We start from the raw sequence: 57459 nt of genomic DNA, 5'->3' as shown, positions 1-57459 counted from the left end.
AAACGCATTCACGAAGTCTTCAACCAATGCAGATCCACGCACCTTCGCTCCGATGAAACCTGATCCTCGCAGGCTCTCAAATGGCTTCTCTGCGTCTGCCAGAGGCCTATCCGCCAGAACATGCCATCTGCCAGAATCAAGAAGATCCTTCGTTGACATTATTACTGAGAATATCAGCCCTTCCTCAAGCGACGGAACACTCAGCTCTTGGCTCCATCGCCCCTTGATGTCAAAAATCGCGATAGACACCGCGTTTAATACAGATCTCTCGCGCCCCACCACCTGACCAACGCACTTGTCTCCGTCTTCCAGCGGAATAGTGAAAACGCTCCCGACGGCCCACTTTTGCCTCTTGACTGACATATCAGATCACCTTCTTGTCCTTGAGCCCAAGGGTTGCCCAGCACGCCCGCCACTTGCCCTATAGCGCTGCTCACTCATTTCATGCCGCTTGTTCACCAGACCTCCGCCATCGCGGCGCAATCCTCCATGTAATCTTAACTGTGACTCTTCCGCCCAAGCGCCACTGCCGACCTGCTCCTGCAAGCGGTAAGTAGCAGCGCCGGTCACGGCCGTCCAGTTGACGGAGTAGGAGCCGTTCAGAGCGATTGTCGGCACCAGCACAGCTTCTTAACCAGCGGGCGGCTTCCAGCGGCCCAGCTCACCGCATACGTCCCGTTATTGCTGAACGATGGAACAGTCAGTGCAAGCGTCGTTGGAGCGACCACCTGGATCGCGCGCGCGACCAAGCTCCCGTTGAGCTGCATGTACCCCGTGTTCTTGCCTTCGCGCCCGTTCTCCTGTCGACGCAGAACGCCGTCGTTGCCGTAAATGGAAGCGAACTTCACAGTTTTTCTCATGGACGATCCTGCCACCCGCGTCGGACGATGACCGTGCTGAAGCCAAAGAGCAACAGCCGGGATTGCCATCCTGTGTGTAAGGATCTTTTAGCTCTGTTTTGCCCTTTGGGCACGGCGGAGAATGCACTGCATCGCGTGCCGATTCATGGCGGGCGATGCGTGGGGATCCTTGATCCGCCGGCTTTTGATCCTTACACCGGTATGGCAACCCGCATCGCCTGCCACCTCGCGCTTCGGCGCAGGTGGCCTCAAGCCTTGTGAGGTCTACCAATGGATACCAAGCACCCGCTCAGCGCCAAGCGCCTGCATGCCCTGATGGGCGACAGGATCCACGACATCCCGCCCTACTTCGTGGAACAGCTGGAACGAAAGCTGCAAGAGATGGAGCAGCAGCGTGCGCAGCCTTCCCGCGTGGTGCGACTGAGGCCGGTCAAGGCAGTCAACGATCAACGAGCAGCATCAAACCATGACGGTGCTGCCAGCCTGCCCCATGTCGAGAGTGTCGCTATCCCCGTCACCACGCTGCGGGCGCTGGCCTACACCTTCGATATCCTGCACACCGCGCATCTGTTCCGACAGGACCACGTCAGTGTCGGCATGGTCTCCGAACAGATGGTGGAAGGCCTGATCATCTCCGGGCAGGAGATGTTGAGGGGCTACGTCGCCGCAACATGGGCCGACGCATGACCAGCACCGAGGACGGACGCGCTGACGGCCGCGGCAGGAATCCACGCGCCGCGGAAATGGCAGACTATCTGGATGCGCGACTGCAGATGTTCGACGGCGACGAGCCCGGCATTGCAAGGGCCCTGTTACTGCTCGCCGAACTGCACGGCATCGATCGCGTCGCGGCAGCGTGCGGGCTCAACATTGAAACCATGCGTCGGCAGCTGAACGGCACGCGGCCACTGCACTTCGACACGGTCATGGGCGTAGTGGGTGCGCTGGGGATTGGGTTGCGGGTGGCCCTGCCGGGACCTGAGCTCCGAGCCGATGCTTTGACGAATCAGCCGGTCATGAAGGCCGTCAAGACGAAGGCAGCCAAGGTGAGTCCAAGCAGGACTCGTATGACCAGCATTTCGCGTCGCACCTGCGTCAGTGCCTGGGGCGGTGCCTTGCGCTCCAGCCCCAGCACGACGGCCAGATACGTGGACTGTCCACGCAAGCCGAACGTCTCCGGACAGTCCAGACTTCTCCACAGCTCTGGATAGCGCGAAGGAAACCGCCGTGCGAACCGGAAGAAAAGGATCAAGTAAATGATCACCGACGCAAAACCTACTGCAAAAACAATCTCAAGCATCATCAGGTCCAATACCGGTAGCCTAAAAAAAAGACGAGGAAGACGGTGCCTGCTGCCGCGATCAACAGAAGCTGGGTACCAGCATCCATGGGTACGTTACTTGATCGACCCGGTCTACCGGCAAGCGCGCAATCACCCGAGGGAGCACGGTACGCCATCATTTCGAGCACTGAAGCGGGTCTTCCTTTGTCAGCTGCCACCCGCTCGGAAGCCTGCTGAAACGCCAGCCCGGTTCGAGTTCCAGCTTCCAACCGGGACCTGTCCACGAAGCGTTGCAGCCCTGTATCGCACCGCCTCCCACGCTAATCTGTGACCAGTCCGGCGACAACAGCCCGCCTGAGTCGGCCGTCAGCTCGCCCCACTCGTCGCGCACCGTGACCGGGGTGTATACGGTACCCACGCTGTCCAGCGGGAACAGGCTGCGCGGATCGAAGGACAGCGCTGGTTGCTTCAACGGAAAGCGGACGGCATCTTCTCCCAGCAGACGCACGCGAAGCGCTGCGCTGCGCCGCTCCCGTTCTTCGGCGCGCGCTCTTTCCTCGGCGCGCACCTGATCCATGCCATAGCGCTGGCCGACATGCGCGACGTCGATGTTCGCCGGGCCGATCCTGATGCGATCCGCCAGCAGTGCGGGCAGACTCGTCCCTGCCGACAGTGCGCTACGCCAGCCCGGTGACCAGCGGTCGAGCAGCATTCCATAGGCCGGACCGGTCGCATACGCCGCAGAGCGGACAAAGCTTTCCGAGCTCTCTGCCTTGGCCAGCGCGTCCACGACTGCTGCCACGCCATCGGCCTGAGCTGCCGCAGCCGCGACGCTGCGGCCGGTGTACTCGGCCAGCCCCTCGTTGCGTTCCAGCTTGGCCTCTTCGGCCAAGGCATCCGTGCCAGGTGCCCCAGCGCCGCCTCGAAGCGCTCGAAACCTCAACGCTGCGGCGAGGTGCTTCCGCGCCTGCGCGTCGTCCCGGGTCGCGAGTGCGCGCGCCAGCGCACGCATTTCCAGCCTCAGCCAGGTACGGCCTGCTTCGCTGTCCAGGTGAGCCGTATTGCCTTCGGAAGCGGGCAGGCCGAGGCCCGTCTGGATGCAGTGCCATTGCTCATGCCAGTACAGCGCAGCCAGTGCGCTGCTGTCCGTCGGCAGTGGCAGGAGCAGCGTCACGTGCGGCGCTCCTTCAACATCAATGCAGGTGTTGGCTGGCGGCTGATCCTTCCGAAGCACCACCGCCAAGGCAGCACCCGTCGCGGGATCGCTCCGCCAACTCATCCCCGTTGATCGATCGCGGAGGATGGTGGGAGCATCCAGCTGGCGCCCCCATAACGCGTGGGCGGCCCGCTTCTGGACGGGCGACTCCGCTATCACCGCGATCCGTTGCAAGGCCTCCTCGACGCCTGCGGGCGGCGCTACGGCAACGGCCTGCTGTGGCAGCACGCAGATGGCAGCAAGACCTGCGGCGAGCCGCAGCGTGGCGGTCAATCGGCGCCCGGCACCTGACGCGGACCATCGCGCAACGGAACTCCTTTCCATGCGTGCCTCACATTTCCCTGGGAGGGTGATTGCTGCTCACGGATGCATCTGCATCTGCAACGGCGACCGGCAGATCTTATGACGATGACGAGCCGGCAACAACGTGCTGCCCGCCCACGCGATACTGTGCCCCGGACGCCACACCCTGCCGGGTCGAAACGAGGAGCCGCCGCTTGAGATCCACCCTGCGATACATCGCCGCCCTGCTCGCGGCTGCCGGTGCGACCGGCATTATTGCCAGCCTCATCCAGACCCAGCTCGTCCTGCAGGAACTGCGCGGTTTTGGCATTCCGGTCGCGCCTGCTGTGCGGGCCTGGACCACGCTGGAAGACGTCGCGATGTTCGGCCCGGTCATGGCCGGCATCGCGGTGGCCGCATTGCTGCCCACGGTGCTGATTTGCCACCGGATCCTGCGTGTCGCGCCCTCAGGCTGGCGCAGCGGGGTCTTCGCTGCAGCATCGGTGTGCGGGCTCTGGGTGGCGTTCTGGCTGATGCGCTCGGTGATTCCCATGCCTGCGATACCGGGCACCCGGGGATGGCTGGGTCATCTCCTGATGTCCTTGGCGGGTGGTGTCGGTGGCCTTGTGTATGCCAGCCTCAGCGCACCGGATCGCGGGGAACTTCGGCCACCCGCGCACAGTCGAACGTGGCGCGATGCCACGATGGTGGCGATGCTGTTGATCTTCCCCTTGGCGCTGTTCCTTCTGATGGCGCCGCGCGCGGGCGACAAACCCGCCGCCGTGGATCCCACGAGCTACGCGATCCACACCGTTGCAACCGGCCTCAACCGCCCGTGGTCGGCCGCGTTCCTGCCTGATGGTCGCGTGCTGGTGACCGAGATGGGCGGTCGCCTGTTGGCGATCGGCCCGGATGGGGCCTCCTCGGAGATCTCGCTCGACGGGCTGCGGCCGATCTTCCAGCAGGGCGGCACCACCGGTCTGATGGATATCGCACTGGATCCACGGTTCGCCCAGAACGGCTGGATGTATCTGACCATGGGCTACGGCGAGGCGTCCGCAAATGGAGTGCGGCTGTTGCGGGTCCGGCTCGCGGGCGATCAGATCGAGGACGTCCGCGTACTGTTCAACTCCACGCCGAAGGCAAGCGCGGGCAACAACGGCGGGCGCATCGCCTTTCTGCCGGATGACAGCCTGGTGCTGTCGCTGGGAGACGGCAGCCGTCGCCGCGAGGAGGCGCAGAATCCCGCCAACGCTCTGGGCACCGTGATCCGGATTGATCGCGAAGGTCGGCCGCCTGCGGATAACCCCTTCGTCGGGCGGGCCGGGATGGCACCGGAGATCTACAGCCTGGGCCATCGCAATCCACAGGGCATCGCCGTGGACCCGGCAAACGGCGATCTGTTGCTGACCGAGCACGGTCCGCGCGGGGGTGATGAGATCAACCTCATCCTGCCCGGCGGCAATTACGGTTGGCCCATTGTCACTGGCGGCATGGATTATCCGTTCGCGCGCGTGTCGCCGTTCCGCAGCTTGCCGGGGTATCAGGATGCACTTCTCGAATGGACGCCTTCGATCGCGCCAGCGGGGTTGGCGATATATAACGGCGCGTTGTTCCCGCAGTGGCGTGGCGATCTGCTGGTGCCTGCGCTGAAGGAACGCGCGGTGCGGCGCGTTATCCGCGATGGACGGCGGATCGTCGGTCAACAACTGCTGCTTGGGGAATTGAACGAACGGATACGGGATGTAAAGGTTGCACCGGACGGATCGGTGTACGTGCTCACCGACGGCACAAACGCCAAGCTGCTGCGGCTCACGGCCTCCGCCCGATCCGGCTGAGCAGCGACACACATCGGTAGCGCCGACCCATGGTCGGCGAGCGCAGCGGGCCGCATGTTCACGGAGTCCGCCGAGCACGGCTCGGCGCTACCGGGCTCGCGATCCCGATGCACATCGGTAGCGCCGCCCTATGCACGTCGGTAGCGCCGACCCATGGTCGGCGAGCGCAGCGGGCTGCATGCCCACGGAGTCCGCCGGGCACGGCTCGGCGTTACCGGGCTATGGGGTGGGGTGCGAAGACTTCCGCCTGAACTTGCGTGACATCCACTCCCCCAGATCATCCACCACCGTGAACGCGGCCGGGATCACGATCAGGCTGAGCAGCGTGGAGGTGATCAATCCACCGATCACCGCGATCGCCATGGGCGCGCGGAAGCTGGAGTCACCGGCGAAGCCCAGCGCGATGGGCATCATGCCCGCGCCCATCGCCAGGGTGGTCATGATGATCGGCTGCGCACGCTTGCGGCAGGCATCCACCAGTGCATCGTGCTGGCTCATGCCGTGCTCGTCCTCGGCGATCACCGCATAGTCCACCAGCAGGATCGAGTTCTTGGTGGCGATGCCGATCAGCATCAACAGCCCGATCAACGCCGGCAGCGACAGCATGTTCTGGGTGATCAGCAGCGCACCGAACGCACCACCGGCGCACAGCGGCACCGCCGCCAGGATGGTGACCGGCATCAGCGCATGGTTGAACAGCAGCAACAGCACCATGTAGATGCAGATCAACCCCGCCGCCATCGCCAGCATGAAGCCGATGAACAGCTCCACGAAAACTTCGGCATCGCCGGTGTTGAGGAAACTCACGCCCGGCGGCAACTGCTTCACCCCAGGCAGTGCCTGCACCTCGGTCATCACCTCGCCCAGCGGACGCCCGTTGAGTTCAGCGGTGAGGGTGACATTGCGCTGGCGTTGGTAACGCGAAATCTGCGACGGGCCACTGCCCTGTTGGATATCGGCCACCGCGGCGAGCGGCACCGGGCCGTCGCGTCCGGGCACGCGCAGCTGGCCGATCAGCGCCGGATTGGCCAGCGTCGCTTCGGCGAAACCGACGCGGATCGGTACCTGGCGGTCCGGCAGGTTGAGCTTGGCCAGGCGTTGTTCGTAGTCACCGGCGGTGGCGATGCGCGCGGCTTCGGCGATGTCCGCCGTTGCCACGCCCAGATCGGCGGCACGCGCCGAATCCGGAACGATCTGCACTTCCGGTCGCAGCAGCGAGGCGGTGGAGGTGACGCTGCCCAGCCCCTCGATGCCGCGCAGGTCGCGTTCCAACGCGGTGGAGGCTTCCTGCAGGCGCTGCGGATCATCGCCGGACAGCACCAGCTGCAGCAGGTTGCCCGGTTCGGAACTCACGTAGCTCACGCGCACGCCGGGCAGGTTGGCCAGCTTGTGCCGGGCCTCGCGTTCCAGTGCACGCTGGTCGCGGTCGCGGTCATCGGCCGATCCCCAGTCCAGCACCAGCGTCGCTTTGCGCGGCTCGCCCACGCCGGTGGAACCGGGGTCACCCAGGTCCAGCACGCTGCCCACCGCGGTGTAGACCTGTTTCAGTTCCGGCATGTCCGTGAGCAGCGCGCGCGCGCGCTCGGCCACCGCCACGGTGTCCTGCAGACGCGTACCCGGAGGCAGTTCCAGGTTGAGGTTGCTGCGGCCCAGGTCGGACTGCGGAATGAAGGTAGCCGGGATGAACGGCACCAGCCCCAGCGAGGCGACGAACAGGCCGGTGGCCAGCCACAGCGTGCGGCCGCGATGGCGCAGCGCGGCATCCACCCAGCCCAGGTACCAGACCATCAGGCGCGAATCCGGCTTCTCTTCGCCGTGTGGCTTGAGCAGGTAGGCGGCCATCATCGGCGTGAGCAGGCGCGCCACCAGCAGCGAGAACAGCACCGCGGTGGCGGCGGTCCAGCCGAACTCGCGGAAGAACTTGCCCGCGATGCCGGGCATGAAGGCCACCGGCACGAACACCGCCGCCAGCGTCAGCGAGGTGGCGATGACCGCATTGCCGATCTCACCCGCCGCTTCGCGCGCAGCTTCCAGCGGCGGCTTGCCCATGCGCAGGTGGCGCACGATGTTCTCGATCTCCACGATGGCATCGTCGACCAGGATGCCGACCACCACCGACAGCGCCAGCAGGGTGATGATGTTCAGCGTGAAGCCGAAGAAGTACATCACCGCGAAGGTCGGGATGATCGACAGTGGCAACGCCAGCGCCGCCACCCAGGTCGCCCGCCAGTCGCGCAGGAACAGCCACACCACCAGCAGGGCCAGCAGCGCGCCTTCCCACAGCATCGTCATCGACGAATCGTAGGAGCGGTGGGTCTCGTCGATGGCGGTGGTGACCAACCGGAAATCGATGCCCGGATGTTCGGCCTTGATCTTGTCCAGCGCGGCGTGCACGCCGGCTTCCACCTTGACCTCGCTGGAGCCGCGCGTGCGCGACATCGAAAACGCCACGACCTGCTTGCCATCCAGCAGCGCCGCTTCGGTCGGGTCGGCGGCCGCGTCGGTCACCGTGGCCAGCGTGGACAGGCGCACCGCGCGGCCATCGGGCAGCGCGATGGAGTAGTCACGCAGCGCCTGCGCATCGCCTACGGTGCCCAGCGTGCGGATGGTCTGCTGTGCGCCTTCGATTTCGGCCTTGCCGCCCGCGCGCTCCACCTGGATGCGCGCCAGCTGCTGGGATACATCACCGGCGGTGATGCCCATGGCGATCAGTGCGTTGGGGTCCAGGTCCACGCGCACCTGGCGCTCCACGCCGCCCACCCGGGTGACCTGGGCCACGCCCGGCACGCCGTACATCGCGCGCGCGATATCGCGGTCGACAAACCAGCTGGCTTCGTCGCTGCTCATGTGCGGGGCGACCAGCGCATAGGTCATCAGCGAGCCGCCGATGTCGACCTTGGAGATCACCGGCTCCTGGATGTCCTGCGGCAGGTCGGTACGGATGCGGGTGACCGCATCACGCGTGTCGTCCAACGCCGTGGCGAGGTCGGCTTCCAGCTGGAACTCGATGGTGGTGGTGCTGACGCCTTCGCTCACCGAGGACATCACCCGCTTGACGTTGTTGACGGTGGCGACCGAGTCTTCGACCTTGCGCGTGACCTCTGCTTCCAGCTGGCTCGGCGAGGCGCCAGGCTGGGTCACCGTGACGGTGGTCATCGGGAAGGCGATGTCGGGGAAGCGCGCAACCGGCAACTGGTAGAAGCCCCAGAGCCCGGCCACGCACAGCACGAAGAAGATCAGCAGCGCGGGCAGCGGGCGCTTGATCGCCCAAGCGGAAAAATTCATTGCGCAGCCGCCTTCGACGCATCGGCCTTGGGCGCGCTGACCACGCGCACGCGGTCCCCTTCACCCAGGAAGCCCGCGCCGTCCACCACCACCTGGTCGCCGGCTTTCAGGCCTTCCAGGATGGCGGTGCGCCCCTGCACGGCCTGGCCGGTGCTGACGCGGTGGCGACTGGCCTGCTGCTTGTCGGTGACGGTGAACACGTAGTTGTGGCCGTCGCGCTGGACGATCGCCGCAGTGGGGATGGTCAGCGCCTGCCCGTCACCGGTAACGATGCGGCCTTCCACGTAGACGCCGGGCTTGAGCGGACCGGGTGTGGGCAGGTCCGCATACAGCGTGCCGGTACGGGTCTGCGCATCCACGCCGGGGGTGACCGCGCGGATGCTGCCGGTGACAACCTGGCCTGCATAGCGCAGTTCGATGGTGTTGCCCACGGCGACGTCGGCCAGCTGGTTTTCCGGCAGTTCGGCGCGCCATTCCAGGCGGCCATCGCGGATCAGGCGCAGCAACTCGGTGCCGGCCGATACCACCTGGCCGGGCTGAACCAGCCGCTTGGAGATCAAGCCGTCGGCCGGCGCGCGCAGGTCGGCGAAGTCACGCCGCAGCTTGGCTGCATCGCGCGCGGCACGGGCGGTGGCGGTCTGCGCTTCGGCATTGATGCGGTTGGCGCGCAGCTCATCCAGGCTGCTGGCGCTGATCAACTGCTGGGCGGCCAGCTTGGCGCTGCGCTCGTAGTTCATCCGCGCCAGTTCCTGCGACGCCTGCGCCTGCCGCAGCGAGGCATCGGCCTGGGCCAGTTCGCTGTCCAGCGTGCGATGGTCCAGCTGCAGCAGCACCTGGTCCTTCTTGACCCACTGGCCCACGTCCACCGGCAGCGCGGTGACCCGCTGGCCACTGATTTCCACCCCCAGCTGCATTTCCTCGTAGGCCGTGACCGGGCCGGAGACCAGCACCGTGCGCGCCATCGCCTGCTGCTGCGCGGGCGCCAGCGAGACCGGCAGCGCCGCGCTGTCGGCAGCGGTTTCATCGGCCGCTTCATCCTTGCCACCGCAGCCGGCGAGCAGGGAAACCAGCAGGATCAAAAAGGGTGCACGCATGGGTGGCTTTCCGTGTGGAGGCATCAGGGTCAAAAGGAAGTGGCGAGTCAGGGGGTGCGGCCAAGCCGCAGTTCGATGCCGTCCAGCATCAGTCCCAGGCCCTGTTCAAAACGGGTATCGAAATCGACTTCACGCCAGACCTCGCGCGCTTCCCAGCAATGCGGGAAACGTTGCTCGGCCAGCGCCATGAAGGCCTCGCCCAGCGCTTCCATGCTGCCGTCGCCTGGCCAGGATTGTTCTTCGATGACGTAACCCATCGTGTAGTACACAAGGTCCATCGCCGTGGTGGCGGCGAAGCTGGCCGATGCCCCGGCACCTACCAGCGCGACAATGCTGGCCTCGCCTGCCCGCAGCACGTTCTCGGTGGCCAGGAAGGTACCGGCATAGACCCGCGCGCCATCGCGCCGCGCCTTGAACGCAACGCGGAACTCGCGTGCGATCTGCAGCAGGGTCTGGCGCCAGGGCTGCCCCTCCGGGATGACCTGCGCCACGTCGGCGATCATCGCGTCGGCCATGGCGTCGATCAACGCCTGCTTGCTCTTGAAATGCCAGTACAGCGACGGCGCACGGATGCCCAGCGAGCAGGCCACTTTGCGCAGCGTCACGCCTTCCAGGCCGGCCTCGTCGAGTATCCGGAAGGCCGCCCCGACGATCTGTTCGCGGGCAATCGGTTGGCGCAAGGGGACTCTACCTAACGTTGTTAGGGAGCGAATCTAACAGCGTTAGGTTGGGCTTCGCAAGGCCCGTTGCGTGACGACCTGCTTCGGTGCATGACGACCTGCTTCGGTGCATGACGACCTGCTTCGGTGGGTGACGACCTGTTTCGGTGGGTGACGACCTGTTTCGGTGGGTGACGACCTGCTTCGGTGGGTGGCGACCTGCTTCGGTGGGTGACGACCGTTGGTCGTCACGCTTTCGCCGCTGCGCTCGCCGAGCACGGCTATGCCGATCGTCCTGACCGGCACCCTGCGGGCCGTCGCAAGCGACGTTGGCAGCGGCTCCTGCCGCTGCCTTCGGCGCTACCGATCCCCGCCGCCGTTACCGTTCGCATATTCCGTCCCCGGGCGCCGTAACCGCTCGCGGGCGCTGCTACCGGGTAGTGACGGCCGCTGGCCGTCATGCTCTCCGAGACCCCGCCTGAACCATCGGCCACCCAGGCAGCCCCGGTAAGTCGCCTGTAAGTCAGCGCCAGCAAGACTCGCCGCACTCTCCCCCAGCGAAGCCCCTCCGATGCTCAAGTACGTAGTGTCCGTTCCCTTCCTGCTGCCGGGCCTGGCCCTCGCGCAGAACGCCTCCAGCACCGGCGACCTGCTGGCCAAGGCCGACGAGGACCGCTGGTCGATCGGCGTGGCCGCCGCGGCCAGGCAGAGCCCTTACGCAGGCGAAGGCACCCGCGTGCGCCCGCTGCCGCTGGTCACCTTCGAAGGCGCGCGGATCTTCTGGCGCGGCGTGAGCGGCGGCGTGCACCTGTTCAAGGGCGAGTCCTTCGCTTTGGATGCCGTGTTGGCCGGCCGCTTCGATGGCGTTGACATCAAGGATCTCGGACGACGCGAGCTGGCAGCCAATGGAGTCGAACGGGACCTGCTGGAGGACCGCGATGACGGCCTCGACGCCGGCCTGGCAGCCAGTTGGAGCAGCCGTGCCGGCGAGTTCAAGCTGAGCGCCCTGGCCGATGTCACCGATACCAGCGGCGGCTACGAGATCGCCGCCGACTACGCGTACGCTCTTACCTGGGGACGTACCACCATCGTCCCGGGGGTCGGCGTCCGCTGGATGTCCAGCGACGTGGTCAACTATTACCATGGCACGCTGGAGGAAGAGGTCGCACGCGGCGTGGCACGCTACCAGCCGGGTTCGGCGCTGGTGCCGCAGTTCAGTGTCGGCTTCTCGCGTCCGCTGGGCGAAAAATGGCGCGTGATGGGCGGCGTGGACTACCGGTTCCTGCCAGACGAAATCACCGACAGCCCGCTGAGCGAGCCCGATACGGACGGCTCGGCCGGCCTCCGCATCGGCATCACCCGCAGCTTCTGACCTTCCGCTTCCCGGTACCCGCCTGCCATGCCACCGCCCCCGCCTGCCGCCCTGCCCAACCGGATCGCGCTGGTCGAAGACCATCCCCGCCTGGCCAGCCTGGTCGAGCGTGGCCTGGGCGCGGCAGGCATTGCGGTGGATATCTACCCCGGCGTGGAAACCGCGTGGCATGCGATTGCGCGCCACGGTTACGCCGCGGCGGTGATCGATCGCGGCCTTCCCGATGGGGATGGCCTGGACCTGGTGCGGCGCATGCGTGCGGCCGGCAACCGCATTCCCTGTCTCATGCTGACGGCCCGCGACGGCCTGCACGATCGTGTCGATGGGCTGGATGCGGGAGCCGATGACTACCTGCCCAAGCCGTTCGCCATCGAAGAACTGGCCGCGCGCGTGCGCGCCTTGATGCGCCGGCCATCGGAACTGCGCACGCTGGATGTGGTCCACCAGGGACTGCACGTCAAGGCAGCGGAAGGCTGCATGCGCTGTGGCGACGAGCAGATCAGCCTGGCGCCGGCCGAATTGCAGATCATCCTCTCGCTGGTGCACGCCGGCGGCCAGGTGGTCCGCCGCAGCACGTTGGAAGCGGCCGCGTGGGGGGTCGGTGAGGCGGTGACGCCGAATGCGCTGGACGTAGCGCTGCACCGGCTGCGCCGCAAGCTGGCGGCCATCGAATCCGGCCTGGGTGTGGTGAACGTGCGCAACCTGGGCTTTGCCCTGCGGGCAGCCGATGCGGCCGCGTAGCCTCAGCGCACGCCTGATGCTGGCCACGCTGCTGGCACTGCTGGCGGCGGCGGCCGCCGCGGTCGTGGTCACGGCCTGGGTACGGATGAGTACGCCGGAAGACGCGGTGCGCGAGGAATTGCTGGAAGAAGTGGACGAGCTGCAGGCAGCCCTTCGGCTGGATGCCGCTGGCAGGCTGCACGTTGTGCTGCCGCCACAGGCCGGCAACGTGTACGACGCCATGCCCCGTGATGCGGCGTACTGGATTACCGACGCACGGGGCCGCACGCTCGCCAGCAGCCGCGCCGGTCCGGCGCTGGACGCAGTGAAGCGCGTTGCGGCCGGCGCCACCCGCATGACCGTCGCCAACCCCGGTGGCGACATCGCGCTGCAGGTGATCCACGCCCCGATCGACCATGCTGGAACGGCCTACATGGCACACATCGCACGCAGCGACCGGCTGGTGATCACCCTGAAAAACCACGCAGACAAGCTGTACCTGCGTGCCGGCGCAGCGGTGGTCATCCTCGCCCTGCTGACCTTCGCGCTGGTGATCACTCTTACCGTCAACCGCATGCTGCGACCGCTGCGGCAGGCCTCACGCGTGGCGGCGCGGGTGGGTCCGCGCAACTTGGGCGCACGCCTGCGCAGCGACGGGCTGCCCGCCGAGGTGGTGCCGTTGATCGAGGCGTTTAACGCCGCACTGGAACGCCTGCAACAGGGCTTCCGCGTGCAGCAGGACTTCCTCGCCGCCGCCGCGCACGAGCTGAAGACGCCACTTGCGCTGCTGCAGGCGGAGATCGAGCTCAGTGGTGCCCCCAACACACCGCTGCTGATGCGTGACACCGAACAGATGGCGCGCCAGGTGCACCAGCTGCTGCACCTGGCCGAAGTCAGCGAGGGCCACAACTACACCTTCGCCCCCATCCAGCTGGGCGCGGTGGTCACCGACGCGGTGGACTACCTGGCACGGCTGTCAGCACAGCACGCGGTGCACGTGGTGGTGCTGCCGCCCCGCATGCCCTCGCCTGCCGTGGAAGCCGATGCCGCGGCGGTGTTCGTGCTGGTCAAGAACCTGCTGGAAAACGCGCTGCATCATTCGCCGCCGGGCAGCACCATCACCATCGCACTTCACGCCGATGGCTTCAGCGTATGCGACCAGGGAGGTGGCGTCGCGGAGGCGGACCGTCCACGCCTGTTCGAACGCTTCTGGCGCGGTACGGCCCGCGACGGTCGCGGTGCAGGACTGGGCCTGTCCATCTGCCTGGAAATCTGCCTGTCGCACGGATGGACGATCCGGCTTGAACCTGCCGGTGGCGCACCAGGCGCGTGTTTCGTGGTGGAAACCAATGGCGGATTGGAATGATCACTGCATTCACGCGCTTTTCCTGCTCAGACGAAGACCCACGCCAGCATGCCACCGGCGGGCAGAACAACCAGAATCGCAATCACGCCCAGGCATCCTGAACCACCGGTGCGGCCATGGCCGGAGTACGTGTCCTGCTCGTGGCGAGGCCGCGACTGCAGCCACTTGAGATGGCAGGGAGTGCAGAAGAACCGGGTCTTCCCACGACGCCACGCTTCGATGGTGCGATTACCGTGTCGGCTGGCCGTGTTGCAACGGCCACATTTGAACACCGTGTGGGGTGGCTTGCGCTTGGGCCACAACGATCCGACCAGTCCCAGAATGACGGCCGCGGCTACGACGCCTGCGAGGATGGTTTCCGGGCTCACGATGCATCCTTTCTGTCAGCGGTTTGAAGCACAGGGGCGGCGCTGCCCTGTTATCCCTGCAACTGCGCAGGTCGCGCCCGGCCTCACTATATTCGACGGCAGGCAGATTGCCAGCGGCCGCAGACCAGTACCCGGCCCCCCCTGTGACAAAGCGTCGCAGCGCACGCCAAACCGGCCGTCTCACGCGCCGCCCCGGCTGGCTTCCCTTAGAATCAGGGCGTGCGCTCGCCCCTCTTCCACCGCTGGCTCCACGCTTGGGCATGCCTGGCCATGGCCCTGGTGATGGTGGCACCGCTGATCAGCCGGGCGCTGGCGGAGCATCCCGCGCCGAACGCCGTGCTGGCGCCCGCAGAATCCGCCGCCACCCCGCACGCGGGCAGTGCACACGATATGCACCATGGCACGCAGCACGCCACGCATCACGACATGACGGCAGTGCAGCCGCCAGTGCACGCCGCCTCCAACGACACCGCGCCGCCGGATCCGCACGCCAAGCATGAGATGGGCGTGGAGTGCGACTACTGCCTGATTGCCGCCCGCATGGTCAGCCTGCTGGTGGCGCTGCTGTTGTTGCTCACGGTCTGGCCCGCAGCATTCCGCACCATCACGGCACGTCACCCGACCCGGTCCGCTCCTGCGCTGGGCACGCTGGGCGCGCGCGGTCCACCCGCCATCGCCTGCTGATTCAGTTCGCCCCCCTGCAGCTGCACGCTGCATTTCGACGCGTGACTGGATCCCCGACCTCCCTTCCCCCGGGCTGACGCACCGGATCTTCTGCCTGTCCCGACCGTCTCCGGTCGTGGCATTTCGATGTTGTGGACAATGAAAAAACTTCAACCAACGCGCCCGCTGCCAACGGTGATCGTGGCGGCACTGGCGTGCACGGCCACCGTAGCTTCGCCGGCGGTCGCGCAGGAAGGAACCGCACTGACACTGGGCACCGTACAGGCCCGCGCAACGCCGCAGAGGGAGCTGCCGGCGCGCCTGATGTTCACCTCGGTGGACGTCATCGGCGGTGACCTGCTGCAGCAGCAGAAAGTCGACCACAGCTGGGAGCTGCTGATGAATGCCCCCGGCGTGCAGGTGACCCAGTTCAAAATGGGCACCGATGCCGGCCGCTTCTCCTTCCGCGGCTTCAATGGCGAAGGCCGCATCAACGCAGTCAAGTTGCTGATCGACGGCATTCCCAGCAACGACAACGCCGGGGGCATGCCGTATCTGGACGCCGTGTTCCCGCTGGACATCAGTGCACTGGAAATCGTCCGCGGCACCAACGATGCCCGCTATGGCCTGCATGCCATCGCCGGCGATGTGAACGTGCTGACCCGCCAGGGCGGCAACGACGGGCAGGCCAGCGTCACCGTCGGCAGCTTCGGTACCCGCGATATCCAGATCGCCAAAGGAGTCGAAAAGGGCGCGTGGGCGCAGAACTATTTCGTTGGCTGGCGCGGCTCCGATGGCGAGCGCGACCATGCCCGATCCACCCAGCGCAGCTTCTCCGGCAAGTGGTTCTACACCAACGAAGAGAGCCAGTGGCGTGCGGGGCTGACCGCCCGCTATTACAACAACACCGCGCTGGAAGCCGGCTACCTGAGCTACGCCGAAGTGCAGGCCAATCCAACGCAATCACCGGATTACGCGCGCGATGACCGCAGCGAGCGCCAGACCGTCCAGACCGCGCTGCATGCCGATGGCCAACTGGGCAACGGCTGGAGCTGGAATGCCAAGGCTTATCAGAACGACTACCGCAACCAGCGCTGGGTGACCTTCACCGCCGGCGGTGCACAACAGGAGCGCTTCAACGACGAGACGCACCGCGGCGTGATCATCAACACGACCTGGCGCCCTGCGACATCGCTGGCCGATCTGGTACTGGACGCCGGCGTGGACGCGCAGTGGCAGGACAACCTCGCCGCCCGTTTCCGCACCGTGGCGCGCGAACGCCAGACCACCCTGCGTGACTGGCGCTTCGATCTGGATACCCAAGGCGCGTACGTGCAGGCCGTGGTCAAGCCGACTGAAGCGCTGAAGATCGTACCCGCCTACCGGGTGGACGACATCGACGGAGGATTCCACAACCGCGCCGATGGCAGCCATGCGCCCGCTTACCGCTACGGGCTGATCAAACAACCGAAGCTGAGCGTGTCCTACGACCTCGGCGACCGCACCGTGGCCTATGCCAACTGGGGCCGCACCTTCCAGATCGGCAGTGGCAACGGTGCCTACCGTATCCAGGCCAACAACGTGCTGCCCTCGCGCAATGAAGGCTGGGAGAGCGGGTTCAAATGGACGCCGCTGCCGGGGCTGCAGGCCCGCGTGGCGTACTGGGAGCAGCGTGCATCGGATGAAGTCGCCACCATCCTGGGCGTCAACGGGGCGATCGGTGCCAATGAAGTCGGCAACGTCGGCCAGACACTGCGGCGGGGCTGGGATGCCCAGCTGAGCTGGCAGGCCAGCGAACAGTGGCGGGCATGGGGCTCCTATTCGCGGCAGAAAGCGGTGATCACCGTGGCCGACCCGAGCGCACCGCAGACCCGTGGCCGGCAGATCGAGAACGTGCCGAACTGGCTGGCCAGTGCCGGCGTGGACTACGCGCCGCGTGCGGACTGGAGCTTCAGCGCATGGGGCAACGGCCAGGGCGATTACTACGTGGAACGGAGCAACACGCTGGGCCGTCATGGCGGCTACGTACTGATGAACCTGAGCGCGACCTACCACGTGGATGAGCGGAACCGCGTGGCCCTGCAGCTGAAGAACGCGACCGACCGCTTCTATGTCTACGCCTGGTATGACAGTGGTTCCTCCGGTTACTCGCCCGGCGATGGACGCGCGTTCTATCTGAGCTGGACACGGGATATCTGACATGCAGACCACGCCTACCCAGAGCCCGAGCGATCGCTGGCGCTTCCATCGCGCGGTGTGGCGATGGCACTTCTATGCAGGCCTGTTCGTGCTGCCGTTCATCGCATGGCTGGCGCTGACCGGCGCGGCGTACCTGTACCAGAAGCCGATCGACCGCTGGATCCACCACGATCTGAAAGTAGTTGAACCCACGCGCGGCACGCCTGCATCGGCGAGTGCCCAGATCGCCGCGGTCGAGGCCGTTGCAGCAGGACGAACGTTCCGTTACACCCTGCCCGAGCGCGCCGATGGCAGCGTGGAAATCGGCGTGCAGCAGCCCGATGGAACGCGCGATGTGTACTACGTCGATCCCGGCACCGCGCGGGTGCTGGGCTCGCTGCCCGACAAGGGCACCTTCTCCGGCGTGGTGCGCCGGCTGCACAGCCTGGACCTGGTCGGACGCTGGGCCAGCGCGTTGATCGAAATCGCCGCGGGCTGGGCGATCCTGCTGGTGATCACCGGGGTTTTCCTGTGGTGGCCGCGCGGGCAGCGCGGCGGCGTCACCCGCGTGCGGGGGCGACCGGCACAGCGCCTGTTCTGGCGGGACCTGCATGCGGTGACCGGCGTCTGGGTAGGCGCGGTGCTGCTGTTCCTGGCCCTGACCGGCATGCCGTGGTCGCTGGTCTGGGGCAAGCAGGTCAATGCCTGGGCAAACGGACACAACTCCGGTTATCCGGCGGGCGTACGCGTGGATGTGCCGATGTCCGATCAGCGCCTGGCCGATGCCACTGCCCCCAGCTGGTCGATGGAGCAGGCTCGGCTGCCGGCCTCGCAGCTCGCGCACACCCGTGCCCATGCCCGCCACGCGGCGCCTCCGCAGCAACAGGCACACGAAGGCCATGAAAGCCACGCCGGCATGGGACCCGGGGATCTTTCGCCGCAGCCCGGGGCCATCGGCATCGATGCAGCGTTGCAGCGTTTCAACGCGCTCGGCATGGCCCCCGGTTACAGCGTGTCGCTGCCGCGTGGCCCCATGGGGGTGTACTCGGCCTCGGTCTATCCGGAGCAGGTGAACCGGCAACGCGTGGTGCACATGGACCAGTACAGTGGCCGCATCCTGCTGGACATGGGTTACGCCGACTACGGCGTGCTCGGCCGCGGGCTGGAATGGGGCATCAACGTGCATCTGGGCCAGCAATACGGCAGCGTGAACCGCCTGTTGCTGCTGGTTGCCTGTGCGGCGATCGTCCTGCTCTGCGCAAGCGGTGCGGTGATGTGGTGGAAGCGCCGGCCGGCGGGTGGCGTTGGCATCCCTCCCCTGCCGCACGCCAGGCGCACGGTCGCGATCGTGTTCGCGCTGCTGTGCATCGGCGGCATCGTGTTCCCGCTGATGGGGCTGTCGCTGCTGGTGATCGGCGTACTGGACTACGTGCTGACGCGGGGCTGGCGCAGCAGCTAGCGACGGAACGCTGCGTGCTGCGGCGTTTCGTCGAAGCAGGCAATCAACAATTCGGTCAGTGCCCGCACCTTCAGCGAGGGGTGTGGGCCCGGCGGACGGATTACGTAGATGCCGGCTGCCGGAGGCGGATAACGCGGCATGACCGGCACCAGCGTGCCGGCGTCCAGGTAGGGCTGGGTAAGCCCATCGGGCAGCCAGGCGATGCCCAGTCCCGCCACCGCGGCGGCGATCAGCGCGGTGCCATTGTCGGCCTTGAAACGCCCACGCGGATGCACGGTCACCACGGCATCGCCATCGCTGAACTGCCAGGCTTCGGTGCCCTGCATCAAGGCCTCGTGGGCCAGCAGCTCATCCGGCGTTTCCGGCGCGCCGTGGGCCGCCACATAATCCGGACTGGCGACAAGCTTTCCGTACAGCGGTCCCACGCAGCGCGCGATCAGGTTGGAATCGGGCAGGTATCCCACGCGGATCGCGCAGTCGAATCCCTCCGCCACCAGATCGGCAAAGCGGTCGCTGTAGGACGCATGCACGTGCAATTGGGGATGGCGCCGCGCCATCTCGGCGAACACCGAAGCGAAGTGGGTCGGGCCGAAGGTCAGCGGCGCGGCGACACGCAGGCGTCCGCGCAGATCCCCGCTGGGCAGGATCGCGTCGCGCGCCGCATCGATCTCCGCGCAGGCCCTGGCCGCGTGATCGCGGAACGTCGCACCGGCTTCGGTCAGCGCCGCGCCACGCGTGGTGCGCGCCAGCAGTTGTATGCCCAGTTCCGCCTCCAGCCGGGCCAGCCGCCGGCTGACGATCGACTTGGACACATTCAGCCGGCGCGCGGCGGGGGAAACGCCGCCTGCGTTGGCCACTTCCACGAACGTGCGCAGCGCTTCGATATCCACCGTGACCTCCCGGATGCACTCCCTAGCCTGACACATGCCGGGCTGGTCCTGCGTTCCCCTTTGCGCGACACAGCTTGGCAGGAAAGGGTTCTACCGCCCCGGGCGGGGGGATGACAAGGTTCGGGTTCGTTTCCCCCCCTCGACAACAAGGATGACTCCATGACCTTCCGCAACGGCCTTTCCTCGCTGCTCCGCCCTGAAGATTCCGTGCTGGTCCTTATCGACCACCAACCCTACCAGCTGGCAAATCTCAACAGCCACGACCCGCATGCGGTGGTGAACAACGCAACGGCGCTGGCAAAGGCGGCCAAGGCCTTCAAGGTGCCGACCATCCTCACCAGCGTGATCGCTGACCGCGGCGGGCTGATCTTCCCGCACATCACCGACGTGTTCCCCGTACAGGAGGTCATCGACCGTACCTTCATCAATACCTGGGAAGACCCGAAGGTGGTCGACGCAGTAAAGGCCACCGGCCGCAAGCAGCTGATCATCGCCGGCCTGTGGACCGAGATCTGCGTTGCGATGCCGGTGATCCAGGCGCTGGGCGAAGGCTGGGATGTCACCGTGATAACCGATGCCTCCGGCGCGGTCTCGGTCGAAGCCCACCAGGTGGCGATCCAGCGCATGATCGCGGCCGGCGCCAACGTGATGACCTGGATGGCATTGGCCGCCGAATGGCAGCGCGACTGGGCGCGCACCGAGCACGCAGCCGAGCTGACCGAAGTGCTGAAGCAACACGCTACAGGCAGCGGCATTGCCTACCTGTGGGAGCAGCAGCTGCTCAACACACCGGTGCCGCCGAGCGCAGGCTGATACTGCGCGTGGCCGGAGCGGAAAGCCGCCGACCATGGATCGGCGCTACCAAGGCCACGCCGATCCGGTAGCGCCGAGCCAAGCTCGGCGAGCGCGAAGCGCGGCGTGTATCTGCAAGCGCGCAAAAAAATGCCCGGCATGGCCGGGCATTTTGTGCAGAGCGTGACGACCAACGGTCGTCACCCACCCAGGCGAGGCGTCGTCACCCACCGGGGCGAGGCATCGTCACCCACCGGGCGAGGAATCGTCACCCAGCGGGGTGACGGATCGTCACCCACGTGATTACTTGATCAGGCGCAGGGTGAACGGGTAGCGGTAGGCTTCGCCGTTGTTGGACTTCACTGCGGCGATGATGCAGAACACCACGTTCAACACGCCGACCACCGGCATCAGCAGGGCGCCGATGAAGACGATCATCAGCACCACGCAGATCGCCATGGCGATGGCGATGGTGATCTGGAAGTTCAGCGCTTCCTTGGCCTGGTCGGTGACGAAGGCCTTGCTGGCGTCGTCCTTGTTGACCAGCCAGATCACCAGCGCGCCGATGAACCAGGTGAAGATGCCGAGCAGGTGCGCGGCCAGTGCCATGGTGCGCTGGTCGGCCGGGGCCGGCTCCACGCTGGACGGCGGCGGCGGCGGCGGCGCGGTGACGTTGTCGAATTCGCTCACGGTAAACTCCTTTTAGGTTGTAGGGTCGGCGCGACCCACTCCCCGTGGGCCGTCGCAGCCCGGCAAGAGTACGCCAATAACGTCGTCAGTCGTTACCGGCGACCGTCATTTTCCCGATCAACAACGAGCCGATGGCGACGTGCGAGCGGGGGTCCACGTCGCTGCCGATCGCCTCGATGGACTGGAACATGTCGCGCAGGTTGCCGGCGATGGTGATGCCGTCCACCGGGTACAGGATCTCGCCGTTCTCCACGCGGAAGCCGCCGGCGCCGCGCGAGTAATCACCCGTCACGCCGTTCACGCCCTGCCCCATCAGCTCGGTCACCAGCAGGCCGGTGCCCATCTGCCGGGCGATGGCATGCAGGTCCAGCCCCGGTGCGCTGGCGGCTACCTGCAGGTTGTGCACGCCACCAGCGTTGCCGGTGGTCTGCAGGCCCAGCTTGCGTGCCGAGTAGCTGCCCAGGATGTAGCGCTGCAGCACGCCATCGCGCACGATCGCCGAGGTACGGGTCGCCACGCCGTCACCATCGAAGGCGGCCGAACGGCGGCCACGGCGCAGGTGCGGCAGTTCGTCGATCTGCATCCAGGCCGGGAACAGGGAGGTGCCCAGGCTGTCCAGCAGGAAGCTGGACTGACGGTACAGCGCGCCGCCGGAAATCGCCGACAGCAGGTGGCCGACCAGGCTGCGCGCCACTTCCGGGGCGAACAGCACCGGCATGCTGCTGGTGGCCATCGAACGCGGCTGCAGCCGGGCGATGGTGCGCTCGGCGGCCTTGCGGCCTACCGCGGCCGGGTCTTCCAGGTCCTCGCGGGCCAGCGCGCTGGTATACCAGCCATCGCGCTGCATGCCGTCGCCCTGCCCGGCAATCAGCGCCACGCTGATTGAATGATGGGTGCCGCGCTCGCGGCCGAAGAAGCCATGCGAGTTGGCATACACCGACAGGCTCTGTCCGGTCGATGCCGAGGCGCCATCGGTATTGCTGATGCGCGCATCGCTGTCGCGGCCGGCCGCTTCGCAGGCCAGCGCCAGGTCGATCGCCTGGTCGGCCTGCAGCGCCCACGGGTGCCAGCTGTCCAGTTCCGGGAACTCACGCGCCATCAGATCGGCGTCGGCCAGGCCGGCGGCGGCATCGTCTTCGGTATGCCGGGCGATGGCGCAGGCCTGCTCCACCGTGGCCACCAGGCTGGACGGCTGCAGGTCGGCGGTGCTGGCACTGCCCTTGCGCTTGCCGAAGTACACGGTGACCGCGATCCCCCGGTCGGCGGTGGATTCGACCGTCTCCACCTCGCCCAGGCGCACGTTCACGTCCAGCCCGCGGTCCTCGCTGCAGGACACTTCTGCCTGGCTGGCGCCCAGCCGCCGGGCGTGGTCCAGCAGCTGCTGGGAGATGTCGGCCAGCTGTTCCAGCCGGGCCTCGGGACCTGCGGCAACGGCCGCTTCAGGGGCGATGACGTTCAATGCTTTATCCTGTACAGGTTGGGCCCGGCACTGCGCCGGGCGACGTATTTACGAAAGTAGGAAAGACGATGCGCGGACGCGACGAAGAAACCGGTGAATTCCACGATAAAAGCCGCAAGCAGAAGCGCAATGAAGCGCTGGACGTGCTTGCGCTGGGCGAAAAGCTGGTTTCGCTGACGCCTGCGCAGCTGGCGCGCCTGCCGGTGCCGGAAGACCTGCTGCCGCACATCGCCGAATGCAAGCGGATCACCGCCCACATCGCGCACAAGCGGCAGCTGGCGTTCCTGGCCAAGCACATGCGCCGCGAGGAAGAATCCGCGCTGGATGCCATCCGCGAGGCGCTGGACGCCAACAGCGATACCGGCCGCCGCGAAGTGGCGATGATGCACCGGGTCGAAGACTGGCGCGAAAAGCTGATGAGCGATGGCGACGCCGCGCTGTCCAAGCTGCTGGTGGAATACCCGCAGGCCGACCGCCAGGAACTGCGCACGCTGGTGCGCAATGCCCAGGCCGAAAAGGCCAAGAACAAGCCGCCGCGCGCCTACCGGGAAATCTTCCAGGTGCTGCGTGCGCTGATGCTGCCGGCCGCGCTGGGGCTGATCGTGGCCGACAGCGGCGAAGACGCCGACGCGGTTGAGGACGACGCGGACGACAGCCAGGACTGAGGCCCGCGCTGCCGGGAAAGCCGCCGGGCAGCGCGCGGCGCCACCGGGCAGGAGCACCGCTGGCATCACGCCTGGGTGCCACCTACGGTGAGTCCATCGATCAGCAGCGACGGCTGGCCTACGCCGACCGGCACGCTCTGGCCATCCTTGCCGCAGATGCCGACGCCCTGGTCCAGTGCCAGGTCGTTGCCGATCATGCGCACTTTCTGCATGGTTTCCGGTCCGTTGCCGATGATCGTGGCGCCCTTCACCGGCGCGGTGATGCGACCGTCTTCGATCAGGTAGGCCTCGGTGGCCGAAAACACGTACTTGCCGCTGGTGATATCGACCTGGCCGCCGCCGAAGTTCACCGCGTACAGGCCCTTCTTCACCGAGCGGATCATTTCCTGCGGATCATGTTCACCGGCACGCATGTAGGTGTTGGTCATCCGCGGCATGGTCAGGTGCGCGAACGATTCGCGGCGGCCGTTGCCGGTCGGCGCCATGCCCATCAGGCGGGCGTTGAGTGAATCCTGCATGTAGCCGACCAGGATGCCGTCTTCGATCAGCGTGGTGCACTGGGTGCGCTGGCCTTCGTCATCGATGTTGAGCGAACCGCGCAGGCCTTCCAGCGTGCCGTCATCGACGATGGTCACGCCCGGCGAAGCCACCCGTTCGCCCAGGCGACCGGCATACACGCTGGTGCCCTTGCGGTTGAAGTCGCCTTCCAGGCCATGGCCGACCGCTTCGTGCAGCAGCACGCCCGGCCAGCCCGGGCCGAGCACCACCGGCATCACGCCGGCCGGCGCGGGTACCGCGTCCAGGTTCACCAGGGCCTGCCGCAGTGCTTCGCGGGCGAACGCTTCCGGCCGGCCGCTGCTGAACAGTTCGGTGTAGTCATAGCGACCGCCGCCACCGGAATAACCGGATTCGCGACGGCCGTTCTGCTCCACGATCACCTGCACGTTCAAGCGCACCAGCGGGCGGATGTCCGCGCCCAGCACGCCGTCGCTGCGGGCGATCAGGATCGTGTCCACGCCGCCGGACAGGCTCACCATCACCTGCTTCACGCGCGGGTCGGCGGCGCGCAGGTAGGCGTCCAGCCGCTTGAGTACTTCCACCTTGGCTTCGTTGCCCATGCTGTCCACCGGATCCAGCGCCGGGTACAGCGCGCGCGCATCACCGCGCAGCAGGGACTTGCCGGTCTGCGCCCCACCCTCGCGCGAAATCGCACGGGCCGACTGTGCAGCGTTGGACAGCGCATCGCGGTGGATGTCATCGGAGTAGGCGAAGCCGGTCTTCTCACCGGAAATCGCGCGCACGCCGACGCCCTGTTCGATGGAATGCGCACCGTCCTTGACGATGCCGTCTTCCACGCTCCAGCTTTCGCGGCGGGCGTGCTGGAAGTACAGGTCACCGAAGTCGATGCCCGGGCCGAGCAGGTGGCCGAAGGTGTTTTCCAGGGTGCCGGCGTCCAGCCCGGCGGGCTGCAGCAGGCGGTCGGTGGCGAGGGTCAGGGCGTTATCGGTCATGGTGTTCAATCTGGGGGCGAAACGCGGCCATGGCAAGCCGCGTCACGCAGGGGGGAGAGCCGGCGCGCTCAGCGCGCGGTCGGCTTGGGCGGCGGCGGCACGGACGCATCGCGCTCCACCACCTCCACTTTCGGGTCTTTCCAGGGGCCGGTGACGCGGTAGGTCTTGGCCCCGATTTCGCCCAGCGGCTTGGACAGCACCGCATTGGTGGCCGCGCCCAGTGCCGCGCCCACCGGGCCGCCGGCCACTGCGCCAACGACCGTCAGCAGGTTGCCCGAGCGCGGGTTGACGTCGATGGTCTGGTCGAACTGCTGCGCGCGCAGGTCGGTACGGCCGCGGATGCGGATGTTGGCCGCCGGACCTTCGATCATCACCTTGTCGGTGGTGGCCGAGCCGTCGGCGAAGGCCAGCGTGCCGCCGATCTGGTTGAACGCAAAGCCCTTGGAGAAGAAATCACGGAAGTCCAGCATCAGCCGGCGCGGCAGCTGGGTGATGCTCAGCAGGCCCAGCACGCGGCCGGCGCCCGGCTCCAGTTCCAGCAGCTGGCCGTTGCGCGCATCGACTTTCATGCTGCCCTGCAGGTTGCCCAGCTGGAAGTCCGACGGCCCGCCGGCCCAGGCGGCCTGCAGGTCGATGCTGCCCTGCCCGCCACGCAGCTGGCCACCGTAATCCAGGTCGCGCAGCAGGTCGCCAAGGTCTTCGCTGCGCACCTGCGCGGTGAGGTCCGTGCGCGCCGCAGGCCCCTTGCCCCGCCAGCTGCCACGCACGTCGATGGCCTGTTTCGGCGAACGGAAATCGAGCTGCTGCACGCGCAGCCCGTTGGCGACCGGCTGGGTGCGCACCACCGCCTGGCCAAGACTGATCTTGCCGAACTGCAGGTCGGCGATGTCCAGCGACAGCGGCGGAATGGCGGCAGGATCGGTGTCGTTGGCACTGGCCTGCACGCGCGCGGCCATCACCTGGCCATCGGGCATCACGATCGGTGCACCATCGCGCGGACGCGGCTGCACCGGGCCCGGCAGCGATTTCCAGTGCACGCGCTGCAGGGTGCCGCTGATGGTGCCGCCACTGGCGTTGGGCACCTGCAGCTGGCCGGCCAGCGAAGGGCCGTCCAGGCGCACGTCAAGGTACTGGGCGGTCGGCCGCAGCTGCAGGCGGGTCTGTTCGAACACCCCGCCGATCAGCAGCAGCTGGGCCACCTGCACATCCACCGAGCGCAGCGGCATCGGGTCGCTGGGCGTACCGTCGTCCTTGCCATCGCCGGCCGAACCACGCGCCAGCGATATCCATTCCAGTGCATCCAGCGAGCCGCTGCGGCCGTTGACCGCCAGCCCGCTGGCCGGCGGATCGCGGTCCACCCGCGCACTGCCCAGCGTGACCTGCACGCCGGTCTGGCCCTGCTGGGTGCGAGCGGCCAGTGCCAGGCGCTCGCCGAAGGCCACGTCGATGCGGCCATCGCCCATCGGCAGCTGCGCCGCCACGCGGGTATCCAGCGCCTCGGCGGCCGGTTTGTCCAGCGGCGCCGGCAGGCTCAGCGTGGTGCCCACCAGGTTGGACTGCAGGTGCAGCCGCGCCGGCGGCGTCGCCGCCGCCGTACCGCCCCCTGACGGCGCCGCAGCCACCGCCTTGGGCATGTCCACGCCGATCTTCCAGTCCGAACGGCCTTCGATATAGGGCTTCAGCCAGGCCATGTCCGGGGCGCGGTCCAGCAGCGTGCCGGCGTCCAGGTTGGCGTCCAGTTCCGATTCGAAGGCCAGCTGCGGATCGCGCACGAAGCCGCCGGCGCGCAGGCTCAACGTGCCCGGCGCGCCGAGGTGGCGCACGCTGAGGTTGTCGGCCCCGAAGCCGCCACCGGCGTACTTCGCGCTGCCGCGCACGTCCTCGAAATCCAGCGCATAGCGCTTGTCGGACAGCTTCACGCCCTCCAGCGCCACGCTGCCCTGCAGGTGCCCGGGCTGGCCGGGATGCAGCGGCTGCAGCAGGTCGAAATCCACGTTCGCCGGGCCGCTGGCGCTGAGCGCATCCAGGGTGTCGCCATACTGCCCGTGCAGCGGACTGCGGCGCAGCATCGCCAGCAGCCGGCTGGCTTCGCTGCGGCTCTGCGCACGCACGTACAGCGGGGTCTCACCGAAATCCTCGATGCCCGCTTCCATCGCATCCACGTTGACACCGGCCAGGTCGCCGCGGCCCTTAAGCGAGAAGCCCGGGCCGATGAAGGCGATGTCCGCGTCCACCTGGGTCATGTCCGGCCAGGTCTTCTGGAAACGGATGGTGCCGTCCTCGATATGCCCGGTGGCCTCGAAGCGGCCGTTGTTGCGGTCGAACGGCCAGTCGTCCAGGTCGCCGGTGACCAGCCCGATGCCGTTGCGCACGCGGCCGGACTGCAGCGCGGTGTCCAGCCAGTCGCGCGCGTTGGCGCTCATCTTCGAACGGATCCAGAAGCGCTTGGCGGCGGTCATCGGCACATCGTCGATCTTCGCCGCCAGCTGCATCCACGGCCGCGTGCCGTCGCCCTGGAACCACAACCCGCCGCGCACGTCGGCCGCATAGTCCGTGCCCTGCACGCGCAGCGCCGGGGTGCCGATCCGCCAGCCACCGGCCTCGTCATGCCAGCCCACCACCTCACCGGCCAGGCGCACGTCATGGCGCACGCCGAAGCCCTTCGGCCAGTCGAACTGCAGTTGCTTCTGCGGCTGCAACTGCAGCGAGAATCCTTCGGCATCGCCCTGGAAGCGGCCGCCCACGCCGGCCAGTCCCGGCCCGCCATCCACGCTGGAAAACGCCAGTGTTTCCAGATCACCCTGCACCCACAGCGCACCGTTGCGTTCGCCGCGCGCCTGCAGCGAACGCACGCGCACCTGCGGGTGGGCGCGGTACAGCCAGTCACGCAGACCGGCATCGACCCGATCGGTCAGTGCCAGTCCGCGCAGCAGCACATTGCCATCCACGTTGTCGGCGACCAGCGCCATGTGCTGCCCGGCTCCGACCAGCAGGCCGTCCAGCACCTGTTCGCGGCCATCGGCACGCACCCGCAGCAGCGGCGCCTGTGCACGCCAGCCGCCTTCGCTGTAACGCCAGCGCGCGCGCATCTGCAGGCGCTCCACTTCCAGCGTCGGCCGCGCCACATGGGCGGTGGGTGCGCCGGACAGGTGCAGCGCGGCCAGGTCGGAATCGGTGGTGACCATCACCGGGCGGAAGTCACGCAGGGCCACCCAGGCATTGAGTTCACCGCGGCCCTGAAGCACCTGCACGCCGGCTCCGGACAGCAGCGACGACCACGCCTGCAGGTCCACCGGATCGCCGCCCAGCCAGGCCTCGCCGTTGCCGTGGCGGCGGTCCACGTCCAGCACCGCCGACAGCGGCAGCGCCTCTTCGTCGGCCCATGCCCGCACGCCGACGCGCAGGCGATCGCCGTTGACCCGCAGCCGCACGTCCAGCCGCGGCAGGGTCGCCTGCAGCCCGATCGAAGGCGCATCGACGGTCAGCCGGCCACGTTCGACCTGCAGCTCACCGAGCCGCCGCAGCGCATCCAGCGGATCACCGCCCGGCCGGCTCGGCAGGCCGCGCACGCTCCAGCGCCCGTCGTCAGCACGCTGCAGGGTCAGCGCCAGCCCACGCAGGCGCAGTTCGGTCAACGAACGCCCCGGCAGCAGGCCGGCATACATCGCCACCTGCACTTCGGCCTGGCCCACGCGCAGTCCCTCGCCGGCGCCGATGCGCAGGCCATCGAGCTGCAGCAGCGGGCCACGCCGGGTCCACTGCGCCTTCAGGTCATCAAAGCGCACCGGCTGGCCGGCACGTGCGGTCAGCCAGGCGGCAATCTGTTCCGGGTGGCGCTCAGCCAGCGGCAGCAGCTGGCTGAAGGTGCCGACCAGCAACGCCACCGCCACCAGGGTGATCGCGCAGGCGTACAGGGCAAGACGGCGGATCCTTCGCAGTCGCAGGCGCGGCGGCGCGCTCATCGGCCCTGGCCGGCAACCGGCCGGTAAAGATCAGAGCAGGACCACATCGAATTGTTCCTGCAGGTACTGGTCGTCCGCCTGGAAGCGGATGCTCTTGCCGAGGAATTCCTCCAGCTCGGCAACGGCGGTGGATTCCTCGTCGGTGATGCGGGCCACCACCTTCGACGAGGCGATCACCAGCAGGCGCGCCGCCTCGAACTGGCGCACCGCACGGGTGATCTCGCGGAAGATTTCGTAGGTGACCGTTTCGGTGGTCTTGATGCTGCCGCGGCCGCTGCATTGCGGGCAGGTTTCCGACAGCTGGCGCTCCAGGCTTTCCACCGTGCGCTTGCGCGTCATCTCCACCAGGCCCAGCGGCGAGAAGTCGTACACCGTGGTCTTGGCATGGTCGCGGGCCAGCGCTTTTTCCAGCGTGCGCAGCACCTGGCGGCGGTGCTCGGCGTCCACCATGTCGATGAAGTCGATGATGATGATGCCGCCGAGGTTGCGCAGCCGCAGCTGCCTGGCCACGGCCTGCGCCGCTTCCAGGTTGGTCCGGTAGACGGTTTCTTCCAGGTTGCGCTGGCCGACGAACGAACCGGTGTTGACGTCGATGGTGGTCATCGCTTCGGTCTGGTCGATCACCAGGTAGCCGCCGGATTTCAGCGGCACCTGCTTGTCCAGCGCGCGGCCGATCTCGTCCTCCACCCCGAACATGTCGAAGATCGGGCGGTCGCCGGCGTACAGTTCCAGCTTCTCGGCCAGCACCGGCATGTACTTGGCCACGAAGGCTTGCAGCTGCACGAAGGTTTCCTTGGAATCGACCTTCACCTTGTCCACGTCCTTGCGGATCAGGTCGCGGACCGAACGCAGCGGCAGGCTCAGGTCTTCATAGATCACGCTGCACGAGGCGGCTTCGCGGCCACGCCGCTCGACCACGTTCCAGACCCGCGACAGGTAGGCCACGTCCTCGGCGATCGCTTCGGCCGGCTGGCCTTCGGCGTTGGTGCGCACGATGTAGCCGTAGCCGCCGTGCTGGGCCGACAGCTCGGTCACCAGCGCCTTCAGCCGTGCGCGCTCGCCTTCGTCTTCGATGCGCGCCGAAACGCCGACCACCTTGGACTGCGGCAGCAGCACCATGTAACGCGAGGGAATGCTGATCTGCGTGGTCAGGCGTGCGCCCTTGGTGCCGATGGGGTCCTTGACCACCTGCACCACGATGTCCTGGCCGTCACGCAGCAGCTCCACGATGGGCACGCTGGACGGCGGCGGCAACGTGGTGCCGTCGGTGTCCGGACTGGCCACCGGGGCCGGCCGCACCACGTCGTTGGCGTGCAGGAACGCGGCGCGCTCCAACCCCACTTCAACGAAGGCGGCCTGCATGCCGGGCATCACCCGCTGCACCTTTCCCTTGTAGATGTTGCCGACCACGCCGCGGCGCCAGCCACGTTCGATGTGCAGCTCCTGCAACATGCCGTTCTCGATCACCGCTACCCGGGTTTCGCGGGGGGTTACGTTGACCAGTATTTCTTCAGACATGTACGGCAGCCTCCGTGGCGGCAACAGGGTGGGAAGGCAAGCCGGCGCCGGCCAGCAGCCGGTCGGTCTGGTACAGCGGCAATCCCATCACGCCGGAATAGCTTCCGGCCAGGTGGGTGATGAAGCGCTCTGCTTCTCCCTGGATGGCATACGCACCGGCCTTGCCGAACGGCTCGCCGGTGGCCACGTAAGCGGTGATACGGGCATCGTCCAGCGCCGCGAAGGTGACCTCGGACACCACCACGTCCACCGACAGGCCGCCGGCAGCGGCCAGCACCACCGCGGTCATCACCTGGTGGGTGCGCCCGGACAGCGCGGCCAGCATGGCGGCGGCATCGGCGGCGTCGACAGGCTTGCCGAACACGCGCTCGCCCAGCACCACTTCGGTATCCGACCCGACCACCACGGCATCTGGATCGCTGGCCAGCACCTCAGCCAGGCCGGCGCGGGCCTTGTCGGCGGCCACCCGCTGCACGTAATCACGCGGACTTTCGCCGGCAGCGCGCACTTCGGCGACGTCCAGGTCCAGGGTCTGGAACGGACGGCCAAGGCGGGCAAGCAATTCACTGCGGCGGGGGGAGCGGGAGGCAAGATAGAGCATCGACACAGCATACCCTGCGCGCAGGGCCTGAATCGCAGGCAACGCGACGCGGTTTCCGGCAACCCCGTTCCGGCTCACAACGCGTTCATCCCTTCGCCAGCAACCTCGATGGCCTTCAAGGAGATCTCCATGCGTCGCCCCGTCCTTTCGCCCCTGCTGCTCGCCCTGTCCCTCGCCCTGGGAGCTTCCGTGACCGCTCAAGCCGCCGTACCGGCCCCCGCCATCGCCCCGGTGGAAGGCACCCTGCTCAACGTATCGGCCAACGCCGAAGCCAGCCGCGTGCCGGATATCGCCACGCTGTCCGCTGGCGTGGTCACCCAGGCCGTGGATGGCAACACCGCCATGCGCGAGAACGCGCAGAAGATGGACACGGTGCTGGCCGCGATCAAGGCCGCCGGCATTGCCGAGCGCGACGTACAGACCAGCGGGGTGAACCTGAGCCCGCAGTACCGCTACGCGGAAAACGAGGCACCGAAGATCACCGGCTACCAGGCCAGCAACACCGTCAGCCTGAAGGTGCGTGACATCGCCAAGCTGGGCAAGGTGCTGGACGCGCTGGCCGCGCAGGGTGCCAACCAGATCAACGGACCCAGCTTCGAGATCGACCAGCCGGAACCGGTGTATGACGAAGCCCGCCTGGCCGCGCTGAAGAAGGCCCAGGCCCGTGCGCAGACCTACGCCAGGTCGCTCGGCCTGCAGGTCCGCCGCATCGTCAGTATTTCCGAAAGCAGCGGCGGCGGCTTCCGCCCGGTGATGATGCGCGCAGCCGCCGCGCCGATGGCCGCCGACATGGCCAGCACCCCGGTGGCTGCCGGTGAGACCACCGTGTCGGTGAACCTGGACGTGGTGTTCGAACTCGGCCGCTGAGGCCATCGCAGCGGGGTGACGAGCGCCCCTGGTGGGTGACGACCGCCCCTGGTGGGTGACGACCGCCCTTGGTGAGTGACGACCGCCCCTGGTGGGTAACGACCGCCCCTGGTGGGTGACGACCGTTGGTCGTCACTCGTTTCCAGTCGCCCTCCGCTCTACCTGACTCGTAACCAAACGAGCGCGCCTGCCCCGCTGGGCAGGCCGCGCTTGCCGCGCTATTGCTGATCCACCGGCACCCACCGGCCCCGATGACGTCCCCCTGCTGGCTTGCATGGAGGTGAACCATGGTTCGTACGTACCCGGTAGTCCCGCTCCGCTTCGACCCCGCCCGCATCGCTGCATGGAGCACCGCGATCGCGCTGCACGTGCTGGCCTTCATGCTGCTGGTCATCCCCGCCGCCTACGTGGCCGCCCCGCTGCCACGTGAAGCCCCGCAGGTCCGCTGGATCACCCCGGACAAGCCGCTGCCGCCCACCCCGGTGCCACCGGAAGTCGTGCAGAAGGTCGCCCCGCCGCAGACCGTGGTGAAACCCCAGCCGACGCCGCTCCCCACTCCTACCACCGTCACCGAACAGGTCCCGGCCTACGCCGTGCCCGCCGCCGAACCCCAGCCCGCCCCGGTTCCCAGCGTTCCCCTGCTGACCGGTACACCCACCAGCAGCGGCCCCGGCGTACAACTGCGTTACCGTTCGGCCCCGCCGCCGGCGTACCCGGTCGCCGCCCTGCGCGGCCGTGAACAGGGCACCGTCCTGCTGCGGGTGGAAGTCAGTGCCGAGGGCCGCCCCACGGCGGTTTCCATCGAACGCAGCAGCGGTTCGCGTGCGCTGGACCTTGCTGCGCGCCAGCAGGTACTGCGCCAGTGGCGATTCGAACCGTCCATGCAGGACGGCGTGGCGACGTCATCGGTGGGCCTGGTGCCGATCGAGTTCTCCTTGCCAGAGTAAGGCGCGACCGGGGGTGGCGGCGGTCGCCCCCGGTCCCGCTTCCTGACGCACGTCACAAAGCGGTCCCGATTAAGCAAAATTTCACTCTTGCGTCACCTGAAAGAAACCTAGATTGGCGACATCGCGGGGCAAGGGGGCCTGCGGTAGGACACGCCACTACGTATTCCCAGTCAGGAGAGAGCTGTGAAATACCCGACCCTTCCACGTGCAAGCCGCCGCACGTCGCTTGCCACGTCCATCACCCACATCCTTGCCGGCAGCGCGCTGCTGCTGGCGGCCGCCGGATCCACCACTGCCTTCGCGCAGGACCCGGCCACCAACCTGGACCGGATCACCGTCACCGGTTCCAACATCCCGCGCACCAATACCGAAACCCCGTCGCCGGTCCAGGTGGTCACCCGCCAGGAAATCGACCGTACCGGCAAGACCACGGTCGCCGAATACCTGCAGACCCTGACCTCGGACGGCTCCGGCTCCATCCCCAAGACCTTCGGCAACGGCTTCGCCGGCGGCGGCGCGGGCATTTCGCTGCGCGGCCTGGGCGCCGGCTCCACCCTGGTGCTGCTGAACGGACGACGCATGGCCACCTACGGCCTGGCCGATGACGGACAGAAGGTCTTCACCGACCTCAGCACCATCCCGCTCGATGCCGTGGAGCGCGTGGAAGTCCTGAAGGACGGCGCGTCGGCCACCTATGGTTCGGACGCCATCGCCGGTGTGGTCAACATCATCCTGCGCAGCGACTTCGAAGGCGTGATCCTGCGCGGTTCCTACGGACTGTCCGGTGACAGTGACGGCGATGCGCGCAAGGCGACGCTGACCGCCGGTACCGGCAACCTGTCCGAAGACGGCTGGAATGCCTTCGCCAGCATCGACGTGGGCAAGTCCGATGGCATCCGGGTCAGCGACCGCCGCAACCGCGACTGGATCGGCACCGGTGACCTGCGTCGCTGGGGCTACAGCGCCGGCGGCAGCCAGTTCCTGGGCGGTGCGATCACCGGCAACGGCAGTGGCGGCGGCAACTCGCCGACCGGCAGCATCTTCAACCCGACCACCGGCCTGCTGGAATCGCTGCCGGGCTGTTCGGGACTTTCCAGTGTCGCCCCGCAGGATCCGGGCGGTGGCTGCCTGTGGGACATGGCCGACTACCGTGACCTGAGCCCGGAAGAAAAGTACGTCAACGTGTTCGGACGTGCGACCTTCGCCTTCAACGACAGCGCTGAGGCGTACGTTGAAATGGGCTACTCCAAGAAGGAAACCACCTTCAACAATACCCCGTCCAACGTGTCCGGTGCATGGGGTTATCCCGGTGGTCCGGTCAACGCCAACAGCGGTCCCGGCGCCACCGTGCTGGCGGTCGGGCATCCCGACAATCCGTACGGCGAACCGGTGCGCGTGCGTTACAACGCCTTCGATGTCGGCCCGCGCGTGACCAACAACGACAACGAGTTCATCCGCTTCCTGGCCGGGGTCAAGGGCACCTGGGGCGAGTGGAGCTACGACACCGGCTACCTGCATTCGTCCACCAACCTGGTCAACAAGCGCGATGGCTTCCTGCGTTACAGCGCAGTGCAGTGCGTGCTCGGAAACCTGGCCTGCCCGGCCGGTGTATGGAACATCGGTGCCGGTTCGGAAGGCAATCCGCAGAGCCTGTACGACTATATTTCCCCGACCATCCAGGCCACCGCCAAGAGCAGCCTGGACATGTTCGACTTCAAGGTGAACCGCTCGCTGATGGACCTGGCCGGTGGCCCGCTGGGCCTGGCGCTGGGCACCGAATGGCGTCGTACCACCAACAGCCTGTCGCCGCAGACCTATACCGATACCGGCGACATCATCGGGTTGGGCTTCTCGTCCTATGACGGCACCCAGAACGTCTACGCCGCGTATGCCGAACTGGCCGCGCCGGTGCTGGAATCGTTGGAACTGACCGCCGCCGCCCGCTATGACAAGTACGAAAGCGGCGATGATTCGGTGACCCCGAAGGTCGGCTTCAAGTGGACTCCGATCGACTGGATCGCCGTGCGCGGTACGTATGCCGAAGGCTTCCGTGCGCCGAACCCGGCCGAGAACGGCGACGGTGGCCTGGCCGCCTTCTCCAATGCGCTCGATCCGGTCCGCTGCCCTGGCGGCACCCCCGCCCCGGGCGGCACCCAGGATGATTGCGGGCAGCAGCCGGTGGCGATCATCACCCGTCCCAATCCGCTGCTGGAAGCGGAAGAGTCCAAGAGCTACTCGCTGGGCATCGTGTTGCAGCCGACCCGCACCACGTCGATCACGGTGGACGCATGGCGGATCAAGCGCAGCAATGAAATCGCGCAGGGTTCGACGGCCGATGCCATCGCTTCAGGCAACGTGCTGCGCGATACCGACCTGCTCAATGGGGTGCCGGGCACCGGCTCGATCCTGGCCATCAACACGAACTACGTGAATGCCAGTGCTTCGAAGGTTGAAGGTATCGATACCGATATCCGCCAGGACATCCCGCTGGGCACCGCCGGCGACCTGCGGCTGGACCTGCAGTGGAGCCACACCAGCAAGTTCGAGCGTACCGAGGGTGACACCACCCACGAATACGCCGGCACCCACGGCAACTGCGATGTCACCAACTGCATCGGCACGCCGAAGGACCGCATCAACTTCGGCGCCACCTGGAATTACCACGACTGGTCGGTCAGCGGCATCGTCAACTACATCAGTTCGATGGACAACCTGGCCGAAACCGGCGGCACCAAGGAAGACGACTGCCTGAACTTCCGCGCCGATGGCAGCCCGGCCCCGGGCAACTGCGAGGTCGCTTCGTTCACCACCTTCGATCTGTCGGCCAACTGGAAGGCGATGGATGGACTGGAGATCTTCGGCTCGGTGGCCAACGTGTTCGACCGCACCGCACCGCTGGATCCGGCGACCTACGGCGGCATCAACTACAACCCGCTGCACTTCAGCGGTGCCATCGGCCGTTACTTCACCGTCGGTGCGAAGTACACGTTCAACTGATCGGCTTCACTGCGTGATGTGACCCAGCCCGGGCCTCGTGCCCGGGCTTTTTTTGTCCTGGACGGTGACGCGCTCCGCCGAGCACGGCTCGGCGCTGCCGGGGCACTGCGGGTCAGGGCTGGATTTCAGCCAGCGCGCGGCGCAGCGGTGCGTCGGACACCTGGATCGGTCCATGGAAGGGGATGCTCATGTCCAGCACGAAGTACACCGACGTGGCGATCAACGCGGCGGACACCAGGAACATGCCGACCACCATCGGATTGTGCGGCGCGCGATAACCGAAGCTGCCGTAGATCAGCGTCAACCATGCCATCAGCATCCAGATGATCAAGCGCGGCACGCTGGCTTCGGACTGCTCGACGATGCTCCAGCGCTGGCGCACCACGGTCTGGTACTGCTGCCGCGCATCGGCGAGCAGGCCTTCGTGGAAACGATCGGCCGGCGCGATGCGGTCCAGAGCCCCGCCGACCTGGTCCAGTGCGTTGGCTGCCGGGCTGCGCTGGTGGACCAACGCATCGTTGCCGCGTGCGGGATGGGCGATCGCCACCTCGATGTACTCGACCAGTCGCCGGCGCGTCTCGTCGGTCTCCACGCCGTAGGTGCGCAGCGAGCGGTCGAACATGATCAGGCTGGTCGAGAACGCGTGCACGTTCGAATCGATGGTTTCGAAGGTGTTCTTGGAGGAATTGATCAGCAGGCCGAACACCAGCGAGGTCATCACCACGAAGATGTTGGCGACCAGCCGCAGCACGGTATTGGTCTCGTCGTCCCGGTGCCGCGCCGACAAGCGCGGATACACGAACATCATGCCGATCGATGCCGCACTCAGGCAGGCAAAAACGACCACCGCTGTCATGATCTCGCCCATCGTGACGCTCCAGCCATCAGATGGACGGCAGCATGCCACATAAAAAAAACCCGCATCTCGCGATGCGGGTTTTCAAAGTGGCGCCCGAAGTTGGACTCGAACCAACGACCCCCTGATTAACAGTCAAGTGCTCTAACCGGCTGAGCTATTCGGGCAGACGACCAGTATAACGACTCTTCACGCGCGATGGTAGGGGTGGTTGGCCAACATCGCCGCGGCGCGATACAGCTGTTCGGCAACGACCAGGCGCACCAGCATGTGCGGCAGGGTCAATGGGCCGATCGACCATTTTTCATCAGCCAGTGCGGACACTTCGGACGAATGTCCTTCCGGGCCGCCGATCAGGAACGCCAGGTCCCTGCCCTGCCCGCGCCAGTGCTCCAGCCGCTGCGCCAACTGTTCCGAGCTCAGCTGTCGCCCGGGAACGTCCAGCGCCACCACGTAGGCATTCTTCGGCAGGGCGGCAATCACCCGCTTGCCTTCGTCATCGGTCGCGCGGCGCGCATCGCGGCCCTTGCCACGCAGGCCCGGTTCGATCTCCACCAGTTCGAACGGCAACCAGTGCGACAACCGCTTCTGGTATTCGGCAAAGCCCTGCGCCACCCAGCTGGGGGCGCGCTCACCGGTGGCGATCAGTCGCGCTTTCATCAGGCATCCTCATAACGTCCGACGGCGCCATCGGCGCCGTCGGGGGGTGCAGCACAGGCAGCAGGTCGATCAGACCTCGTCGTCCTGGCCTTCTTCTTCTTCGTGCTGGCGACGCTGGTCACCGACCGTCCACAGGCGTTCCAGCGCATACAGTTCGCGCACGCGCGGCAGCATGACGTGGACCACGACATCGCCCAGGTCGACCAGCACCCACTCGGCTTCGCGCTCGCCTTCAACGCCCAGCGGCATCATGTCCAGCTTCTTGGCGAAGCGGACCACTTCCTCGGCGATGGACTTCACGTGACGCGACGAAGTGCCCGAGGCGATCACGAAGTAATCGGCGACGCTGGACTTGCCACGTACGTCGATGGTGACCACGTCCTTGGCCTTCAGCTCTTCGGTGGCGTCGGTCACACAGGCCAGCAGCTGCTCCACGGAGGGCGGCGGGTTGGGCAGTTCGACCTTGATGGTCTGGGGTTGGGGCTGGTTGCTCAAAGCGGGTCGACTCGATAAACGTAGGGGGGATTATACGTGGGACCGGCGCCGGAGGCATTCACCGGGTTCAGCCCCCATGCGGACGGGCCGCTGGCCCTACCTGCAGCTCCCCCGATCCCTGATGACGGCCCGCCGGTGGCCGAGCCGATGATGGCGTCGCGCTCGTTGCGCGCACCCTTTCCATGACTGGAGCATCACCATGAGCCTGCTTGCCACCTTCGTCGTCGCTTCGGGAATCGCGCTTGGCAGCGCTGCGGCACCGGTCCAGGCGCCGGCTGCGCCTGGAGGGGATCCCTGCCCTGGCTGCCTCACCTGGCGGTGCGATACGCGCGGAAGCTTCCACCTACCCTTGGCAGTGAAGGAACCCGATCACAAACAGGCCGTCCTGCGCGCCCTGTATGAGCATACCCGCGCCACCTCAAGCGGCGAGGTTCCCGCGTGGGTGACGTGCACCACAACGGGCGGATGACAGCCGCCGGATCGCGGGATCACACCCCGTAAAGTCGATGTTCGGCGATGTAGTCAGCCACCGCCGGGGCTACCAGGGATTGCCACGGCCCGCCGGCGGCGATGCGGGCGCGGACCTCGCTGGCCGACTCGCTGCGCAGCGGCTGGCGCAGCCGCAACACGCGTCCTGCCGGTACCTCGTGCAGATCCTGCGGCCGGTCGGTCCAGCGCCCCTGCAAGGCCTCGCCCAGCTTGCCCTCCACCACCTCGGGCAAGCTGCTGCCCGGGCGCTCGGCGACGATGAAATGGGCCAGCCCGAACAACGCCTGCCAGCGATGCCAGGCGGCCAGCGACAGCAGGCTGTCTGCCCCCACCAGCCACGCCAGCGGCGTATCCGGGCCGAACGCCTGGCGCAGTTCGGTCAGGGTATCCACGGTGTAGGACGGCCGCCCGGACTGGCGGGCGGCGCGCTCCAGTTCGAGGCGGTCCAGCTGCAATCCGGTCTCATCAGCCAGCGCCAAGCGCAGCATCTGGCAGCGCTGTTCGGCACTGGCGCCGGGCGCGGGACGATGCGGGGGGTCAGCGGCCGGCATCAGGTGTACCGGCGCGGCGAGCACATCACGTGCCGCGCGGGCAATGGCAAGGTGCCCGCTGTGCACCGGATCGAACGTACCGCCGTAATAGACGCGAAGGCCCATGGCCAGCGCTCAGGCACGCGCCAGCAGGCGTACCGCGCGTGCTTCGGACACCGCCACCAGCAGGCGCTCCAGCGCCAGCCACGGATCGCCATCGGCGCGCCCCTTGGCAATGCGATCCACCAGCCCGGCTTCGGCAACGAAGCGCTCCCAGCGTTTGGCTTCCGGGTGCCGCTGCAGCGCGCGCTTGTACGGCGCCTGGCGGGACTCCCAGATGCCGCGTGATTTCATTTCCGCGGCCAGGTTGCCGCCCCGCGCCTGCACCTGGGCCAGCGCGGCGCCGGCCAGCAGTTCGCGGATGACGATCGGCATCAGGGCCGCCACCGCTTCGCCTTCGGCGCGCAGCCCGGCGACCATCCGCAACACCGCAGCGGGCTGGCCGGAGAAGGTCGACTCCACCAGCCGGAACACGTCATAGCGGGCCGCATCGGCCACCAGCGCGTCCATTTTTTCCACGTCCAGCACCTGGCCGGATTCAACCAGCAGGGCCAGTTTGTCGATTTCCTGGGCGGCCGCCAGCAGGTTGCCTTCCACCCGCTCGGCCAGCCGCTGCACCGCGTGTGGATCGGCACGCAGGCCTTTGCCGCGCAGGCGGCGTTCGATCCACTCAGGCAGCTCGTGCGGTTTGATCGCCCATGCCACCGACGTCACCCCGGCACGGCCAACCGCATCGGCCCACTTGCCCTGGTGCGACTTGCTCCACTCGTTGGCGGTGATCAGCAGCACCACATCCGGTGGCGGCGAGGCGCAGAAGTCACTGATGACCTCCGCGCCTTCCTTGCCCGGCTTGCCGTTCGGCAGTCGCACTTCGATCAGGCGGCGCGCACTGAACAGGCTGGGTGCGTTGAACCCTGCCTGCAGGCGTCCCCAGTCGAAATCGCGCCCATCGGCATCGAATACTTCGCGTTCGCTGATGCCCTCGGCGCGCGCTTTCGCCCGCACCGCATCGGCCGCTTCCAGCACGCGCAGGGTTTCAGGCCCGGCGATCAGATAGACAGGGGCCAGCGGCTGGCCGCCAGGGGTGCTGGCCAACTGCTCCGGGCGCAGTTCCATCCGGGTGCCGGCTCAGTCCTGGACCGGCGGACTGGCCGGTTCGGGGACGGGCTTGGCGGTCGGGAGGGTGGTCTGGATGGCTGGCACGCCGGCCGGCGCCGGACCCGCCGGAATCACCTGGCCATCGACCGCTTCGACCGGAGCGGAAATGCTGCGGCCTTCGCGCAGTTCATTGCGCACCACGCTGTCGATGCGGCGGATGATCGAGGCCGACATGTCGCGGCGCAGCTCATCGGCCAGGATCTCGCGCTCGGTGGTGGTACCGGTGGCATCGGTCGGCGGGGACACGTAATCGCGCGACAGCTCGATCACCTGCTGCGGCACCAGTTCGCTGCCATCTTCGCGGCGGAAGATGAAGATAACCGCGTAACGCAGGCTGTATTCCTGCGCACGGCCCTGTGCGTCGATGGCGATCGGCAGGTCACCCCAGCGCTCGGACAGCACCTGCAGCTGCGCGGCCGGCGCGGTCGAGTCGTCGTCGGCCAGGGTCGCCCCGGACGCCAGCAGGCTGCGGCGCAGCAGCTTGGCCAGCTCGCTGTAAGGCGCGGTGGAGACCACTTTCACCGCTGCCGTATCGGCCGGCAGCATCAGCTTGTTGCGCATGTGGAAGCCGCAACCGGCCAGGCCGACGGCGAAGAGAAGGGCAAGCAGGATTCGGGTCATGGACACAGTCTGTAGTAGCCGGGCGGCTGCGGCAATACAGCCTGCCCGATGAGGCGTGAATGACGGTTGATCATCGAGGTCCCGGGAAGGCGCTGGCGACCCACGGTCGCCTCCCACCCGGCGCTGGCTGACCCAGCGCCGCTGGCGCGACCGACCGGCCGGCCGGGATCAGCCGACCACGATGTTCACGATCTTGCCGGGCACGATGATGATCTTGCGCACCGCCAAGCCCTCCATGAACTTGGCCGCGTTCGGTTCGGCCACCGCCAGCGCTTCGATCTGCTCGCGCGCCGCATCGGCGGCGACCTCGATCGTGCCACGCAGCTTGCCGTTGACCTGCACCGCCAAGGTGAGTGCATCGCGCACCAGCGCGTTTGGATCGGCCTGCGGGAAGACCTGGTCTTCCAGCAGGGTCTGGCCGTGGCCCAGCACCTGCCACAGAGCATGGCTGGCATGCGGGGTGATCGGGTTGAGCATCAGCACGATCGCCTGCAGGGCTTCGTGGCGTACCGCGCGGCCCTGCGCGCTGGCGTCATCGAACTTGGCCAGCGCGTTCATCAGCTCCATCACCGCGGCAATGGCGGTATTGAAGCTGTGGCGGCGGCCGTAGTCGTCGCCGACCTTGCCGATGGTTTCGTGGGTCTTGCGGCGCAGCGCCTTCTGGCCGGCATCCAGCGCGGAGGCGTCCAGTGCCGGGGCGGTGCCGTCGGCGGCGTGCTTGTGCACCTGCGCCCACAACCGGCGCAGGAAGCGCGCCATGCCGTCCACGCCGGCTTCGTTCCACTCCAGCGACTGTTCCGGCGGTGCGGCGAACATCGAGAACAGGCGCACGGTATCGGCGCCGTACTTGCCGACCATGGTCTGCGGGTCCACGCCGTTGTTCTTCGACTTGGACATCTTCTCCGTACCGCCGACCACGACCGGCTGGCCGTCGGCCACCAGGGTGGCGCCGGTGATGCGGCCACGCTCGTCGCGCTGTACGTCCACGTCGGCCGGGTTGATCCAGTCCTTGGACCCGTCCGGGTTGGCGCGGTAGTACGTTTCGGCGATCACCATGCCCTGGCACAACAGGTTGCGGGCCGGTTCGTTGCTGTCCACCATCCGCGCGTCACGCAGCAGCTTGTGATAGAAGCGGAAATACATCAGGTGCAGGATCGCGTGTTCGATACCACCGATGTACTGGTCCACGGGCAGCCAGTAGTTGCCGCGCTTGTCCACCGCATCGCGTGCACCCGGGGAGGTGTAGCGGGCGTAGTACCAGCTCGATTCCATGAAGGTATCGAAGGTGTCGGTCTCGCGCTCGGCCGCGCCGCCGCAGTCCGGGCAGGTGGTCTTGCGCCATTCCGGATCGGTCTTGATCGGCGAGCCGGTGCCCGAGAAGGCCACGTTCTCCGGCAGCACCACCGGCAGCTGTTCTTCCGGCACCGGCACCGCGCCACACTTGTCGCAGTAGATCACCGGAATCGGGCAGCCCCAGTAACGCTGGCGGCTGACGCCCCAGTCGCGCAGGCGGTAATTGACCCGGCGCTGGCCCTGGGCCTTGCGCTCGAAACGTTCGGCCAGGGCTTCAAAGGCGCCCTGGAAATCCAGGCCGTCGAACTCGCCCGAATTGACCAGCTCGCTTTCACGGGTCTTGTCGCTGTACCAGTCCTGCCAGCGGCTGGCGTCGTACGCGGTTTCGTCCTTGCGCAGCGCCTTCAGCGCGATGACCTGGCGGATCGGCAGGCCGTATTTGTTGGCGAATTCGTTGTCGCGCTGGTCGTGGCCGGGCACGGCCATGACCGCACCGGTGCCATAGCCCATCAGCACGAAGTTGGCCACCCACACCGGCACCTGTTCGCCGGTCACCGGATGGATCGCCTTCAGGCCGGTATCCATGCCGCGCTTTTCCTGGGTTTCCAGTTCCGCTTCGGACACGCCGCCCTGCTTCAGCCCGCCCAGCAGCTCGGCCAGTTGCGGATTGGTCCTGGCTGCATGCAGCGCCAGCGGATGTTCACCGGCGATGGAAACGAAGGTCACGCCCATCACCGTATCCGGGCGGGTGGTGAACACGCGCAGCGGGTCCAGCGTATTGCCTTCGGCATCGCGTACGGCGAACTGGATCTCCAGCCCTTCCGAACGGCCGATCCAGTTGCGCTGCATGGTCTTGACCGATTCCGGCCAGCCGTCCAGCTCGTCCAGTCCGTCCAGCAGTTCCTGGGCGTAATCGGTGATGCGCAGGAACCACTGCGGGATCTCGCGCTTTTCCACCAGCGCACCGGAGCGCCAGCCGCGGCCATCGATGACCTGCTCGTTGGCCAGAACGGTCTGGTCGATCGGGTCCCAGTTGACCACCGCGTTGCGCCGATAGGCCAGGCCCTTGCGCATCAAGCGGGTGAACATGCGCTGCTCGTGGACGTAATAGTCCGGATTGCAGGTGGCGAACTCGCGCGACCAGTCGATGGCATAGCCCAGCGACTTCAGCTGGCTGCGCATGTGGTCGATGTTCTTGTAGGTCCACTTGGCCGGCGCGGTCTTGTTCTTGATCGCAGCGTTTTCAGCCGGCAGGCCGAAAGCGTCCCAGCCCATCGGCTGCAGCACGTTGTGCCCGGTCATCCGCTTGTAGCGGCTGATCACGTCACCGATGGTGTAGTTGCGCACATGGCCCATGTGCAGCGCGCCCGACGGGTACGGAAGCATCGACAGGCAGAAGTACTTCGGCTTGTCCGAGGTCTCGTTGACTTCGAAGGCACGGGTACCGTCCCAGTACTGCTGGGCGGCGGATTCAACCTGCTGCGGGTCGTAGGCGTTGGGTTCGACGCTGGTCATGGAACACACAAGTGCGGCGGCAAAGCGGCACAGGGTACCGCAGTGCGGCAAAAGCCTCCAATCCCTCCGACTGGCGGGCCTGGGCCCGGCGGCAGGGGCTCAGCGGCGGGGCTCGGCCGGCGCCACCCACGGCAGCCCCGCTGCCAGCCACAATGCCCACGCCGCAAAGGTCAGCCGCTGCGCCAGCGGTGCCGGCAGCAGCCCGTGCAGGGCAAACGCGGTGACCGCCGCGACCAGCCCGCAGCCCAGCGCCAGCCGCGCCAACGGCGGCGATCTGCGCCAGCTGCCGATGCCCAGCATCAGCGTGCCGGCGATGAACGCCAGCGCCCACACCATCCATGCGCTGGCATGCGCCTGGCTGGCCGGGCCGTCCAGGTCCTGCACATCCAGCGGGAACAGCCCCATGCCGGCGAAGGCCAACCCTGCCAGCACCAGCAACTGGCCGGCCACCCGCAGCAGCCAGCTGCTGCCGGCGGGCAGGCGCGCCAGCAGGCACAGCGCCATCGCCGTGGCCAGCAGGCCCGGCAGCACCCAGCCCAGCACGTTGAAGCCGAGTGCATGGGCAATGCCGCCGGCCCCCAGCAACGCCACGGGGTGGCGCCCCTGCTCGAAGCCGTCAAGCGCCACGCCGAAACCGGCCACGGACAGCACGAACACCGCCGCCGCGGCGGGACCGAGCAGGTTCTCGACAGGGCGTGGAAGCAGGGTCGGCATGGTGACGCACTCGATCGTTGGCAGGCCCTATTGTGGAACATCACACCGGCAGCGGGTTGAAGCCGCAAGCGTCCGCCACCATAGAATCGGTCTCCCGCCGTAGATCCAGAGTTTCCATGAGCGAACTGCCGAACGTATTCGACGCTGTCACCGAAACCTTCGAAGCCGAGGTGCTGCAGAAATCCCTGCAGACCCCCGTACTGGTCGATTTCTGGGCGACGTGGTGCGAGCCCTGCAAGACCCTGGGACCGCTGCTGGAAAAGCTGGCCGGCGAGTACAACGGCGCCTTCCAGCTGGCCAAGGTGGACGTGGACAAGGAGCAGCAGATCGCGGCGGCCTTCCAGATCCGCTCGGTACCGACGGTGTTCCTGGTCAAGGGTGGCCAGCTGGTGGACGGCTTCCCGGGCGCGGTGACCGAAGGCCAGTTGCGGGAGTTCCTGGCCCAGCACGGCATCGCCCCGGCCGAACCGGTGGCCGAGGCCGAGCCCGAGCCGCTGGATGCACAGGCGCAGGTCGACGTGCTGCGTGCGCAGATCGCCGCCGAACCGGGCAAGGACGAGCTGCGCTTGGACCTGGCGGTGGCGCTGCTGCAGATCGGCGGGGTGGACGAAGCCGGTGCCTTGATCGACGGCCTGCCGGCCAACCTGGCCACCGATGACCGCGCCGTGCGTGCCCGCGCGCGGCTGGCATTTGCTTCGGCGCTGAAGGATGCACCGGCGCCGGAGGCACTGGACGCGCGCATCGCGGCCGATGCAGGCGACCTGGCGGCCCGCCACCTGCGCGGCGTGCAGTTGCTGCTGGCCGGCGAAGACGAGGCGGCACTGCAACAGTTCCTGGAAATGCTGCGCGTGGATCGCAGCTTCAATGACGGACTTCCCCGCAAGGTGCTGATCGATGCCTTCAACGTGATCGGTGACCCCGCACTGGTGAGCCAGTACCGCCGGAATATGGCGTCGCTGCTTTTCTGAATGTAAATCCGTTCAGAACAAGCCCTCGGAGGGCACGCGATACTGAGCCGGTGGCGTCGTCGGACGCCACGGTTCATTCGGGGGAATGACACCCGGCCAACGGGCCGAGGGGATCGCTCCGCCGATCTTTCCGGGGGGAGGATCGCGTGATGTGTGAAGGTGCACCCCACCGCGGTCGGGGCCGGCGTTGATGCGGCGGCCGCTGCCGTGGCGTTACCGCCTGCTGCTGGCCGTCCTGGCCGGGCTGGTCGCCGCTGCCGCCAGCCATGGCCGCTGGCCGGGGCCACTGGACGACGCGGTTTTCGACCGTTACACGAGCCGCTGGACCTACCCGCCCGACCCCAGCCTGCTCATCATTGCCATCGACGAGGCCAGCCTGCGGCAGATCGGCCCTTGGCCCTGGCCCCGCAGCGTGCATGCGCGCCTGCTGGACCGACTGACCGACGCCGGCAGCGGCCGAGTGCTGCTGGACCTTCCGTTTTCCGGACAGGACCGTCACCCGGGTGCCGATGCGCAGCTGGCGGCCGCCATCGCGCGCAATGGCCAGGTGGTACTGCCGGTGCTGGCGGTGCCGGCCCGGGCCGATCGGCTGGCCGAAGAACGGCTCCCCATCGCGCGGGTCACGGCCAGTGCGGCAGCACTGGGCCACGCGGAAATACAGCTGGATGCCGACGGCGTGGCGCGCGGCATGTTCCTGCATGCCGGAACCGGATCAGCGCACTGGCCGGCGCTGGGGCTGGCACTGGCCGACCCGTCCGCGCGGGTCCAGGGACTGCCCACCGCCGAAGATCACCCAGCGCCTGGACAATGGGTGCGCGACGGCTACCTCCGCCTCCGCTACGCGGGCCCGCCGGGCAGCGTGCCACAGGTCGCCTATGTGGACGTCCTGGAAGGCCGGGTCGCGCCTGCGCGGTTGCACGGCCAACGCGTGGTGGTGGGTCCCACCGCGCCAGGTCTCGCCCCGCCACTGCTGACACCGACCCGCCGCGACGCCCCCATGAGCAGCACCGAATACCACGCCAACGTGGCCTCGATGCTGCTGCAGTCGCGCACGCTGCGGGTGATGGCGCCGATAGCGCAGCACGCGCTGGGCGTGCTGCTGGTGATGCTGTGCGTTTCCGGGCTGTGCGGTGGGCGGGCGGCCACGATGCTGGCCATCGGTGTGGGACTGCCCCTCCCGCTGTTGCTCTCCTGGTCCCTGCTGCGCGGGGCCAACCTGTGGTGGGCGCCCTGCGCCACGCTGGTGACAGCGCTGATCGCCACCGCCCTCTGGGCCGTGTGGCGGATCGCCAGTGGGCGACGCGGGGCCGACGTGGACACCGTCACCGGGCTGGCCAACCGGCCGCGCTTCGAGCTTGCGCTGCAGCAGGAGACCTGCGTCGCGGACCGCGACTGCCGCCCGTTGTCGCTGGTGCGGGTGGAGCTGGATCACGGCAGCGGCCACGAAGACCGACCCGGTTCGCAGCCAGGCGCCCCCCTGCCGATGGCAGTCGCCCGGCTGATTGCCGCCCATGCCCGACGACCGCGCGATACCGCCGCCCGCCTTGGCCACGTCGGGTTTGCGATGCTCCTGCCCGATACGCCGCCCGGCGGCGCGCGCCAGGTGGTAGAAGACCTGATCGCCGATGTGCGTCGGCTGCCGTGGGTGGACGCCGCCGGAACCGCCCGCACCACCGTCAGCATCGGGGTGTACTGCCGGGTGCCAGGGCCGAAAGTGCCGGCTGATGCATTTCTCTCCGGAGCCGAGGCGGCACTGCGCCAGGCCAAAGCGAACGGCGGCGACGGCTACGTCCTGGAAGCGGGCTGAGCCGGGCACCCCCCGAGGCGCCGTACGTACCGCCGCGTCAGCCGCTCATCGGACTGGGCGAGATCCGCTCGAACGTGACGGATCTGCCACTTGCCCTGTGTCATCGCAGCCAACAGTGTGAATGACCCATCCCTCGAGCGCGCCGCCATGGCTTTCATCCCCGCCTTGTTCGTCCTCACCTCGCTCGCTGTGACCTCCTTTCTGCCGAACGTCGCCGTTGCCGGCGCACCGGCCCCGATCACCGTCCAACCTGCCGCACCGGTGGCGACCTATCACCTCCACTATCGGAAACTCTACGACGCCAAGCCTTTCCCGAACGCGACCCTGACGCACTACGCCAACGGCGTTTATCGGATCACCTCGGAGGGCGAGGATCATTACGGCGTTTTCGTCGCCCAGGGCAACGTCGGGGACCAGAGCAGCACGATCCGTTACGTCTCACTGCCGTCGCCGGACTGGGGCAATCGCACCGCCTACCATCAGCTGACCTTCATCACAGGCAACGCGGAGGGCAGCGGCCTGTTCGTGCAGAACGCGATCACCGACACCGGCGAAGCCATTGCGCAGCAGAACGGTACTTTTTCCCTGACGATCCCGAAGGGGGCGCCGTGAGAGATCGACCCTGCCGGCAAGCCTTCTCCATACGCATCCGCATGGTTACACTGGCGCCTCCATTCCCGGCGCCGGTCCACCATGAAAGCCAGCCTGTTCCGCCACGGCATCAACCTGTGGCCGCCCTTCCTGTTCGCCGGCATCCACGTAACCGGGATATCGCCGGATTACCGTGACATCGACGTTGAACTGCGCATGCGCCCGTGGAACCGCAACTATGTCGGTACCCATTTCGGCGGCAGCCTGTTCGCGATGACCGACCCGTTCTGGATGCTGGGGCTGATGCACAACCTGGGCCGCGACTACTACGTGTGGGATCGCGCTGGCGAAATCGAATTCCTGAAACCCGGCCGCGGGACGGTACGCGCGGCGTTCCGGGTCGATGACGCAATGCTCGCGGAAATCCGCGCGTCCGCTGCCGATGGCAGCAAGCAACTGCGCTGGTACAGCAACGACGTGCTGGACGCCTCGGGTGAGGTCGTGGCCCGTGTACGCAAGCAGGTCTACATCCGGCTCAAGCCGCAGGCGCGCGGCGGCGCCATGGCCGGTTGATCACTGCCACGTCCTGTGACCCGGAGAGCCTGACCGGCCCCACGCGACCGCTACAATGCACCGATGTCACTCCAAGGCCCCACCCTCACCCCCCGCCCTTCCCTGCAGCGGCTGTTCCTGACCGGCCTGCTGACCCTGCTGCCGATCTGGCTGACCTGGGTCGTGGTGAAGTTCGTCTTCGTGCTGCTGTCCGGCATCTCCAGCCCGCTGGTGGTGCCGATGTCCGAACGCATCGCCACCTGGTTCCCGCACTATCTGGGCTGGGTCCACGCCGAGTGGATCCAGAACGTGGTGGCGCTGCTGGCCACCCTGCTGGTGATCCTGGCGGTGGGGGTGCTGAGCCGGCGCGTGGTCGGCCAGCGGCTGCTGCGCTGGGTCGGGGCGGTGATCAAGCGGATACCGCTGGCCAGCATCATCTATGACAGCGCCAAGAAGCTGCTGGACATGCTGCAGACCGAGCCGGGCACCACCCAGCGCGTGGTGCTGATCGACTTCCCGCACCGGGACATGAAGGCGGTGGGCCTGGTGACGCGGGTCATACGCGAACAGGGCACCGGCCGCGAACTGGCAGCGGTGTACGTGCCGACCACGCCCAACCCGACCTCCGGCTACCTGGAAATCGTGCCGGTGGAGCTGCTGACGCCCACCGACTGGACCGTGGACCAGGCGATGAGCTTCATCATCTCCGGCGGTGCCGTCGCGCCGGAAACCGTGCCGTTCACCCGCGCTGGCGAACGCGGCTGATGAGCGCGCGGCCGCTGCAGGACCGTGCGGTCCTGCTGTTCATCGGTCTGGCCGCGTTCTTCTGCGCCAACGCGGTGCTGGCCGAGCTGATCGGGGTCAAGATCTTCGCCCTGGAAGACACGCTCGGCATCGCACCGCTGAACTGGAACCTGTTCGGCCAGACCGGCTCGCTCAGCTTCACCGCCGGCACGCTGCTGTGGCCGGTGGTATTCGTCATGACCGACACCATCAACGAGTTCTTCGGCAAGCGCGGCGTGCGCTTCATTTCGTGGCTGGCGGCGGCCCTGATCTGCTACGGCTTCCTGTTCGCCTATGCGGCGATCTCGCTGGCCCCGGCCAGCTGGTGGGTCGGCTCGATGAGCGCGCAGGGCGTGCCGGACTACCAGGCCGCGTTTGCCGTGGTGTTCGGCCAGGGCATGTGGACCATCGCCGGCTCGCTGGTCGCGTTCATCGTCGGCCAACTGATCGACGTCTCGGTGTTCCATCGCATCCGCCGCGCCACCGGCGAACGCCATGTGTGGCTGCGGGCCACCGGATCGACCGCGGTGTCCCAGCTGATCGACAGCTTCGTGGTGATCTGGATCGCCTTCGTGCTGGGGCCGCAGCAGTGGCCGACGTCGCTGTTCCTGGCCGTGAGCAGCCTGAATTACGCCTACAAGATGGGCTTCGCCATCGCGCTGATCCCCTTGCTGTACCTGATGCGGCATGCGATCACGCGCTATCTGGGCGCAGCGCGTGCGGCACAGCTGCGGGCCGACGCCGCAGCTGACTGAGCGACAACGCCGCATTTGCTGACTGCGCTGTGGATGCTGGCCGTATGCGTCTGGATCGTGCAAGCTCCACGGTCTGTGTTCCACGGAAATGTCCGATGCCCCAGCTTGCCCGCGCCCTGGCGGTCGCACTTGCCTCGCTGATGTTGTTCAGCGCCGCGCCGCCGGCCGAAGCCGCGAAGAAGAAAGCCACCCGCCCTGCGGCCGCGCAGACCCGCCAGGCGACCAAGCCCAAGGCCAAGCCGCGCGCACGCCCGGCGGCCGCCGCAGGCCGGCAGGCAGCCGCCGCGCCGGCCAGCAAGGCGACCCAGCTGGAGCGCCTGTACGACGAGTACTGGGACGCTTCGATGCGGCTCAATCCGCTGCAGGCCACCTTCCAGGGCGACGCACGCTACAACGGTGAACTGCCGAACATCCTGTCCGCGGCCTGGCGCCAGCAGTCGCATGACTTCACCACGCAGTGGCTGGGCAAGGTGGAAAAGATCGGCAGCAGCGGCCTGCAGGGCCAGGATCTGCTGAGCTATGAGATCTTCGTCCGCGACGCCAAGGCATCGCTGGCCGCCGAACAGAACCCGGCGTGGATGCTGCCGATCAGCCAGTACTACAACCTGGGCAGCATCATGGCCATCCTCGGCGCCGGTGCCGGGGCGCAGCCGTTCAACACGGTGAAGGACTACGACGACTGGTCCCGGCGTTCGCTGGGCATCCCGGCCCTGTTCGAACAGGCTACCGCGAACATGCGCCAAGGCATGACGGCCGGCGTGGTGCAGCCGCGCGACCTGATGGAAAAAGTGCTGCCGCAGCTGGATGCGGTGATCAAGCCAACGGCCGAAGAAAGCATTTTCTGGACGCCGATCCGGACCATGCCCGACACCATCCCGGCCGAAGAAAAGACGCGCATCAGCGCTGAATACAAGCGCATGATCGAATTCCGGATCATGCCGGCCTACCGCGCGCTGCGCGGCTTCATCGCCACCGAATACCTGCCGGCCACGCGGGAGACCGCCGGACTGGGTGCCCTGCCGAACGGCGCAGCATGGTATGCCGGCACGCTGCGCCAGGCGACCGCCACCGCGCAGGACCCTGCCCAGCTGCATGCCTGGGGCGAGCAACGCGTCCAGGCCCTGCATGCGCAGATCGCCGCGGTCATGAAGGACAACAAACTGCGCGGCGGCGAGGCCAAGCTGCTGCAGCGCATGCGTACCGACAAACAGTTCCAGTACACCGATGCCACTGCGCTGCTGGGCCGCTACCAGCAGGTGCAGCAGCAGGTGGCGGCACGACTGCCCAGCGTGCTGCAGACCCTGCCCAAGGCTGCACTGGAGATACAGCCGGTCGAAGCCGACCGCGCTGCCGCTTCGGCAGCAGCGTCCTATCAGCCCGGCATCAACGGCAGCCGCCCGGCGGTGCTGTCGGTGAACACCAGCAACCTGCCGGCGCGCAAGCGCTGGAGCGTGCCCATGCTGTACCTGCATGAAGCGGTGCCCGGGCATCACGTGCAGTTGGGACTGCAGCAGGAGATCGAGAAGCTGCCGCGCTTCCGTCGCCTCGGCGGTGACCTGGCCTTTGTCGAAGGCTGGGGCCTGTACGCCGAATCACTGGGCGAGCCGCTGGGCCTGTATGCCGATCCGTACGACCATATCGGCTACCTGCAGGCGGCACTGACCCGCGCCGTGCGCGTGGTGGCCGATACCGGAATCCATGCGCAGGGCTGGAACAAGAAGCGTGCGGTGGACTACCTGCAGCAGAACACCGGCATGCCGGTCGACGATGCCAACGCCGAAGTGGAACGGATGATGGCCCAGCCCGGCCAGGCGCTGTCCAACGTGCTGGGCGAGGCGAAGATCGTCGAACTGCGCGACCGCGCGCGGCAGGCGCAGGGCGCTGCCTTCGACCTGCGCGCCTTCCATGCCGAACTGTTGAAGGACGGCTCGATGCCGCTGGACATCCTGGAACAGCGGATGACCCGCTGGCAGGCGCAGCCCGGCCGTTGATGCGGCCGGATCCCGTTGCCGCAGGGCACGGGATCCGGCACGGGCCAGGGATCAGAAGTACACGCCGATGTCCTCGTTCAATTCCTGGTTGCGGCGCAGGGCGGCATCCATCTGGCGATGCAGCTCCTGCAGCCGCTGCAGCTGACGAAGCGCATCGCCCACGTCCGGCTCAGCCGGCTCCGCCGTCTCGTCGTCGCGTCCGAGATCGGTCCAGGTGATCTTACCCATCTCGGCATGGGTGGCCGCGTCATCCCGCTCTTCGTGGAACGCAGAGTGCACCACGAACCCGCTGTCCTCGCCCTCTTCGGTCCGGAACGTTCGCTGCGCCGGCTTATCCTCCAGCGTCGTGAGCTCGCCGTCCCAGTGAGTGGCGAAGCTCGACTCGAACGTCCTGGATCCGATCAACGGCGTGTCGTCCAGCTGGGGTAGCAGCGGCAATGGCACGTGCGCTCCAATGGCCTTTCCGTCGTGGACCTTGGCCAGAGACCGCGAGATCGGCGCCCGCACGCTCGCGTCAACTGTCGCGCCAGGATCGAAGACGCTCTGGAGCTGGTAGTCGGCAAAAGCCACGCGTCGTTGGCCGGGACGGGCCTGCGTCGACACCTGTTCGTTGCCGACTGCCTCAAGTTCCCGGTTTGCCAGCACTTTGCGTGCGCGGCGCGCCTCCCGCAGCTCAAACCGTGGAGTCGTATCAAACAGTTCGCCTTCGATGAACGGCGATTCATCATCGTCTTCGATGTCCAGCGCTTCCACCTCCGGCTTCACCTCCTCCTGGGCATCCGTCTGGCTCTGTCTCAATGCCTGGAAGTGATCGTCGGTGACAACGAGCAGGTCGTCCTGATCCTTGCGCCGCTCGGCGCTGGGCGGATCCGTGGAAATCAGGGGTGTGCCCTCATTTTCAGCCGCGAAACTGGCAACAGAGCGATCGTCATCCAAGCGCGCCTGTGGGTTGGTGGGCCGATCGCATGTGTCGCCGAAGCTGGCTCCCTCGCCTTCGTCGGCTGGCGTGGCGCTGTCCTGCGTTGCAGGTGACGTAGGCGATTCCGGGATTGCGCCCTGTCCCGCCGCTGGACGCCAGGTGTGACGTTCAGTTGCCGAGGTCGGTTGCACCTTGCCCGGTGATGCGGGCATCCGTGGAATGGGCGCCTGTACCGGCACCGGCACGGCGTTACCGCGCAGGATTGCCCGCACCTGCGAAGGCAGGACGTTGAAGGGTCTGACTACACCGTCCAGAGGATCTTCCGATCCTGATCCTGGGACCATCCCGTTCCGCTGTAGATGCGCAACGCACCGTTCCCACTCACCGGGCTCGTCCTTGCCCGGAGGCGCTAACCGGACCGGCCGGTCGGCCGGTGCCGACAAGGACACCGGTGGGAACACCGGTCGCCAGACCGGCGTGCCGACCGGCGGCCACCCGGTCAGCTGCCCGTTGCGGACGACCGTCACCGGCGATGGCAGGCGGACAGCGCTGTGGGGCGGGTCGACGCGCGGCTTGCTGGCCTGGCCGATGTGCAGATTGAAGGTGGAGCGATGAACAGGCGTGTAGGTGGCGGTGACCATGATTCGTCCTTCCCAGTCGAGGTAGCGGCAAGGGTGACCCCTGCGCCGCCGAGCGGCTTTCGCATTCCGTTCGTCTCCCGGACTGCTTGACCGCCCTCGATCTGCGATCATCAGCGCCCCTCCAGGTGAGCTCTCCATGTCCAACGGCCTGCAAGGCATCCACCACGTCGCCCTGATCTGCGCCGACTATGTGCGCTCGCGGGCGTTCTACGTCGACGTGCTCGGCCTGGCGGTCATCGCCGAGCATCATCGGGCCGCCCGCGACTCCTGGAAACTGGACCTGGCCCTGCCCGATGGCGGGCAGTTGGAGCTGTTTTCCTTCCCCCACCCGCCGCCGCGCCCCAGCCGGCCGGAGGCGCAGGGGCTGCGCCACCTGGCCTTCCGGGTAGAGGCGCTGGAGCCCTTCATTGCCCACCTGGCGCAGCATGGCGTGGCCTGCGAACCGATCCGCGTGGACGAATACACCGGGCGCCGCTTCACCTTCTTCGCCGACCCCGACGACCTGCCGCTGGAACTGTACGAAACGCGGTAGTGACGGCCGCTGGCCGTCCGCCTCTTGCTGAGACCCGGTAGTGACCGCCGCTGGCCGTCAGCCTCTTCGGATTGACGGCCAGCGGCCGTCACTACCGGGGCCTTGCACCATACCGCCCCGGATGGGTATACAGTCGGCACAGGCCGGCACCTGCGCCGGCATCGAACCAACGCCCTGGGAGGGGACCATGCGCAACACCTTCAAGACCCTGCTGCTGGCACTGCCGCTGTGCGTGGCCGCGCTTTCGGCAAACGCCGCCGATTCGGCGGTGGGCCGCTGGAAGACCATCGATGACAAGACCGGCAAGGTGAAGTCGATCGTGGAAATCACCCAGGCCGGCAACGGCACGCTGAGCGGCAAGGTGGTCGACATCCTGCACTCGGACAAGGGCCCGAACCCGGTGTGCAGCGACTGCAGCGGCACCAACAAGGACAAGCCGGTGCGTGGCATGACCATCCTGTGGAACCTGAAGTCCGACGGCACCGCCAGCTGGTCCGGCGGCACCATCCTGGACCCGGCCAACGGCAAGACCTACAAGTCCAAGATGAAGCTGCAGCCCGGCGGCACCCGACTGGACGTGTCCGGGTGCGTGGCCTTCATCTGCCGCGCCCAGACCTGGCAGCGCGAGTAAGCGCAGACGGTCACGGAGGTCGGATCGCCCTTTTCTGGAAGGGCATCCGACCCCCTTGTGCGATAATCAGGGATTCCCCTCGCTGCACGCTGTGACCATGACCCGTACCGCGCTCGTCACCACCGCCCTGCCCTACGCCAACGGCCCGCTGCACCTGGGTCACCTGGTGGGCTACATCCAGGCTGATATCTGGGTGCGCGCGCGGCGAATGAGCGGCGGCACCACCTGGTTCGTCTGTGCCGACGACACCCATGGCACCCCGATCATGCTGGCCGCCGAAAAGGCCGGACTGACCCCGGAAGTGTTCATCGCCGGCATCCAGGCCAGCCACGAGCGCGACTTCGCCGCCTTCGGGGTCGACTTCGACCACTACGATTCGACCAACTCGGCCGCCAACAAGGCGCTGACCGAATCGTTCTACCTGAAGCTGGAATCGGAAGGCCACGTCAGCCGCCGCTCGGTGGCGCAGTTCTACGACCCGGCCAAGGGCATGTTCCTGCCGGACCGTTACATCAAGGGCATCTGCCCGAACTGTGGCAGCGCCGACCAGTACGGCGACAACTGCGAAGTCTGCGGCGCAACCTACAGCCCAACCGACCTGAAGGACCCGAAATCGGTGATCTCCGGGGCGACCCCGGAAGTGCGCGATTCCGAGCACTTCTTCTTCGAGGTGGGCAAGTTCGAAGGCTTCCTGCGCGAGTGGCTGGGTGGCGATGTCGCCCTGCCCGGCGTCAAGGCCAAGCTGATGGAGTGGATGAACGCCGACGGTGGCCTGCGCGCGTGGGACATCTCGCGCGATGCACCGTACTTCGGCTTCGAGATCCCCGGCCATCCGGGCAAGTTCCTGTATGTCTGGCTGGATGCCCCGATCGGCTACCTGTCCAGCTTCCAGACGCTGTGCGCGAAGACCGGCGTGGATTTCGAATCGCACCTGCGCGCCGGCACGTCCACCGAACTGCACCACTTCATCGGCAAGGACATCGTCAATTTCCACGGCCTGTTCTGGCCGGCGGTGCTGCATGCCACCGGCCACCGCGCGCCGACCCGCCTGCACGTCAACGGCTACCTGACCGTGGACGGGGCGAAGATGAGCAAGTCGCGCGGCACCTTCGTGATGGCGCGGACGTTCCTCGATGCCGGGCTGGAACCGGAGGCGCTGCGCTATTACTACGCCGCCAAGTCCTCCGGCGGGGTGGACGACCTTGACCTGAACCTGGGCGACTTCATTGCCCGCGTCAACGCCGACCTGGTTGGCAAGTTCGTCAACCTGGCCAGCCGCTGCGCCGGCTTCATCAGCAAGCGCTTCGACGGCCAGCTGGCCGCGGCGCTGCCCGATCCGGCGCAGTACCAGCGCTTCGTCGAAGCACTGGCGCCGATCCGCGAAGCCTACGAGCGCAACGATCCGGCCGCCGCCATCCGCCAGACGATGGCGCTGGCCGACGAAGCCAACCGCTACATCGACGACGTCAAGCCGTGGGTGATCGCCAAGCAGGAAGGCGCCGATGCGCAGTTGCAGTCGGTGTGCAGCCAGGGCCTGAACCTGTTCCGCGTGCTGGTCACCGCGCTCAAGCCGGTGCTGCCGGCGACCTCGACGCAGGCAGAGGCCTTCCTGGCCGCACCGGTCAGCGACTGGACCGCACTGGCGCAGCCGCTGCTGGCGCATCGCATCAACGACTACGTTCCGCTGTTCACCCGAATCGACCCGAAGAAAATCGACGCCATGACCGACGCCTCCAAGGACACCCTGCAGCCGACCGCCGCTGCCCCCGTTGCCGCTGCGGCCCCTGCCGCAAAAGCCGAAGCCAGGCCGGCAGCTGCCGCGAGCGCGCCGCAGGGCGACGCCGCGCCGGCGTACATCGGCATCGACGACTTCGCCAAGCTGGACCTGCGTATCGGCAAGGTCCTGTCCTGCGGATTCGTGGAGGGTTCGGACAAGCTGCTGCGCTTCGAACTGGACGCCGGCGAGCTGGGCACCCGGCAGATCTTCTCCGGCATCCGCGCCAGCTACGGCGAGCCGGAAAAGCTGGTCGGGCGCAGCGTGGTGTTCATCGCCAACCTGGCCCCGCGCAAGATGCGCTTCGGCCTGAGTGAAGGGATGATCCTGTCGGCCGGCTTCGACGGCGGCGCGCTGGCGCTGCTGGACGCCGACAGTGCCGCGCTGCCGGGCATGCCGGTCCGCTGACCGGCGGCTGGCCAGCACGGAGGGTGCGATGGAGCTGGCGCTGTTCGATTTCGACCACACCATCACCAATGCCGACAGCTACAGCCGCTTCCTGCGGCGCGTTGCCACACCGGAACAACGCGCGCGTGCGTGGTGGCTGGTGGGTCCGTGGCTGGCCGCGTACCGGCTGCGGCTGATCACCGCGGCGCGGATCCGCGCGCGGGTCACCGCGCTGGTGTTCAACGGCCGCCATGCCGATGACATCGCCCTGCTGGCGTCCGGCTACGCACGCGATGCGTTGCCGGCGATGGTGCGCCCGGAAATGCTCGAACAGATCCGCTGGCACCAGGCGCAGGGCCACACGGTGGCCGTGGTGTCGGCGTCGATCGATCTGTACCTGCGCCCCTGGTGCGAGCAGCACGGGCTGCAGTTGATCTGCAACCAGCTGGAGGCACGCGAGGGCCGCCTGACCGGACACTACACCGGCGGTGACTGCGGCCCCGGCAAGGTGGCGCGCATCCGGCAGCGATTCGATCTGTCCCGTTACACGCGCATCCATGCCTACGGTGACAGCCCCGAGGACAGACCGATGCTCGCCCTCGCCCACGACCGCTGGTACCGCGGAAAACCGTTGGAACGATGAATCCCCTGCGCCGCCACCGCCCCGCATGAGCCTGATGCCTCCCCCATTGGTGGAGCGGCTGGACCGCCTGTTGCCGCAGACCCAATGCGGCCAGTGCGGCTTCGACGGCTGCCGCCCCTATGCTGCGGCGATGGCCCGCCGCGAAGCCGGCGTGGAGCGGTGCCCACCGGGCGGTGATGCCGGTGCACGGGCGTTGGCGCAGGTGCTGGGCGTGCCGGCGCTGCCGTATGACCGCAGCCGCGGCGAGCACAAGCCGCCGCAGGTGGCACTGATCATCGAGGCCGACTGCATCGGCTGCACCAAGTGCATCCAGGCCTGCCCGGTGGATGCGATCGTCGGCGGGGCCAAATACATGCACACGGTGATTGCCGATCTCTGCACCGGGTGTGAGTTGTGTATTCCGCCGTGTCCGGTGGACTGCATCGATCTGGTGGGTCGGGCGTCGAGCGGGTGAGACCCCCTCGCGGGTGGGGTGAAAGCCGCAGTTGGAAGTGGGCCGGGCTGGGAGGCTATGCGGGGCACGCGTGAATACATCCATGTAGCTCTTCGCGGC

General features: G+C 67.3%; 49 protein-coding genes, 1 tRNA gene and 1 pseudogene (1 of these 51 only partly in view). 26 read left to right on the top strand and 25 right to left on the bottom strand.

Going from position 1 to position 57459, the window contains the following annotated elements; genetic code table 11:
- Together ABB28_RS11600 and ABB28_RS11595 are read right to left on the bottom strand one after the other, a co-directional pair.
- Positions 1-363, bottom strand: partial view of an Imm26 family immunity protein gene (locus ABB28_RS11600; RefSeq protein ID WP_057508779.1) — the 5' portion only. 120 nt of this gene lie to the left of the window's left edge; the window shows 363 of its 483 coding nt (coding positions 1-363); the start codon lies at positions 361-363; its stop codon lies off the left edge, out of view.
- 236 nt (positions 364-599) lie between these two features.
- Positions 600-860, bottom strand: a complete 261-nt coding sequence (locus ABB28_RS11595; RefSeq protein WP_057508778.1) for a hypothetical protein — start codon at positions 858-860, stop codon at positions 600-602.
- 270 nt (positions 861-1130) lie between these two features.
- Between ABB28_RS11595 and ABB28_RS11590 the strand changes: the two genes are divergently transcribed.
- Together ABB28_RS11590 and ABB28_RS18530 are read left to right on the top strand one after the other, a co-directional pair.
- A complete protein-coding gene (locus ABB28_RS11590; RefSeq protein ID WP_057508777.1) occupies positions 1131-1547 on the top strand; it encodes a hypothetical protein in 417 nt (138 codons plus the stop codon).
- Positions 1532-1813 (top strand): annotated as a pseudogene (locus ABB28_RS18530) (helix-turn-helix domain-containing protein); the annotation flags it as partial. The gene ABB28_RS11590 and the pseudogene ABB28_RS18530, both read left to right, overlap by 16 nt.
- Positions 1814-1866: 53 nt before the next feature.
- Here the strand turns inward: ABB28_RS18530 and ABB28_RS11585 are convergent.
- Together ABB28_RS11585 and ABB28_RS11580 are read right to left on the bottom strand one after the other, a co-directional pair.
- Complete coding sequence (locus ABB28_RS11585; RefSeq protein ID WP_152983463.1) at positions 1867-2160, bottom strand: hypothetical protein; 294 nt, start codon at positions 2158-2160, stop codon at positions 1867-1869.
- A 157-nt stretch (positions 2161-2317) separates the two neighbouring features.
- The gene (locus ABB28_RS11580; protein ID WP_245625335.1) at positions 2318-3631 is read right to left on the bottom strand and encodes a hypothetical protein; all 1314 of its coding nucleotides are present in this window, start codon (positions 3629-3631) and stop codon (positions 2318-2320) included.
- A 224-nt stretch (positions 3632-3855) separates the two neighbouring features.
- Here ABB28_RS11580 and ABB28_RS11575 point away from each other — a divergent pair, with 224 nt between their 5' ends.
- Positions 3856-5478 (top strand): PQQ-dependent sugar dehydrogenase, encoded by a 1623-nt coding sequence (locus ABB28_RS11575; protein WP_057508775.1) that lies wholly within the window; start codon positions 3856-3858, stop codon positions 5476-5478.
- Positions 5479-5697: 219 nt separating this feature from the next.
- On the opposite strand, the gene ABB28_RS11570 is transcribed toward ABB28_RS11575, so the two are convergent.
- From ABB28_RS11570 to ABB28_RS11560, 3 genes are read right to left on the bottom strand one after another with little or no spacing between them, the layout of a single operon-like run.
- Entirely contained in the window at positions 5698-8763 is a 3066-nt protein-coding gene (locus tag ABB28_RS11570; protein WP_057508774.1) for an efflux RND transporter permease subunit, read from the bottom strand.
- Positions 8760-9857: an efflux RND transporter periplasmic adaptor subunit gene (locus ABB28_RS11565; RefSeq protein ID WP_057508773.1), complete on the bottom strand. Its 1098-nt coding sequence runs from the start codon at positions 9855-9857 to the stop codon at positions 8760-8762. Before ABB28_RS11565 ends, ABB28_RS11570 begins: the two co-directional genes overlap by 4 nt.
- A 47-nt stretch (positions 9858-9904) precedes the next feature.
- Positions 9905-10537 (bottom strand): TetR/AcrR family transcriptional regulator C-terminal domain-containing protein, encoded by a 633-nt coding sequence (locus ABB28_RS11560; protein WP_057508772.1) that lies wholly within the window; start codon positions 10535-10537, stop codon positions 9905-9907.
- 550 nt (positions 10538-11087) lie between these two features.
- On the opposite strand from ABB28_RS11560, the gene ABB28_RS11555 reads away from it, so the two are divergent.
- From ABB28_RS11555 to ABB28_RS11545, 3 genes are read left to right on the top strand one after another with little or no spacing between them, the layout of a single operon-like run.
- On the top strand, positions 11088-11888 hold the full coding sequence (locus tag ABB28_RS11555; protein ID WP_057508771.1) for a MipA/OmpV family protein: 801 nt from the start codon (positions 11088-11090) through the stop codon (positions 11886-11888).
- 27 nt (positions 11889-11915) lie between these two features.
- Positions 11916-12629 (top strand): response regulator transcription factor, encoded by a 714-nt coding sequence (locus tag ABB28_RS11550; RefSeq protein WP_057508770.1) that lies wholly within the window; start codon positions 11916-11918, stop codon positions 12627-12629.
- Positions 12616-13974: a sensor histidine kinase gene (locus ABB28_RS11545; RefSeq protein WP_057508769.1), complete on the top strand. Its 1359-nt coding sequence runs from the start codon at positions 12616-12618 to the stop codon at positions 13972-13974. The genes ABB28_RS11550 and ABB28_RS11545 overlap by 14 nt, the downstream gene beginning before the upstream one ends.
- Before the next feature lie 26 nt (positions 13975-14000).
- On the opposite strand, the gene ABB28_RS18035 is transcribed toward ABB28_RS11545, so the two are convergent.
- Positions 14001-14342, bottom strand: a complete 342-nt coding sequence (locus tag ABB28_RS18035; RefSeq protein ID WP_152983462.1) for a hypothetical protein — start codon at positions 14340-14342, stop codon at positions 14001-14003.
- Between the two features lie 270 nt (positions 14343-14612).
- Between ABB28_RS18035 and ABB28_RS11540 the strand changes: the two genes are divergently transcribed.
- The 3 genes from ABB28_RS11540 (at position 14613) to ABB28_RS11530 (ending at position 18642) form a co-directional block, all read left to right on the top strand.
- A complete protein-coding gene (locus ABB28_RS11540) occupies positions 14613-15026 on the top strand; it encodes a DUF2946 family protein (protein WP_057508768.1) in 414 nt (137 codons plus the stop codon).
- Between the two features lie 138 nt (positions 15027-15164).
- Positions 15165-17204, top strand: a complete 2040-nt coding sequence (locus tag ABB28_RS11535) for a TonB-dependent receptor (protein WP_083492011.1) — start codon at positions 15165-15167, stop codon at positions 17202-17204.
- 1 nt (position 17205) lies between these two features.
- The gene (locus tag ABB28_RS11530) at positions 17206-18642 is read left to right on the top strand and encodes a PepSY-associated TM helix domain-containing protein (protein ID WP_057508767.1); all 1437 of its coding nucleotides are present in this window, start codon (positions 17206-17208) and stop codon (positions 18640-18642) included.
- Here the strand turns inward: ABB28_RS11530 and ABB28_RS11525 are convergent.
- A complete protein-coding gene (locus ABB28_RS11525) occupies positions 18639-19532 on the bottom strand; it encodes a LysR family transcriptional regulator (RefSeq protein ID WP_057508766.1) in 894 nt (297 codons plus the stop codon). The two genes, ABB28_RS11530 and ABB28_RS11525, sit on opposite strands and share 4 nt — an antisense overlap.
- 159 nt (positions 19533-19691) lie before the next feature.
- On the opposite strand from ABB28_RS11525, the gene ABB28_RS11520 reads away from it, so the two are divergent.
- Positions 19692-20345: an isochorismatase family protein gene (locus tag ABB28_RS11520; protein WP_057508765.1), complete on the top strand. Its 654-nt coding sequence runs from the start codon at positions 19692-19694 to the stop codon at positions 20343-20345.
- A 282-nt stretch (positions 20346-20627) separates the two neighbouring features.
- Here ABB28_RS11520 and ABB28_RS11515 read toward each other — a convergent pair whose 3' ends face one another.
- Complete coding sequence (locus tag ABB28_RS11515) at positions 20628-21014, bottom strand: DUF4870 domain-containing protein (RefSeq protein ID WP_057508764.1); 387 nt, start codon at positions 21012-21014, stop codon at positions 20628-20630.
- Positions 21015-21099: 85 nt separating this feature from the next.
- Positions 21100-22473 (bottom strand): metalloprotease PmbA, encoded by a 1374-nt coding sequence (gene pmbA / locus ABB28_RS11510; RefSeq protein WP_057508763.1) that lies wholly within the window; start codon positions 22471-22473, stop codon positions 21100-21102.
- Between the two features lie 68 nt (positions 22474-22541).
- Here pmbA and yjgA point away from each other — a divergent pair, with 68 nt between their 5' ends.
- The gene (yjgA, locus tag ABB28_RS11505) at positions 22542-23138 is read left to right on the top strand and encodes a ribosome biogenesis factor YjgA (protein WP_057508762.1); all 597 of its coding nucleotides are present in this window, start codon (positions 22542-22544) and stop codon (positions 23136-23138) included.
- 65 nt (positions 23139-23203) lie between these two features.
- On the opposite strand, the gene tldD is transcribed toward yjgA, so the two are convergent.
- From tldD to ABB28_RS11485, 4 genes are all read right to left on the bottom strand, one after another.
- Complete coding sequence (tldD, locus tag ABB28_RS11500; protein ID WP_057508761.1) at positions 23204-24649, bottom strand: metalloprotease TldD; 1446 nt, start codon at positions 24647-24649, stop codon at positions 23204-23206.
- Between the two features lie 68 nt (positions 24650-24717).
- Positions 24718-28611: a YhdP family protein gene (locus ABB28_RS11495; protein ID WP_057508760.1), complete on the bottom strand. Its 3894-nt coding sequence runs from the start codon at positions 28609-28611 to the stop codon at positions 24718-24720.
- A gap of 30 nt (positions 28612-28641) precedes the next feature.
- Complete coding sequence (rng, locus tag ABB28_RS11490; protein ID WP_042612244.1) at positions 28642-30129, bottom strand: ribonuclease G; 1488 nt, start codon at positions 30127-30129, stop codon at positions 28642-28644.
- Positions 30122-30730 carry a Maf-like protein gene (locus ABB28_RS11485; protein ID WP_057508759.1) on the bottom strand — a complete coding sequence of 203 codons (609 nt, stop codon included), beginning with the start codon at positions 30728-30730 and terminating at the stop codon, positions 30122-30124. Before ABB28_RS11485 ends, rng begins: the two co-directional genes overlap by 8 nt.
- Before the next feature lie 129 nt (positions 30731-30859).
- Here ABB28_RS11485 and ABB28_RS11480 point away from each other — a divergent pair, with 129 nt between their 5' ends.
- The 3 genes from ABB28_RS11480 to ABB28_RS11470 all read left to right on the top strand — a co-directional run bounded on the left by ABB28_RS11480 (position 30860) and on the right by ABB28_RS11470 (position 35541).
- Positions 30860-31597 (top strand): SIMPL domain-containing protein, encoded by a 738-nt coding sequence (locus ABB28_RS11480; protein WP_057508798.1) that lies wholly within the window; start codon positions 30860-30862, stop codon positions 31595-31597.
- Positions 31598-31884: 287 nt separating this feature from the next.
- Positions 31885-32544, top strand: coding sequence for an energy transducer TonB (locus ABB28_RS11475; protein WP_057508758.1), 660 nt, complete (start codon positions 31885-31887; stop codon positions 32542-32544).
- Positions 32545-32727: 183 nt separating this feature from the next.
- Positions 32728-35541, top strand: a complete 2814-nt coding sequence (locus ABB28_RS11470) for a TonB-dependent receptor (protein ID WP_057508757.1) — start codon at positions 32728-32730, stop codon at positions 35539-35541.
- 112 nt (positions 35542-35653) lie between these two features.
- On the opposite strand, the gene ABB28_RS11465 is transcribed toward ABB28_RS11470, so the two are convergent.
- The 9 genes from ABB28_RS11465 to ABB28_RS11425 form a co-directional block, all read right to left on the bottom strand.
- Positions 35654-36409, bottom strand: a complete 756-nt coding sequence (locus ABB28_RS11465) for a bestrophin-like domain (RefSeq protein WP_057508756.1) — start codon at positions 36407-36409, stop codon at positions 35654-35656.
- Between the two features lie 78 nt (positions 36410-36487).
- Positions 36488-36564 (bottom strand) — tRNA-Asn (locus ABB28_RS11460).
- Between the two features lie 22 nt (positions 36565-36586).
- Positions 36587-37057: a 23S rRNA (pseudouridine(1915)-N(3))-methyltransferase RlmH gene (rlmH, locus tag ABB28_RS11455; protein WP_057508755.1), complete on the bottom strand. Its 471-nt coding sequence runs from the start codon at positions 37055-37057 to the stop codon at positions 36587-36589.
- Between the two features lie 69 nt (positions 37058-37126).
- Positions 37127-37552 carry a ribosome silencing factor gene (gene rsfS, locus ABB28_RS11450; protein WP_042612238.1) on the bottom strand — a complete coding sequence of 142 codons (426 nt, stop codon included), beginning with the start codon at positions 37550-37552 and terminating at the stop codon, positions 37127-37129.
- A gap of 488 nt (positions 37553-38040) precedes the next feature.
- Complete coding sequence (gene nadD, locus ABB28_RS11445) at positions 38041-38697, bottom strand: nicotinate-nucleotide adenylyltransferase (protein ID WP_057508754.1); 657 nt, start codon at positions 38695-38697, stop codon at positions 38041-38043.
- Between the two features lie 9 nt (positions 38698-38706).
- A complete protein-coding gene (holA, locus tag ABB28_RS11440; protein WP_057508753.1) occupies positions 38707-39747 on the bottom strand; it encodes a DNA polymerase III subunit delta in 1041 nt (346 codons plus the stop codon).
- Between the two features lie 12 nt (positions 39748-39759).
- Positions 39760-40410, bottom strand: coding sequence for an LPS-assembly lipoprotein LptE (locus ABB28_RS11435; protein ID WP_083492010.1), 651 nt, complete (start codon positions 40408-40410; stop codon positions 39760-39762).
- Positions 40411-40578: 168 nt separating this feature from the next.
- Positions 40579-43218 carry a leucine--tRNA ligase gene (gene leuS / locus ABB28_RS11430; protein WP_057508752.1) on the bottom strand — a complete coding sequence of 880 codons (2640 nt, stop codon included), beginning with the start codon at positions 43216-43218 and terminating at the stop codon, positions 40579-40581.
- A 99-nt stretch (positions 43219-43317) separates the two neighbouring features.
- Complete coding sequence (locus ABB28_RS11425; RefSeq protein WP_057508751.1) at positions 43318-43932, bottom strand: DUF998 domain-containing protein; 615 nt, start codon at positions 43930-43932, stop codon at positions 43318-43320.
- Between the two features lie 116 nt (positions 43933-44048).
- Here ABB28_RS11425 and trxA point away from each other — a divergent pair, with 116 nt between their 5' ends.
- The 7 genes from trxA (at position 44049) to ABB28_RS11390 (ending at position 51379) form a co-directional block, all read left to right on the top strand.
- Entirely contained in the window at positions 44049-44900 is an 852-nt protein-coding gene (gene trxA / locus ABB28_RS11420) for a thioredoxin (RefSeq protein ID WP_057508750.1), read from the top strand.
- A 190-nt stretch (positions 44901-45090) separates the two neighbouring features.
- Positions 45091-46707, top strand: coding sequence for a CHASE2 domain-containing protein (locus ABB28_RS11415; protein WP_338063043.1), 1617 nt, complete (start codon positions 45091-45093; stop codon positions 46705-46707).
- A 147-nt stretch (positions 46708-46854) separates the two neighbouring features.
- The gene (locus ABB28_RS11410; protein WP_083492009.1) at positions 46855-47319 is read left to right on the top strand and encodes a hypothetical protein; all 465 of its coding nucleotides are present in this window, start codon (positions 46855-46857) and stop codon (positions 47317-47319) included.
- Between the two features lie 81 nt (positions 47320-47400).
- Positions 47401-47871: a DUF4442 domain-containing protein gene (locus tag ABB28_RS11405; protein WP_057508748.1), complete on the top strand. Its 471-nt coding sequence runs from the start codon at positions 47401-47403 to the stop codon at positions 47869-47871.
- 63 nt (positions 47872-47934) lie between these two features.
- Positions 47935-48615 (top strand): DUF502 domain-containing protein, encoded by a 681-nt coding sequence (locus ABB28_RS11400; protein WP_057508747.1) that lies wholly within the window; start codon positions 47935-47937, stop codon positions 48613-48615.
- Complete coding sequence (locus ABB28_RS11395; protein WP_057508746.1) at positions 48615-49388, top strand: queuosine precursor transporter; 774 nt, start codon at positions 48615-48617, stop codon at positions 49386-49388. The genes ABB28_RS11400 and ABB28_RS11395 overlap by 1 nt, the downstream gene beginning before the upstream one ends.
- Before the next feature lie 95 nt (positions 49389-49483).
- A complete protein-coding gene (locus ABB28_RS11390; protein ID WP_057508745.1) occupies positions 49484-51379 on the top strand; it encodes a DUF885 domain-containing protein in 1896 nt (631 codons plus the stop codon).
- 51 nt (positions 51380-51430) lie between these two features.
- Here the strand turns inward: ABB28_RS11390 and ABB28_RS18030 are convergent, their stop codons facing one another.
- On the bottom strand, positions 51431-52939 hold the full coding sequence (locus tag ABB28_RS18030) for a hypothetical protein (RefSeq protein ID WP_152983461.1): 1509 nt from the start codon (positions 52937-52939) through the stop codon (positions 51431-51433).
- 136 nt (positions 52940-53075) lie between these two features.
- On the opposite strand from ABB28_RS18030, the gene gloA2 reads away from it, so the two are divergent.
- The 5 genes from gloA2 to rnfB all read left to right on the top strand — a co-directional run bounded on the left by gloA2 (position 53076) and on the right by rnfB (position 57360).
- Complete coding sequence (gene gloA2, locus ABB28_RS11380) at positions 53076-53471, top strand: SMU1112c/YaeR family gloxylase I-like metalloprotein (protein WP_057508743.1); 396 nt, start codon at positions 53076-53078, stop codon at positions 53469-53471.
- Between the two features lie 187 nt (positions 53472-53658).
- On the top strand, positions 53659-54102 hold the full coding sequence (locus tag ABB28_RS11375; protein WP_057508796.1) for a DUF2147 domain-containing protein: 444 nt from the start codon (positions 53659-53661) through the stop codon (positions 54100-54102).
- Between the two features lie 97 nt (positions 54103-54199).
- A complete protein-coding gene (gene metG, locus ABB28_RS11370; RefSeq protein WP_057508742.1) occupies positions 54200-56284 on the top strand; it encodes a methionine--tRNA ligase in 2085 nt (694 codons plus the stop codon).
- A 28-nt stretch (positions 56285-56312) separates the two neighbouring features.
- Positions 56313-56906 (top strand): HAD family hydrolase, encoded by a 594-nt coding sequence (locus tag ABB28_RS11365; RefSeq protein ID WP_057508741.1) that lies wholly within the window; start codon positions 56313-56315, stop codon positions 56904-56906.
- Positions 56907-56931: 25 nt separating this feature from the next.
- Positions 56932-57360, top strand: coding sequence for an Rnf electron transport complex subunit RnfB (gene rnfB / locus ABB28_RS11360; protein WP_083492008.1), 429 nt, complete (start codon positions 56932-56934; stop codon positions 57358-57360).
- Positions 57361-57459 lie beyond the last annotated feature (99 nt).

The sequence above is a fragment of the Stenotrophomonas chelatiphaga genome (genome assembly GCF_001431535.1).
Taxonomy (GTDB): Bacteria; Pseudomonadota; Gammaproteobacteria; order Xanthomonadales; family Xanthomonadaceae; genus Stenotrophomonas; species Stenotrophomonas chelatiphaga.
Note: the sequence above shows the minus strand (reverse complement) of the source record. Positions and strands in the feature narration are given on the sequence as shown.

What these genes read in the sequence shown, in the direction of transcription:
- trxA (WP_057508750.1), top strand. Translation starts at nt 44,049, where the DNA reads ATGAGCGAACTGCCGAACGTATTCGACGCTGTCACCGAAACCTTCGAA.
- yjgA (WP_057508762.1), top strand. Translation starts at nt 22,542, where the DNA reads ATGCGCGGACGCGACGAAGAAACCGGTGAATTCCACGATAAAAGCCGC.
- tldD (WP_057508761.1), bottom strand. Translation starts at nt 24,649, where the DNA reads ATGACCGATAACGCCCTGACCCTCGCCACCGACCGCCTGCTGCAGCCC.
- ABB28_RS11595 (WP_057508778.1), bottom strand. Translation starts at nt 860, where the DNA reads ATGAGAAAAACTGTGAAGTTCGCTTCCATTTACGGCAACGACGGCGTT.
- ABB28_RS11405 (WP_057508748.1), top strand. Translation starts at nt 47,401, where the DNA reads ATGAAAGCCAGCCTGTTCCGCCACGGCATCAACCTGTGGCCGCCCTTC.
- ABB28_RS11480 (WP_057508798.1), top strand. Translation starts at nt 30,860, where the DNA reads ATGCGTCGCCCCGTCCTTTCGCCCCTGCTGCTCGCCCTGTCCCTCGCC.
- ABB28_RS11585 (WP_152983463.1), bottom strand. Translation starts at nt 2,160, where the DNA reads ATGCTTGAGATTGTTTTTGCAGTAGGTTTTGCGTCGGTGATCATTTAC.
- ABB28_RS11590 (WP_057508777.1), top strand. Translation starts at nt 1,131, where the DNA reads ATGGATACCAAGCACCCGCTCAGCGCCAAGCGCCTGCATGCCCTGATG.
- ABB28_RS18030 (WP_152983461.1), bottom strand. Translation starts at nt 52,939, where the DNA reads ATGGTCACCGCCACCTACACGCCTGTTCATCGCTCCACCTTCAATCTG.
- ABB28_RS11425 (WP_057508751.1), bottom strand. Translation starts at nt 43,932, where the DNA reads ATGCCGACCCTGCTTCCACGCCCTGTCGAGAACCTGCTCGGTCCCGCC.
- ABB28_RS11565 (WP_057508773.1), bottom strand. Translation starts at nt 9,857, where the DNA reads ATGCGTGCACCCTTTTTGATCCTGCTGGTTTCCCTGCTCGCCGGCTGC.
- ABB28_RS11485 (WP_057508759.1), bottom strand. Translation starts at nt 30,730, where the DNA reads ATGCTCTATCTTGCCTCCCGCTCCCCCCGCCGCAGTGAATTGCTTGCC.
- ABB28_RS11415 (WP_338063043.1), top strand. Translation starts at nt 45,091, where the DNA reads ATGCGGCGGCCGCTGCCGTGGCGTTACCGCCTGCTGCTGGCCGTCCTG.
- gloA2 (WP_057508743.1), top strand. Translation starts at nt 53,076, where the DNA reads ATGTCCAACGGCCTGCAAGGCATCCACCACGTCGCCCTGATCTGCGCC.
- ABB28_RS11410 (WP_083492009.1), top strand. Translation starts at nt 46,855, where the DNA reads ATGGCTTTCATCCCCGCCTTGTTCGTCCTCACCTCGCTCGCTGTGACC.
- leuS (WP_057508752.1), bottom strand. Translation starts at nt 43,218, where the DNA reads ATGACCAGCGTCGAACCCAACGCCTACGACCCGCAGCAGGTTGAATCC.
- ABB28_RS11390 (WP_057508745.1), top strand. Translation starts at nt 49,484, where the DNA reads ATGCCCCAGCTTGCCCGCGCCCTGGCGGTCGCACTTGCCTCGCTGATG.
- ABB28_RS11530 (WP_057508767.1), top strand. Translation starts at nt 17,206, where the DNA reads ATGCAGACCACGCCTACCCAGAGCCCGAGCGATCGCTGGCGCTTCCAT.
- ABB28_RS11550 (WP_057508770.1), top strand. Translation starts at nt 11,916, where the DNA reads ATGCCACCGCCCCCGCCTGCCGCCCTGCCCAACCGGATCGCGCTGGTC.
- ABB28_RS11465 (WP_057508756.1), bottom strand. Translation starts at nt 36,409, where the DNA reads ATGGGCGAGATCATGACAGCGGTGGTCGTTTTTGCCTGCCTGAGTGCG.
- rnfB (WP_083492008.1), top strand. Translation starts at nt 56,932, where the DNA reads ATGAGCCTGATGCCTCCCCCATTGGTGGAGCGGCTGGACCGCCTGTTG.
- ABB28_RS11395 (WP_057508746.1), top strand. Translation starts at nt 48,615, where the DNA reads ATGAGCGCGCGGCCGCTGCAGGACCGTGCGGTCCTGCTGTTCATCGGT.
- ABB28_RS11435 (WP_083492010.1), bottom strand. Translation starts at nt 40,410, where the DNA reads ATGACCCGAATCCTGCTTGCCCTTCTCTTCGCCGTCGGCCTGGCCGGT.
- ABB28_RS11365 (WP_057508741.1), top strand. Translation starts at nt 56,313, where the DNA reads ATGGAGCTGGCGCTGTTCGATTTCGACCACACCATCACCAATGCCGAC.
- rng (WP_042612244.1), bottom strand. Translation starts at nt 30,129, where the DNA reads ATGTCTGAAGAAATACTGGTCAACGTAACCCCCCGCGAAACCCGGGTA.
- ABB28_RS11535 (WP_083492011.1), top strand. Translation starts at nt 15,165, where the DNA reads ATGAAAAAACTTCAACCAACGCGCCCGCTGCCAACGGTGATCGTGGCG.
- ABB28_RS11545 (WP_057508769.1), top strand. Translation starts at nt 12,616, where the DNA reads ATGCGGCCGCGTAGCCTCAGCGCACGCCTGATGCTGGCCACGCTGCTG.
- rlmH (WP_057508755.1), bottom strand. Translation starts at nt 37,057, where the DNA reads ATGAAAGCGCGACTGATCGCCACCGGTGAGCGCGCCCCCAGCTGGGTG.
- ABB28_RS11375 (WP_057508796.1), top strand. Translation starts at nt 53,659, where the DNA reads ATGCGCAACACCTTCAAGACCCTGCTGCTGGCACTGCCGCTGTGCGTG.
- ABB28_RS11520 (WP_057508765.1), top strand. Translation starts at nt 19,692, where the DNA reads ATGACCTTCCGCAACGGCCTTTCCTCGCTGCTCCGCCCTGAAGATTCC.
- metG (WP_057508742.1), top strand. Translation starts at nt 54,200, where the DNA reads ATGACCCGTACCGCGCTCGTCACCACCGCCCTGCCCTACGCCAACGGC.
- ABB28_RS11570 (WP_057508774.1), bottom strand. Translation starts at nt 8,763, where the DNA reads ATGAATTTTTCCGCTTGGGCGATCAAGCGCCCGCTGCCCGCGCTGCTG.
- ABB28_RS11400 (WP_057508747.1), top strand. Translation starts at nt 47,935, where the DNA reads ATGTCACTCCAAGGCCCCACCCTCACCCCCCGCCCTTCCCTGCAGCGG.
- ABB28_RS11555 (WP_057508771.1), top strand. Translation starts at nt 11,088, where the DNA reads ATGCTCAAGTACGTAGTGTCCGTTCCCTTCCTGCTGCCGGGCCTGGCC.
- ABB28_RS11495 (WP_057508760.1), bottom strand. Translation starts at nt 28,611, where the DNA reads ATGAGCGCGCCGCCGCGCCTGCGACTGCGAAGGATCCGCCGTCTTGCC.
- ABB28_RS11540 (WP_057508768.1), top strand. Translation starts at nt 14,613, where the DNA reads ATGGCCCTGGTGATGGTGGCACCGCTGATCAGCCGGGCGCTGGCGGAG.
- nadD (WP_057508754.1), bottom strand. Translation starts at nt 38,697, where the DNA reads ATGGGCCTTCGCGTCTATTACGGCGGTACGTTCGATCCGGTGCACAGC.
- ABB28_RS11475 (WP_057508758.1), top strand. Translation starts at nt 31,885, where the DNA reads ATGGTTCGTACGTACCCGGTAGTCCCGCTCCGCTTCGACCCCGCCCGC.
- holA (WP_057508753.1), bottom strand. Translation starts at nt 39,747, where the DNA reads ATGGAACTGCGCCCGGAGCAGTTGGCCAGCACCCCTGGCGGCCAGCCG.